Genomic DNA, 57,671 nt, shown 5'->3' with positions numbered 1-57,671 from the left:
ACCGGGTCCCGGTGAAGGCCGGCGCCGGTTGCACGGCGGTCAAGGGCGACCGCACCAGGGTCGTCTGCCGGACCACGCAGGCGCCCACCGGGGTCCGGGTCCTGACCGGGGACCGCGCCGACTCGATCGTCAACCGCAGCGACCTCGCGATGACCGCCGACGGTGGCACCGGCGCCGACACCGTCATCGGCGGGCCGCAGGCCGACACGCTGCGCGGTGGCGGCGGCAAGGACCGGATCCACGGGTACGGCGGCGACGACCAGCTCGACGGCGGGCCCGGCAACGACCGGCTGATCGGCGGCGCCGGTGACGACTGGATCCGTGGGGTGGGCAGCCGCAGCGCCGGCACCGACCGCGACGTCCTGTGGGGCGGCAGCGGCATCGACGTGGCCGACTACTCGGCTGCCACCACCCCGGTGCGGGCCGACGCCGACGGGGTGACCGGCGACGACGGCCGCCGGGGCGAGCGCGACACCCTCAAGAACGACGTCGAGGGCCTGATCGGTGGCCGGGCCGGGGACCGCCTCGCCGGCAGCGCCCGCGTCGACTTCCTGCGTGGCGGGCCGGGCAACGACACCCTCCTCGGGTACGGCGGCGCCGACCATCTGGCCGGCGAGCTCGGTGCCGACCTGCTCGACGGCGGCGCCGGTGACGACTCGCTGCGAGGCGACGACCCCGGTCTGGGCGCGTTGTCCGCCGACGTGATGCGCGGTGGCCCCGGCGTCGACTTCGTGGTCTACGCCACCTACGTCACCCCGGTCGCCGTCGACCTCGACGGCCGCCCCGGCGACGACGGCCAGGCCGGGGAGCGCGACACGGTCGGCGCCGACGTCGAGAACATCGTCGGCGGGCACGCCGCCGACCGGCTGACCGGTAACGCGTCCGCGAACCGGATCGACGCCGGCGAGGGCGACGACGTGATCCGTGGTGGTGCCGGCGACGACGTCCTGATGGGCTCGGACGGCCGGGACAGCATCTACGGCGAGGCCGGTGACGACGAGATCGGTGACTTCGACGTCGACGCGGACCTGCTCGACGGCGGCGACCACGCCACACTCGGCGACCGGTGCGTGGTCTCCGGCGACGACACCACGGTCGGCTGCGAGAGGTAGGCCCGGGACGAGGTGACACCGGGCGGAAGGTGATTTCCGGCGGGAAAGGTGAGCCGGACGGCCCAGCGGGGTAGCAGCACCGGAACCACAACGGCCGTCACAGGAGAACACGTGCGACAGGTGCACCCTTACTCGCGAACCATCGTCCTGCTACCGGCGTACCGCCCCGGCCCCCGGCTCACCGAACTGATCATGGAACTGCTGTCCGAGGTGCCCGCGGCTTCACAGATAGTGATCGTCGACGACGGCAACGACCCTGCCTGCTCCCAGCTGCGGGCGGCGGAGGCCCTCGGCTGCACCGTCCTGCGGCATTCGATCAACCTGGGCAAGGGTGCCGCACTCAAGACCGGGCTGGAGTACGTCTGTGCCACGCATCCGGGTTTCGACGTGGTCTGCGCCGACACCGACGGCCAGCATCGGGCCTCGGACATCCGGCTCGTCGCCGAACGCCTCGATACCGGCCGTGTCGTCCTCGGTGTGCGCGACACCCGGCAGATGCCGCCACGCAGCCGGTTCGGCAACACCCTGACCCGGTGGCTGTTCCGGGCGGCGACCGGACGGGAGGTCGACGACACCCAGACGGGTCTGCGGGGACTGCCCGCCGGCCTGCTGGACCGGTTGTGCGCGATCCCCGGTGACGGTTTCGAGTACGAGATGAACGTGCTCCTGGACGCGGCCGAGTCGGACCTGCCCATCGAGCAGGTGTCTGTTCCGGTGCGCTACCTGGACGGCAACGCGGCGTCGAACTTCCAGGGCATCACCGACTCGGTACGGGTCTACCGGCCGCTGGTGAAGTTCGTGACGAGATCGCGGCGGCGTGAAGGATCGGCTCCGGCCGGCGTCAGCGACCGGTGAGGCGGCGGTTGACCTCCTCGGTCACCCGGGTGTGCAGTTCGGCCAGCTGCTCGTCGGTGTACTTGCCGAGGTCGCCGGCCGCCGTACCGGTGTCGTCCCGGTCCTGCCGCTGCTTCTCCTGCTCCATACGTCTGAGTTCCTGCTCCTCGGGTGAGCCGGGCGCCGCGTACGCGCACCGGATCAGCACGCCGTCGGCGGTCTTGAGGCACGTCGCCTCGCGGCCGCCGACCTGGCCGCGGCCCTCCACCCGGTAGCGGATGCTCTGCTCGCTGCCGACCGTGGCGGTCCACGTGGTGCCACCGGTCGGCACCACCTCGAACACCCGGTCGTCGTTGTAGCAGCAGACGTCCCGGTACTCGGCCTTGATGAGCTGCACGATGGCCTCCGGGGAGGACCACGTCGGGTTCAGCCGGTGCACGGTCATCGGCGCGAGGCCGAGGCCGGAGTGCCGGGTCGGCACGGTGGACACGGCCACCACCGAGCTCGCCTCTCCCCGCGGCGTGAGCGGCGTGACGTACGCGCTGTCGGTCCCGTCGGTGTATCGCAGCGTGAACTCGGCGTCGTTGTCCTCGTTGGCGCCGTCGTCGGAGGCGTCCCAGCCGCCGCGCTCGAACCACCAGTCGGCGAACCCGCCGACCGCGGCCGTGCCTTCGCGCTGCCGGGCGGCAAGGCTGATCGGATAGGTCGGTCCGGGGACCGAGGCGGTGTCCGTGGTGACCGTCAACTGGCCGGTGCGCCCGTTGTAGAGCGCCACGCCGGCCGGCCGCTCGGTGACCGTCAGAACGCCGACCTGCCGTTTCAGCGGCACCACGACGGTCGGGACATCGCCGGTGCAGAACACGTAGACGTCCTGTGAGTCGAACCTGACCCACCGCTTCTCCGCCGAGATCCTGCGCCCGAGATTGTGGCCGAACCAGCCGTCGACACGGGCACCGGCCGCGTCCAGGTCGAAGGAGCAGCGCTGCGAGTCGCGGCTGTTGCTGCCGAGCGGCACCTCCTGGACCAGGCCGACCTCGTAGCCGGCGAGCCAGCCGCGCCGCTCCACGAGCGTGCCGAACCGGTTGGCGTCCGGCAGGTAGGTGATGTCGAAGATCTCCCCGGTGACGTCGCCGAGGTTGGGCGCCGCCTGGGCCTGACCGACCACGTACGGGGCGCGGGCCGCCAGCCCCGGCACCGGGTCGTCGACCACCCGCATGGCCGAGGCGTAGTCGCGGTCCTGCCGGTAGGAGTTGTGGACCAGCAGGCCGATCCCGAGGACCAGCCCGGCCGCCGCACCGAGCCAGGACAGCAGGATCACCCCGCCGGAGGCGTGCGTGCCGCGTTCCCGCCGCAGGGCACTTCCGATGTGGGGCGCGGACGCCAGCAGCACGATCAGCACGACCGGCGCCAGCCACGGCACGAGTTTCCGCAACTCCCAGACGACGATCGTGGACACGTACGACGCCCACCAGACGATCAGGGCGACGGCGACCAGAGGGATGACCCACCGCAGCGTACGAACCATCGGTTCCTCCTCGGCCGGGGAACCTCCGATTCTGCGGCATCACGTCCACCATGGCGGCGCCGTGTCCACAAGGGGCCACACCACCCCGCTGTCCCAAGAATGATGTTCCATGCGGCGTCCCAGACGGTGAGCGCCACCCCGTCGAGCTGGTCGAGCAGCCGGCGCACGCCCGCCGGGATCTGCTGGGAGATCCGGCCCGGCACCCGGAACGCGCCGAGTCGCCTGGTAGACGACGTGCTGCCGTCCGTGCGTGGCGACGTGCGGCTTGCCGGTGGGCGCAGCTCACCACGCTGCGGGGTAGGGGTGCTTGGCGCGGTGAGGGACGGGGCGGGGGCTACAGCGGGCCGAAAGCCTCCGCCGGGGTGACGTGCAGTTCTAGGGCCTCCAGCACGGTCAGGAGCTGTCGTTCCTCGTACCGGAAATGGCTCTCCATGATCGCGGAGACGCCGTCCAGATGCCGCCGCAGCTCGTCGGGCCCGGCCGCGCCCTCCACGGCGGCGCCCAGGCCGCCGAGCAGATAGCCGATCATGGAGTGGTCCTGTTCGAGTTTCCGCAGCACCGGCCGCAGATCCGGATGGGCGGCGGCGATGGCCGGGAACAGGGTGCGGTCCTCACCGCGATGGTGTCCGTCGAGGGCCGCGCAGAAACCACGGCAGTAGAGGAGCAGGTCCTTCATCGCCTCGCCATGGAGGAAGTCGAGGGAGTCGACGGAGTCCAGGGAGTCCAGGACCAGCTGCAGTGCTTCGCGCAGGCGGCGGTGCACCGCGCGCATCTCATGGCTCCAGGCCACCAGCCTGGTCGTCTCGCGCTCAGACACGCGAAGACGAAGGGTACGACGACAACGCCGGTCTCCTTCGGTTCGGCGCCTCCATGCCTGACACGGTCTGCCACCGGCACGCGACGCTGACGACGACCTTACACGCCCGGCCATCCGCCGCGGGTGAGGCGCCCCAAGGTCCCCCGGCCCAGGCTGGAGCCGCATCCATGGTCCGTGACGGAGGGGGCGACCGGCATGGGCGAGGCGTTCCTGTGGGGTGCGGTCAGTGCGTCGGCGCTGCTCGTGGGGGCCCTCATCGCCTTCCGGTTGCGACCGGGCCGGCGACTGATCGCCACGGTGATGGCGCTCGGTGCCGGCCTGCTGCTCGGCTCGGTCTCGTTCGAACTGATCGACGAGGCGCTCAAGACGCGGTCGGTCGCGGGCGTCGCCCTGTTCGTGCTGATCGGCGCAGGGGCATTCACGCTCGGTGACTGGCTGCTGAGCCGGCGCGGCGGTGGCGATCGCAAGGACGCCGAGGGTGCCCAGGCCTCCGGCTCGCCCCTGGCCATCGTGCTCGGGTCGGTGCTCGACGGTATCCCTGAATCGTTCGTGCTCGGCCTGACCGTCCTGCGGGGGCAGGTCAGCATCGCCCTGCTGGCGGGGATCGTGCTGTCGAACCTGCCGGAGGGGATGGCCTCGTCCAGCGGGCTGCGGGAGGCGAAGTGGCCACAGGGCCGGGTGCTGCTGATGTGGTCCGCCGTGGTGCTCGTCTCCGGCCTGTCGGCCGCGGCCGGTTACGCGCTGCTCGACCCGGCGAACGATCTCACCGGCGCGCTGGTGCAGGCGTTCGCCGCGGGCGCTCTCCTGGCCATGCTGTCGAACACGCTGCTGCCGGAGGCGTACGAGGTGGAGGGGATTCTGACCGGTCCCTTCGTGGTGGCCGGTTTCGCCGTCTCCCTCGGCCTGTCCGCGCTGTGAACCGTCGGTGACCGCCGGTGTCGACGTGGTGCGCCCGCACCCGGAGCCCCGCGGTCCCCGGCCGCCTCGCGATGCTGCTCCGGGTTCTCTTTCCGCCACGACTTCTCATCGACACGCCGGTGCGGCCGATGGGGTGATCGTGGAGGAGGCAACCATCCCACGGTGGCGGCTCACGCGCACGCTCACCGCGGCCATCGCCGTCGACGTGGTCGCCTGGCTGTGGTTCCTGGTCGGCCTGGCCCGGCCGACACCGCCGATGGCCGGGTGGGCGCTGCTGCTGTTCGCCGTCCCGATCGCGGTCGTGATCTCCTGGCGGGCCGGGGCCGACGGGCACACCTTCTGGCGGTACGTCTCGGCCGGCATGGTCGGGATGGGCCTGGCGTCGGCCTCGGCGGCCCGGGATTTCTACAGCGGCGAGCAGAGCGGTCAGCAGATCGGTGCGGTCAGCGCGGTGCTCTACGTCGGCGGCCTGCTGCTGATGCTGCTCGGCCTGCTGCGGATCCCCGGCGCCCAGCGGACCCGGATGGAGTGGACCCGGTTCGGGCTGGACGTCGCCACCATGGTGGTGATGGTGCTGACGTTCAGCTGGCACCTGGTCCTGCCCCGCTGGGAGAGCTGGACCAACGGCAGCGCGGCCGGCACCGCCTCGGTGGTGGTACTGGGGGCCGCCGCGGGGATCGGCATGCTCGCCTTCGTCAAGGTGTCGTTCACCGGAACCGGGCCGATCGACCGCCGCGCGCTGTACATCCTCGCGCTGACCGGCGCCGTCGGCGCGATCGGCGGGGCGATGGCACCGCTGCTCGCCGAGCGGCCGTACCTCAACACCGGCCATGTGCTGCTCCCCACCACCAGCCTGCTCGTCTGCCTGGCCGCGGACCGTCAGCTGCGGGCCTTCCGGGCCGGGCGCCCGGATCCCCGGCCGCTGTCCCGGCGGCCGAGCGTCATGCCGTACACGGCGGTTCTGGCCACCGGCGCGCTGCTGCTGGCCGGCGCGTCGAACGGCGCGGGCCTGATGGGGGTCGCCACCGGTTCGGTCGTGGTCACGCTGCTCGTCGCGACCCGGCAGGTGCTCGCACTGCGTGACAACGCGCGGCTGCTGGACGACCTCGACGCGCGTCAGCGGGAGCTGTCCTACCGGGCCGGTCACGACGGTCTGACCGGCCTGGCGAACCGCACGGTGATCGTCGGCGAGATCACCGCGGCGCTGGCCGACGACCCGTCGGATGTCACGGTCGCGCTGATCGACCTGGACAACTTCAAGGAGATCAACGACGACCTCGGGCACCCGGTCGGGGACGCGCTGCTCGCGGCCGTCGGCGAGCGGGTGTCGGAGCGACTGCCGGCCGGGTGCGTCGTGGCCCGGCTCGGCGGTGACGAGTACGCGCTGCTGCTGCGCGGTGACCACACGGCGGCGATCACCGCGATCGCCGCCGACCTGCGCCGCCCGCTGTACGCCGGTGGGCACGAACTGGTCGTCGAGGCGAGCATCGGGCTGGCTCCGGCGCAGGCCGGTGACACCGCCGACGAGCTGCTGCGCCGGGCCGACGTGGCGATGTACGAGGCGAAGGGCCAGGGCAAGGGCCGGCACGTCGTCTACCAGAACCGGATGGACCAGCGCACCGCCGAGCAGTCGCGGGTGGCCGCCGACCTGCGCAGCGCGCTCGACACCGACCAGCTGCACCTGATGTACCAGCCGATCGTGGCCCTGCCCGGCGGTGAGCTGTTCGGGGTGGAGGCACTGGTCCGCTGGACGCACCCGGACCGCGGCCCGGTCGGGCCCGGCGCGTTCATCCCGGCAGCCGAGCGGACCGGCCTGATCGTGCCGCTGGGCGCCTGGATCCTGGAGGAGGCCTGCCGGCAGGCGGTGCGCTGGCAGGAGGAGATGGGTGACGCCGCGCCGCGGACGGTCACCGTCAACGTGTCGGCCCGTCAGCTGCGCGAGGCCGGGTTCGCCGGTGAGGTGGAGGAGGTGCTCCGGCGTACCGGACTGGCGCCGCACGTGCTCACCGTGGAGGTGACCGAGACGGCGGTGTTCGACGGTGGTACGGCACTCGACGAGCTGAAGGCGATCGCCGCGCTGGGCGTGAAGATCGCGCTCGACGACTTCGGCACCGGCCACTCCTCGCTGGGGTTGCTGCGTACCTGCCCCGCCGACATCCTCAAGGTCGACAAGTCGTTCGTCGACGACGTGACCGAGGGCGGCGAGCAGGCGGTCATCGTGGCCGCGCTGCTCACCATCGCCGACGGCATGCGCCTGCGCGCGGTGGCCGAGGGTGTGGAAACCGCCGATCAGGCCGCCGAACTGCACCGGCTCGGGTACCGCTACGCGCAGGGCTACCTCTTCGGCCGCCCGATGCCTGCCGACGCGATCAACCTGTACCGCCCCGCGCACGACGGTCAGCGCGTCGCCGCGTAGACCGGAGCCTCAGGCCTTCCCGAGTTCGAGCAGGCCGGCGAGCCGCCGCCACTGCTCGCGCGGCAGTGCGGCGGGTGCGCCCTCCAGGGTCAGCACCTGGATCGCCACGTGGTCGGCCCCGGCCTCGAGGTGGGCGTCGATCCCGGCGCGGACCCGGGCGTCGTCGCCCCAGACCACCGCCGAGTCGATGAACCGGTCGCTGCCGTCGCCGGTCAGGTCCGCCTCGTCCATGCCGTACCGCGCCAGCTGCCGGGTGTAGTTCGGCAGCGCCAGATACAGCTTGAGTGCGCGCCGGCCGGCCTCGCGGGCCGCCGCGGCGTCGTCACCCAGGAAGACCTTCTGCTCCGGTACGAGCAGCGGCCCGGACCCGAGGATGGCGCGTGCCTCCGCGGTGTGCGCCGGCGGCATCAGGTACGGCAGTGCGCCGGCGGTCAGTTCACCGGCCGTCGCCAGGGTCTTCGGCCCGAGCGCAGCGATCATCCGCTCGTCCTTCGGCACCGTGGCCAGCGGGCCGGCGAGCAGGTCCCGCAGCCGGCTCAGCGGGCGGGTGTAGGCCTGGCCGCGGGACTCGGCGGTCGGTGCGTGCCCCGAGCCGACACCCAGGTAGAAGCGGCCCGGGAAGCGGTCGCGGATCCGGGCGTGCGAGGCGGCCAGCCGGTCGCCGTCACTGGTCCAGATGTCGACGATGCTGGTGCCGACCACGAGCCGGTCGGTGGCCGCGAGGATCGCCTCGGCGGACGCCAGATCGTCGAGCGGGCTGCCGCCCAGCCAGAACGCCGTGAACCCGAGGTGCTCGACCTCGCGGGCCGCCTCGGCGATCTCTCCCGCGTCCCTGGGCCAGATGCGCCAGGGTGCCCACAACCCGTACCGCCCGATGTCCCGCATAGCCGGTTCCTCCGATTCTCCGAGCGCCGCACCGATTCTCACAGCGCGTAGTCGTACTGTTCCAGGAATCGCGGCGCCGCGCCGAGAGCCGCGGCCGCGTGGTTGGCCCAGGACGGGTCGCGCAGCAGGGCACGGCCGATGAAGGTGGCGTCGGCCTGACCGGTCGCGACCAGTTCCTCGGCCCACTGCGGTTCGGTGATCCGCCCCACCGCGCCGACCGCGACCTTGGACTCAGCGCGCAGCCGGGCGGCCAGGGCGGTCTGGTAGTCCCGGCCGGCCGGGACCTCGGCCGGTTCGACGCCGCCGGAGGACGCGTCGATCAGGTCGACGCCGTGGTCGTGGACGAGGCGGGCCAGCTGGACGGAGTCGTCGGGACCCCAGCCGTGCTCGAGCCAGTCGGTCGTCGAGATCCGCAGGAAGACCGGCAGATCGCCGGGCCACACCGAGCGGACCGCGTCGATCACCTCGAGGACCAGGCGGGCCCGGTTCCCCAGGCTGCCGCCGTACTCGTCGTCGCGAAGGTTCGACACCGGGGACAGGAACGAGTTGATGAGGTAGCCGTGCGCGCCGTGGATCTCGACGACCCGGAAACCGGCCGCCAGTGCGCGCCGGGCGGCGGCCGCGAAGGAGCCGGCCAGTTCGGTGATCTCGTCGCGGCTGAGTGCGGACGGCTCCCGGTAGCCGGGGAACGGTGTGGCGCTCGGTCCGACGGTCGGCCAGCCGAGATCCTCGGTCACCGGTCCGCCGCCGTGCCACGGGCGCTCGACCGCGGCTTTGCGGCCCGCGTGCGCCAGCTGGATCGCCGGGACCGCGCCACCGGCGGTGATCGCCTCGGCGATGCGGCGGAACGCTGGGATGTGCTCGTCGGACCACAGGCCCAGGCACCACGGCGTGATCCGGCCGTCGGCCCGGACCGCCGTGGCCTCGGTCATCACCAGCCCGGCACCACCGGCGGCACGGGCCGCGTAGTGCCCGAGGTGGAAGTCGGTGGGAATCCCGGCCCGTCCGGGGTCGGCCGAGTAGGTGCACATCGGCGACATCCACACCCGGTTCGGAATCCGCAGGCCACGCAACTCGATCGGCTCGAACAGGACGGACACGCGTGCTCCTTGGTTCGTCAGGCATCGTAGTACGAAGTTCTTCGTACAAGCTATGACGTTAGTACGATGCATGTCGTACTTCAAGAAGCCCGGCGCGACAGGAGAGTGAGCATGCGGACACTGGAGCATCCGCGCACGGAGGACCTGCAGCTCGACGCGGTGCTGTCCGCCCTCGCCGACCCGATTCGCCGCACGATCGTCCGCCAGCTCGCCGACGGGCACGCCGACCAGGCCTGCATCGCTTTCGCGCTGCCGGTCGGCAAGTCCACCTCGACACACCATTTCCGCGTCCTGCGCGAGGCCGGCGTCATCGAACAGCGCTACCAGGGCACCGCGATCCTCAACACCCTGCGCGACACCGACCTCGAGGCCCGCTTCCCCGGCCTGCTCACCGCGATCCTCGCCGCCACCTGACAAGGCCGGCCGGCCCCCACGTCTTCGCAGCGACGATGAGGGCCGGCCGGGATTCAGGCGGAGCGTACGGCCAGGATCTCCGCGGCCAGGGCGCGGGTCCGCGGGTCGGTGCCGTTCTCCTGCTCACCGCGGGCCAGGACGATCGACTGCGCTACCACCTCGTCGAGCTTGCCGGTGGCGGCGGCGTCGAAGTCCGGCCCGGAGAGTTTCGTCATCGTGTCCAGCTCGGCCGCCGTCACCACGCCCGGCATCGGCATGCCTGCGTGCGGGTTCGCGGCGGGCAGCCCGGCCAGGGCGTGCAGGGCCCGCAGCTCCGGCAGCTCGGCCTCGGTCCAGACGGGGAAAGCGGATCAGCCGAAGGACGGCGTGGTGCCGCACTTGGCGTTGGCGTTGATGCAGACCTTGACGAGCGCGGCCAGCTTGGCCGGGTCCCAGGCGTTCATGAAGTCGCCGTGGATCGACGACGCCATGCCGGACGACAGGGTCAGGCCGTCACCGCCGAGCGAGTCGTAGCCGAGCATCATCGAGATGTTCGGGATCGCCACCGGGTACTTGCCGGAGCACACGCCGTTGACCGACGGTCCCATGTGCGACTTGTGGTCGGGCGAGTCGATGTGCTTGCCGTCCCAGCAGTCCTGGTAGGTCAGCTGGTAGATCAGGTTGCCGCCGGCCGCGCACCGGGGCCAGTTGCCGTCGGCGCTGCGGCCGATCTCGGCGCTGCCCGCGCACCAGAACTGCCCGCTCGCACCCTTCGGCGTGGCGACCTGCCGCTTGGCGTCGCCCTGCACCATGACCAGGCCGGGCGGGAACGGTACGACCGTGGCCGGGTCCTTGATCTTCGCGCCGTAGTAGGCCCGGAAGTCCTTCATCTTCACCGGCTTGCCGTTCAGCAGCAGCGTCGGCGCCCAGTAGGCGCTGTTGTCCCCGGCGGCGTCACACGTCGTCGGCTGTGTGCGCAGCTGCTCGGGCGTGCTGTCCGCGGTCACCTTCGGTCCGAAGAAGGTGTGCAGGTGCGAGGCGCCGGCCAGCTTCGGGAAGACGATCGGGTCGTCCGGGGCCTCGTTGGCGACCGTGCAGTTGGTGTGGAACTCGGGCACCCGTACGATCCCGGCCGGCACCGCCTTGGGCTGGACCGCCTCGTGCAGGGCGAGCGTCTGCTTCCAGGCCGCCTCGTCGACCGGGACCCAGCCGCCGGGCGTCGCCGACGGATTCGACGGTGTGGCGGTGGCCGGTGCCGTGGCGGCCGGGGTGGTGGCCGTCGGAGCAGTGGGCGCCGGCTTCGTCGGGGTGCCGGCGACCCCCACGTTCAGCCAGTTGACGTTGACGAAGTCCGAGCGGGAGGTGCTCTTCATGACCAGGACCAGCGTCTGCGGCCCGGACGGCACCTGAGCGGCCGTCGCGGTGACGGTCCTCCACTTCTGCCAGCCGCCGGTCGGCGTGACCGGGAAGGTCGCGAGCAGCGTGCCGGTCCGGCTGCCGAGGCGCGCCTCGATCGAGCCGCCGGCGGCGTTCTGCCCGGCGATCCGGGCGGTCAGCGTCGAGGAGCCGATCGTGACGCCGCGGTACTCGAGCCAGTCACCGTTCGCCAGCCAGCCGACGTTCTCGCCGCCGCCGGTGTCGGAGGTGTTCTCCTTGCCGGCGCCGGACTGTGCCGCGTACGCCTCGGCCTGCAGGGTGCCCGGGGGCGCGACCTCGACGGCGCCGGCGGTGGCGATGTAGACACCGCTCGCGCCGAGCGTCGCGACGACGGCGGTGCCCAGGACCAGCCGTGTGGTGCGGCGGCGCCGACGCGGGTCCGCCGGTGCGACGTGCCGGGATTCCATGCCCATATCGATCCTCAACAAATGGCGGGGAAAGGGTGCGGCAGCAATTATGTGCCTACTGTTGAGGACGTTTCAATATGTCAAGGAAGAATTCATAAGCCCAGCTCAGAGCGTTGCTGGTAGCCGTGTCGCGGTCATTCGATAACAGTTTTTGGCGATCGCATCCTTAAGTTCTTATTAAGTCCGTACGGAGTGCGGCAGGTCACTTTCAGAAGTTGTGATGGCGTCCGGATTCGAGCGATCTGGAATAGAAGAGCCGCTCGCGCGCGTACGGTGCGCCAAGCCCGGCTGTCGCACACCGCTGCCCCACCGAGGAGGAATCGTGGTTCTCGTGTTCTCGGAGACGGTTGCGCGACACGTCGTCCGGTCCGACCACGAGATCAGGCCGGGTGCGGGTACGGATGGGCCCGGCCGCCACCGGCAGGCGACCGGGTCGGCGTACGTGCCAGAGAAGCCCAGGTAGTTCTCCGGCACGTACGGCGTGACCTCTACCGAGGACAGGATCGGCCGGGCGGATCTGGTGCGGTCCCGTTCCGGGCGGCGTGGCCGTCGCTGGCAGGGTCGGTCCCAGTGGCGATCAGCGATACCGGATCGGTCCTGGCCGCCTTTGACGTTGCGTCTCTGTCAATGCGTCAGAAGTTGGCCGGGATCCTGGCTCCGGTCTTGACGATCTGGACTCGGCCGCGCCTGGCGAATCCTCGCGCGGCCGGGCGGGTGTTGCTGTCACGGGGAGCGGCGTCCTCGATGGAACCACCGGAGCCGGGTTTGGTGCGGTTGACGGTGCGGCGCAGGCTCGGATGCCGGGTCTCCCAGGCCTCCCGGACCCGCGACGGCAGGTGCAGGTCCCGCCACACCCGGCGGAGCATCATCGGATTGATCAGGTCCTCCACCTCGCCGCATCCGGCGGCCTCGCAGAGCACCTGTTCGTAGGCGTGCCGCAGCTGGACCGGGTCCTCCAGGTTGTACTGGCGGCGACTGGAGTGACCGCACGCCATGTGATGGGGTATCTCGAGTTTCCCGAGGCTGTTTCCGTGCAGGTCGTCGATCCGGTCGGGGACAGCGGGGGCCCGGCTTGCGGCGCTGCGGTTCTTGCGACCGTCACGGGCGGCGACGTACGACATGCCCCTCAGGCTAGGCGGGCCGGAGGCCGCATCCCCTGCTCTCCCGGCGACCGGTGACGGGGGTCTGCCGATGTGCCGGATGGGACGGATGTGCGAGCGCGGCTCGGCAAGACCCGGTCAAGGCCGGGCCCGACGGCGCCGGTCAGCGGCCGGCCCGCGCAGACGTGCAGGGCAAGCGGCCCGCCGCCACCCCGAAGACCGGCTGTGCACCACCGCTGCCTCGGAGCCCTCGAGACACCGGTAGCGCGCAGCCGCAAAAACGGGCTGGCTTCTACCGCTGTCTCGGAGCCCGGGAGACGGCGGTGGCGCGCAGCCGCGAATGACGGGAGGTAGCGCGTGGCCGCGGATGACTGGAGGCGGCGGGGGTGTGCGGGTGGGGTCAGGCCGTGCAGCGCGGGACCAGTTCGGGTTCGTAGATGACCGAGGCGACCCGGGCCTCCGGGTCGTCGACCCGGGCCAGCAGCAGGCGCGCCGCCTCGGCGGCCATGTCCTCGAGCGGGTGCCGCACCGTGGTGAGCGCGGGACGGGCGGCGAGGGCCGCGCTGCTGTCGTCGAAGCCGACCACGGCCACGTCCTCCGGGACGCGGCGCCCGGCATCGCGCAGCACCAGCAGGGCGCCGAGTGCCATCAGGTCGTTGGCCGCGAACACGGCGTCCAGGCCGGGATGGGCGGCGAGCAGGGCCCGCATCGCCCGCTCCCCGCTCTCCTGGGTGAAGTTGCCGGTTTCCACCGGGACCCAGGCATGCCCGTGCCGGGCCATCGCCCGCCGGAAGCCGGAGATCCGGTCGACGCTGGCCGGGACGTCGGCGGGGCCGGAGATGACGCCGGGCTGCCGGCAGCCGCGGGCGGCGAGCCGTTCGGCGGCCAGCGCCGCGCCGGCCTCGTTGTCCAGGTCGACGTAGCTGATCGGCACCGGTTCGGCGGGGCGGCCGATCAGCACGGCCGGGATCCGCTCCCCGGCCAGCAGCGCGGGCAGGGGGTCGCGAGCCGGCAGGGAGAGCACCACGGCGCCGTCGGCCTGCCCGTTGCGCAGATCACCGACGAGCCGGCGGTGCCCGTCGGCGCCGACCATCTGCAGGGCCAGTTGCACCCCGGCGGGCCGCAGCACGCTCATCAGCCCGCCGACGACCCGGCCGAAGTAGGGGTCCGAGAAGAACCGGCTCATGAACGGGTCGTCGTCGTGGGTCTCGGAGTCGGAGACGACCAGGGCCACCGTGCCGCTGCGGCGGGTGACCAGTGAGCGGGCGACCCGGTTGGGCACGTAACCGGTCTGGTCGACGGCGGTCCAGACCTGCTCGTGCAGTTGCGGGTCGACGTTGCGGATGCCGTTGATGACGCGGGAAACGGTGGCGCGGGAGACGCCCGCGATCCGGGCCACGTCTTCGAGTGTGGGCAGCCGCTGGCTCTGCATGCCCGCAGTTATAGCACGCGGAGAGCGATTTCCGAGGACCCTGTCCAACGGCCTTCCGGTCGGGTTCCGGAACCGTGGGGCATTGACGTACGTAGTAGCGGGGCACACGATGGGAAAACGCTCTCCAAGCGTGTTCCCCCCGTCCTCGCGCATCTTGGAGATCATCGTGCGAAAACGCATCCTGGCGCCCGTGAGCGCCGCTCTGCTGACTGCGGCACTGCTCGTGGCAGCGGGTAACCAATCGGCCCATGCCGCCGACACCCTGCTCTCCCAGGGGAAACCGGCTCTCGCGTCGTCCCTGGAGAACGGCGAGTCCCCGGCCGTCGCGGCTTTCGACGGCCGCGCCGACACCCGCTGGGGCAGCCAGTGGGCCGACCCGCAGTGGCTGCGCGTCGACCTCGGCGCCACCGCCACGATCAGCCAGGTCGTGCTGCAGTGGGAGACCGCGTACGCGAAGGCGTTCCAGATCCAGACCTCACCCGACGGCAACAACTGGACCTCGGTCTACAGCACCACCACCGCCACCGGTGGAAGCCAGACGCTCAGTGTCAGCGGCAGCGGCCGTTACGTGCGGATGTACGGCACCCAGCGGGGCACCACCTACGGTTACTCGCTGTACGAGTTCAAGGTCTACGGCACCTCGACGGTCACCCCGCCGCCCACCGACGGCCCCGGGTACGTCCACGCCAGCCCGCCCGTCACCGGCGTGGTCCCGTCCACCGCGATCCCGCCGGCGACGAACCCTCCGGTCACGCATCGGGAGTTCCAGGCCAACTGCTCGGTGAGCAGGTCCAACCTGAACGACGACCCGATCGTGTTCCCGAACCTGCCGGGCGCGTCGCACTCGCACACGTTCATGGGCAACCGGACCACGAACGCCCACTCCACCCTCGCGTCATTGCAGGCCGGTGGCACCTCCTGCGTGACGCCCGGGGACAGGACCGGCTACTGGATGCCGACGCTGCTCAACGGCGACCAGGCGGTCCAGCCGGAGGGACCGCAGGTCATCTACTACAAGAGCGGCGTGATCGACTACCGCAGCGTGCGGCCGTTCCCGCCGGGCCTGCGTTACGTGGTCGGCAGCCCGACGGCCACACAGGAGGAGTTCCGTAACGCCCCCGGCGCGGTCGAGGGTTACGAGTGCGGCAACAGCGCCTTCAACTGGGACATCCCGGCGAACTGCCCGGCCGGCACCCAGCTGAACGTCCGTTACCAGGCGCCGAGCTGCTGGAACGGCATCCACCTGGACTCGCCGGACCACAAGAGCCACATGGCGTACCCGGTCAACGGGGTCTGCCCGGTCTCGCACCCGGTCGCCGTCCCGATGATCGAGTTCAAGATGGCCTGGCCGGTCAGCGGCAACCTGGCGAACGTGCGGTTCTCCAGCGGCCGTGGGTTCTCGTTCCACTACGACGTCTACAACGTCTGGGAGCCGCCGATCCTCGCCGCGCTGGTGCGGCACTGCATCAACGGCGGCCTGCAGTGCAACCCGCGTGGTTTCGACCAGTACAAGCCGGAGCGCGGTGCCGCACTCAACGAGAACTATCAGCTGCCCTGATAACAGTTTTTAACTGAGATATTCAGAGTTCGGAAAGAGTGGCCTGCCGGGTCTGGGAAATGCGTGCGGCGAGTGCGACCGTACGCGGTTCGAGTCCGGCGGTCCGCTCGCTCTCGGCAAGCATCCGGCCCTGCTCGAGGTGGGCGCGCAGATGCTCACGCAGCTTCGCGTCGAACTCCTTCCCACGCAGCGCGGCGGCCGCGGAGACGTGTGAGGGCATCACCATGCCGGGCATGGGCATGCCCTTGTGCGGGTTCCCGGCGGGCAGGCCGGCCTCGGTGTGCAACTGCCGCAGCTCGGTCAGTTCCGCCTCGGTGAACGCTCTGACCTGCACAGAAACCCCATGCAGGGCGGAGGAGGGCTGGACCAGGGCGAGCAGGGGCAGCAGTTCCTCGTTCATCGCGAGGTTGATCTCGATCCAGGAGCGGTCGGTGCCGCCGAACGCGGCCGCCGACGCGGGGATCGAGGGCGCGGGACTCGGCGGGACGGCCGGTGCGGTGGCGGCACATCCGGCGAGCACCGCCGCGAGAAAACACACAAGAAGTAACCGGGACACTCGCGCAGTCTCCGATTCCGGAACCGGCCGTGTCAACGTTTTGTATTGACGTCCGGCAACCTGCAGGAAACAATCGCCACGCTTGGAGAGCGCTATCCCATCCGTATTCGGAGCATTGGTGTGATCATGTACAGACGGCTGCTCCTACTCGTCGCGCTCGTCGCCACCACTCTCGGCCTGCCCCCGGCCGCGGCCGGAGCCGCCGGCCCGCCGCTGTCGCAGGGCAAGCCGGCCACCGCCTCGTCGCAGGAGGTGTCCGGGCCCGGCTACAGCCCGGCCAACGCGTTCGACGGCAACCCCGCCACCCGCTGGTCGAGCGCGTTCACCGACCCCCAGTGGATTCAGGTGGACCTGGGCTCGCCGGTGACGATCAGCCAGGTGGTCCTTTCGTGGGAGGGCGCCTTCGGCAAGGCGTACGACATCCAGACCTCGGCCGACGGCAACGCCTGGACCACCGTGAAGTCGGTGACCGGCGGCACCGGCGGCACCGAGACGCACCACGTCTCCGGCACCGGCCGCTACGTGCGGCTGAACGGGACCCAGCGCGGCACCGGCTACGGGTACTCCCTGTGGGAGTTCCAGGTGTTCGGCGGCAGCGGACCGGCCCAGCCGGACACCTTCACCACCGTCTGGACCGACACCTTCGACGGTCCGGCGGGAACCAGCCCGAGCGCCTCGAACTGGCTGCTCAGAACCGGCACGCAGTACCCGGGCGGCGCCGCGAACTGGGGCACCGGCTCGGTCGAGACCGCCAGCAACGCCACCGCCAACGTGGCGCTCGACGGTGCGGGCAAGCTCGACATCCGGGCGATCCGCGACGGCGCGGGCAACTGGACCTCGGGCCGCATCGAGACCCAGCGCAGCGACTTCACGCCGCAACGGGGGGAGCAGCTCAGGTTCACCGCCGTGCTCAGGCAGCCGGACGTGGCGAACGGCCTCGGCTACTGGCCGGGGTTCCGGGCGACCGGCGCCGCCTACCGCGGCAACTTCACCAACTGGCCCGGCGTCGGCGAGACCGACATCATGACCAGCGTCAACGGTCGTGCGGAGATGTCGCAGACGCTGCACTGCGGGACCGCGCCCGGCGGTGTCTGCAACGAGTACGACGGCCGCTCCTCGGGCCTGGCCACCTGCGCCGGCTGCAAGAGCGGCTACCACGAGTACACCCAGATCATCGACCGGACGAAGACCGACGAGGAGATCCGCTTCTACCTCGACGGCCGGCAGACCTGGGTGGTACGGCAGTCGCAGGTCGGCGTCGCGGCCTGGGAGGCCGCCGTGCACCACGGCTTCTACCTGCGCCTCGACCTGGCCGTCGGCGGCTCGCTGCCGAACGCGATCGCCGGAGTCACCACCCCCACGGCCGCGACCACCTCGGGCGGCACCCTGAGCGTCGACTCGGTGACGGTGTCGAAGGCGACCGGCACGACCGCCCCGGCGATGACCGACCCGCCGATCCCGGCCGGCCCGAGCGTCGTCAAGGTCACCGGCACGCAGGGCAACTGGCAGCTGACCGTCAACGGCACACCGTGGCAGGTCAAGGGCATGACGTACGGCCCGTCGCAGGGCGCCGCCGACGGCTACATGCGCGACCTGAGGAACATGGGCGTCAACACGATCCGCATCTGGGGACCGGACGCCGCCACCCCGGCACTGCTGGACACCGCGTCCCGGCACGGCATCAAGGTGATCGTCGGGCTGTGGCTCAACCACGGCACCGACTACGTGAACGACACCGCCTACAAGACCGCGGTGAAGGCCGAGATCGTCGCCAAGGTCAACGAGCTCAAGGGCCGCTCCGGGGTGCTGCTCTGGGACGTCGGCAACGAGGTCATCCTCGAGATGCAGAACTACGGGCTGGCCGCCGACGTGGTCGAGGCGCGGCGGGTGGCGTACGCCAAGTTCGTCAACGAGGTCACCGAGGCCATCCACGCGGCCGACCCGAACCACCCGGTCACCTCGACCGACGCGTACACCCACGCCTGGACCTACTACCGGCCGCACGCCCCGGCACTCGACCTGCTGGCGGTCAACTCCTACGGTGCGATCGACACCGTGAAGCGGGACTGGATCGCCGGCGGCTACACGAAGCCGTACATCCTCACCGAGGGTGGCCCGGCGGGGGAGTGGGAGGTGCCCGATGACGTCAACGGGGTGCCGGCCGAGCCCACCGACCTGCAGAAGAAGGCCGGGTACACGTACAGCTGGAACGCGATCAAGGGGCACCCGGGCGTGGCGCTGGGCGCGACCGAGTTCCACTACGGACTGGAGAACGACTTCGGTGGCGTGTGGCTGAACACCACGACCGGCGGATGGCGGCGCCTCGGTTACCACGCGATGCGGGAGGCATACACCGGCCAGGTCGCGGCCAACACCCCGCCGGAGATCACCGCCATGACGGTCGGCAACCAGACGTCGGTCCCGGCCGGCGGCACGTTCACGGTCAGCACCACCGCGACCGACCCGCAAGGCGACCTGATCCGGTACCACATCATGGCCAGTGACAAGCACATCACGGCCAACCGGGGGCTGCGTCACCTCGACTTCACCCACCACGGCAACGGCGATTTCACCGTACGGGCACCCGAGGCACTCGGCGTCTGGAAGGTGTACGTCTACGCGTACGACGGGCACGGCAACGTCGGCATCGAGCAGCGCTCGTTCAAGGTCGTCCCGCCGCCCGCGCCGGGCACCGACCTGTCGCGCGGCAAGCCGGCCACCGCGTCCAGTCACCAGCCGACCGGCACGAACGGGCCGCAGCTGCCGTCGTACGCGTTCGACGGCGACTACGGCACCCGCTGGGCCAGCGAATGGGTCGACACCGCATGGCTGCGCGTGGACCTCGGCTCGGTGCAGTCGTTCAACCGGATCCGCCTCGCCTGGGAGGCCGCCTACGCGAAGGGCTACACCGTGCAGGCCTCCGACGACGGCACCAACTGGCGAACCGTCCACACGGTGACGGCCGGTGACGGCGGGTTCGACGACCTGACCGTCGCGGGCTCCGGCCGGTACGTCCGGGTGAACGCCACGAGCCGCGCGACGGCGTGGGGCTACTCGCTCTGGGAGTTCGGCGTCTACCGGGCCTGAGGTTCCGGAACTTCACGGCGCTCCGCCGGAGGTGAAGCCCACTGAGCTGGGTCGATGCGTCCGGCGGGTGCCGTGAAAGCGCTTCATCCATGTTTCCCGAGCATTGACAGTCCATTACGTGCCAGTTCACAGTGACGGTCAATAGAGCGCTTTCACAGCGTCGTTCCCCTCTAGGAGTCCCCCGCCATGAGACGTCGCCTGTTATCCGTCCCCGCTCTCGCCGTGCTCCTGGCCACCTACGTGATCGCCTCCGGTGGACAGGCCAGCGCCGCCGACACCCTGCTGTCGCAGGGCCGGACCGCCACCGCCTCCTCCACCGAGTCTGCCGCCTTCCCAGCTTCCAACGCTGTCGACGGCAACGCCGGCACCCGCTGGTCCAGCGCGTTCAGCGACCCGCAATGGCTGCAGATCGACCTGGGTGCCAGCGCCACGATCACCTCGGTCGTGCTGGACTGGGAGGCCGCGTACGCCCGCTCCTTCTCGGTGCGGACCTCGGCCAACGGCTCCAGCTGGACCACGGTCCACAGCACCACCAACGGCACCGGCGGCCGGCAGGCGCTGAACGTCACCGGCAGCGGCCGGTACGTACGCCTGGAGACCACCGCGCGGGCCACCCAGTGGGGCGTCTCGCTGAAGGAGTTCCAGGTGTACGGCAGCGGGGGCGGCGGCACCACACCGACCATCCCGCCGGGCGCCGTCCGGGTGTCCGAGTTTCTCGCCGACTGCCCGTTCAGCCACCGGCTGCCGGACGACCCGATCATCTTCCCGGGCCTGCCGGGCGCCTCGCACATGCACAGCTTCTTCGGCGCGGCCGGTGTCAACGCCTTCTCGACCGTCGACTCGCTGCTCAACGCGAACAGCAACTGCAACCCGTCGGTCGACAAGTCGTCGTACTGGATCCCCACCCTGTACCGGGACAACGTGCCGGTCGAACCGGTCACCGGCATCTTCTACTACCTCGGTGAGGGCGTCCGCGACGACCTGATCGCCCAGACCCAGCCGCTGCCGCTCGGCCTGCGCATCGTGGCCGGCAACGCGAAGGCGGCCGGCCCGGCGGACAACACCATCAGCCGCTGGTCCTGCCTGCACGCCGGGCACGTCGGATCCTCGTCCGACTTCGTCAACTGCCCGTCCGGCACCATGCTCGAGTCGTACCTCGACTTCCCGCACTGCTGGGACGGCCGCAACCTGGACTCCGCCGACCACAAGAGCCACATGGCGTACCCGGTGAACAACGCCTGCCCGGCCAGCCACCCGGTCGTGGTGCCCAAGCTGCGGCAGGTCATGCGCTACCCGGTCAGCGGTGACCCGGCCCGGCTGCGGCTCGCGTCCGGCGGCGGCTACACGATGCACGGCGACTTCTTCAACGCCTGGCCGGTCGAGGAGATGGCCCGCCGGGTGAACGACTGCATCCGCCCGATCATCAAGTGCGGGACCGACGGGCGTCCCTGATAGAACTGGGCCCATGAGTACGAGGCCCGGCCGCGGCGGTCACCACCCCACGATGGATCAGGTGGCGGCCGCGGCCGGCGTCTCCCGGGCAACGGTGTCGCGGGTGATCAACAATGCGGCGTCGGTGGCGCCCGGCATCCGTGACGCGGTCCAGCGGGCGATCACGCAGACCGGATACGTGCCGAACGTCGCGGCCCGCAGCCTGGTCACCCGCCGGTCGAACTCGGTGGCGCTGGTGATCAGCGAACCGGACCGTCCCGACGACCACTCCTTCCTCAACCGGATCTTCACCGACCCGTACTTCGGCCGGGTCACCGCGGGCGCCACCGCGGCCCTGCGCCCGCACGACGTACACCTGGTGGTCGTCCCGACCGACGCGTCCGACCACCACCAGGTGGTCCGCTACCTGCGCCAGGGGCACGTCGACGGGGTGCTGCTGATCAGCAGTGACGAGTGTGACCCGCTGCCCGGCCAGGTGCACGCACTCGGTATCCCGGCGGTGCTGTCGTCCCGCCCGGCCACGCCGCTGCCGCTCAGCTACGTCGACGTCGAACAGCGGGCCGGCGCGCGGCTGGCCGCCGCGCACCTGCTGGCCCGCGGCTGCCGGCGGCTCGCCACGATCAACGGCCCACTGGACATCCCGGCCGCCGCCGAGCGGCTCGACGGCTTCCGGGCCGCCGTTGCCGGATCGGTGCCCGCCGAGGCCGGCGATCCGGCCCGGGCCGGTGTTCCGGCCACCGTGCCCGCGGAGGCCGGCGACTTCACCCGGGCCGGCGGCGAGGCGGCCGCCCACCGGCTGCTCGACGCTCACCCCGACATCGACGGGCTGTTCGTGGCCAGCGACCTGATGGCCGAGGGCGCGCTGCGGGCGATCCAGGATCGGGGGCGGCGGGTACCCGGCGACGTGGCGGTCGTCGGCTTCGACGACAGCAGCGCCGCCCTGGAGTGCCGGCCCCTGCTCACCACGGTCCGGCAGCCGGTCGAGGAGATGGCCGCCGAGATGGCCCAGCTCCTGATCGCGCACATCGACGCCCCGGGCCGCTCGCCCCGGTCGGTGATCTTCCAGCCCACCCTGGTGATCCGGGACTCGGCCTGAAACGGTGATGGTGTGACCTTCGACGTGACCGCCCTGCGCGCCCAGTTCCCCTCTCTCGACTCCGGTCTCGCCTTCTTCGACGGGCCCGGTGGCACCCAGACCCCGCGGCCGGTCGCCGACGCGATCGTCGCGACGATGACCGGGCCGCTGTCCAACCGGGGCGCGGTCAGTTCGTCCGAACTCAACGCCGAACGGGCCGTCGCCGAGTTCCGGTCCGCCTACGCCGACCTGCTCGGGGTGCCCGCCGGCGGGATCGTGCACGGGCGCAGCGCCACCCAGCTCACCTACGACTTCTCCCGGCACCTGGCCGCCACCTGGCAGCCCGGTGACGAGGTCGTGGTGAGCCGGCTCGACCACGACAGCAACGTGCGGCCCTGGATCCAGGCGGCCGCGCGGGCCGGCGTCACGGTCCGCTGGATCGATTTCGACACCGCCACCGGCGAGATCGACCTGGAGTCGTACGAACGCGCGCTGTCCCGCCGGACCCGGCTCGTCGCGGTCACGGCCGCGTCCAACGTGCTCGGCACCGTGCCGCCGGTACGCCGGATCGCCGACCTCGCCCACGAGGCGGGCGCGCTGCTGTGGGTGGACGGCGTGCACTACGCCGCGCACCGGCTGGTGGACGTGCCGGCGCTCGGCGCGGACCTGTTCGTGTGCTCGCCGTACAAGTTCCTCGGCCCGCACTGCGGTGTCCTCGCCGCCGCACCGGAACTGCTCGAGACGATCCGCCCGGACAAGCTGGTCCCGTCGTCCGACGCGGTACCGGAACGGTTCGAGTTCGGCACGCTGCCCTACGAGATGCTGGCCGGGGCCACCGCGGCCGTCGACTTCCTGGCCGCCGTCGACCCGGGTGCGGGCGGCGGCCGGCGGGAGCGGCTCGCGCGGGCGTTCGCTTCGCTGCACGAGCACGAGACGGTGTTGCGGGAGCGCGCCGAGGCCGGGCTGCGGGGGCTGGGTGACGTCGTCACGCTGTATTCGCGCGCGTCCGACCGTACGCCCACGTTGTTGATGGATTTCGCCGGGCGGGACGTCCGCGAGGCGCAGAGGTATCTCGCCGGCCGGGACGTTCTGGCGCCCGCCGGGTCCTTCTACGCCTACGAGCCGTTCGTCGCGTTGAAGCTGGACGCGGCGTTGCGGGTCGGCCTGGCGCCGTACAACACCGTCGAGGAGATCGACCGGCTGCTCACCGGTCTCGCCGACTACCTGCGCTGACGGTACGGCCCGATCCCACCGGCCAACGGCCGGCCGGGGGGTTTGCGGGTGTTCGGACCGGGTGTGGGGCCGCTGGACGGGAGCGGCCCCACACCGCGCGTCACTTCATGATCGAGGTGGTGCGTGTCCCCTTCGGGTCGATGGCGAGGCAGGTGACGCCCCGGTCCTGCCGCTCCCAGTTGAGCCTCTGCGGATAGAGGTAGGAGAGTTCGAGATCCTCGTTCCCCGGGGTCAGGTACGGCTTCAGCGCCGCGGCGCACCGCTGTTCGCTCTCGTCCAGGATCGCCCCCTCGCCCGGGTACGGCCCGGCCGGCATCATGAACACGTGGTAGACCTCGGCCTCGTGCGGCCGGGCGCAGTCGACCACCGGCAGGGTGCTGACCTCCGAGCCGCTACCCAGGGCACGGATGCACTGACCCGCTTCCAGGCGGTACGTCTCGACCGATCCGGTCCGGGGACCGCTCGAGTCGCTGAAGATCGCGGCGGCCAGGACCGCGACCGCGAACAGCAGGGTCAGGCCGGACAGGGCGATGCCGGCGATGGCGAGCCCGCGGCCCCGCTGCGGCCGCCGCTTGATCTGTTTCAGCGCGACGATGCCGAAACCGAGGCCGAGGGGCGCGCAGACGCCGAGCACGCCACACAGGAGCGAGGCGATCGCGAGGCCGTTGGTGCCGGCCTCCCGGGGTGGCGGTTGCCAGCCCGGCGGGCCGTACGGCGGCGGGTAGGACTGTGGCGCGCCGGAGAACGGCGGCGGTGGCGGGGTGTATGCCGGCGGCGGGAATCCCGGCGCCGGTGGAACGGGATCTGGGGGAACCTGGTTGTGCACGATGGCACGCTAGTTGCCCGGCCCGCACGCCTGCTGTCCCGGTCGATCTCGAAATCGCATCGACATTGGCAAGATCGGCGTCACCGCGGTACGGCACGGAACCACTCCTCCCGGTCGGCCGGGTCGGCGCCGCGCCGCGGCAGCTCCGGCACCTCCGGTCCGGTGATCGGCGCGTAGTGGTCGAAGTGGGCGGTCAGCACGGCCTCGCCGCCGGTCAGGTCGGGCAGCGCCGACACGATGTGCGGCACCCGCGACGACGGCAGGGTGCCGCTCACCTCCAGGTACCCGCCGGCGCCGGACGAGTCGTCGATGACCGCCCCGGCCCGCCCCAGCAGCGCGGTCACCGCGTCGGCCACCTCGTGCGGCAGGTTCACGTCGAAACGTTCGATCGGCTGGCACACCCGGGTGCCGGCCCGCCGCAGCGCCGCTGTCACCACGACCTGGGCCAGGTGGCGGAAGTCCGCGGCCACACTGGAGATCGACTTGTCGAACTTCTGGTGCGGTCTGCTCTGCCGCGGCCAGTACTGCGAGGACGTCATGGTGACCGTGCCGTCGGTGACCGGCCAGCCGTGCCGTCCGTGGCGCAGCGCCGCGCGTACCCCCTCCTCGGTGGCCGCGATGAACGCCGGTGGCAGCCGCCCCGGTTCGATGCCGGGCCGGAACTCGATGCCGTGCCCGGCCGGCGCGGCGTCCACGCGCAGACCGATCCCGGCCAGGTACGGGTTGCCGTTCTCCCGGATCCGGTCCTCGGCGGTCCCGCTGCCGGCGACCCGTTCGATGCAGGCGGTCAGCGTGCCGGAGAACCGCACCCGCACCCCGTACCGCTCCTCGAGCAGCGCCGCGATCACCTCCTTCTGCACCTCGCCGTGCAACCGGATCACGGCTTCGGACTGCTGTTCGTCGAGCCGCAGGTCGACGAGCGGGTCCTCGTCGGCGAGTTCGGCGAGGCCGGCGAAGAGCGCGAGCCGCTGTGCCGGGTCGAGCGGCTCGACGAGCGCCTGCCGGGTCGGCGGCGGGAACCGGTAGAGGTGGCGTCGCGGCGGGTCGCCGACGTGCTGACCGATCCGGGCCGGCAGCCCGCGCACGGCCGCGATCTGGCCGGCGGACGCGGCCGGGCGCACCACGACCCCGGCGGGCTCGCTCACCGCGATCTGGGTCACGGTCCGCGGCCCGGTCCCGGCGAGTGCGATCCGATCGCGTACGCGCAGACGACCCGACCACAACCGCAGCCAGGCCCGTCGTCCCTGGTCGTCCCGGTCGACGGCGAAGACCGTGCCGGCGAGTGGGCCCTCGTCGCCGTCGCAGCGGGGCAGCAGGTCGGCCAGCACGTGCCGCAGCTGTGTCACGCCCGCACCGGTGATCGCCGACCCGTGGACGAGGGGTGCGATCTCGCCGCGGCGTACCGCCCGCCGGATGGCGCGCCGCACGTCGCGGGTCCGCAGCCGGCCATCGGTCAGCCAGCGGTCCGCGATCCGGTCGTCGACCTCGGCCACGGCCGCGACGACCGGCTCGGATCCGAGGTCGGCGGCCCGCACCGAGGCGTCGCGCCGGCCCTGCCCGGTGACCGTGCTCAGCACGACCGGGTACGGGGTGAGCCGTCGTCGTACCTGGGTGAGGACGCGGTCCACGTCGGCGCCGCGGCGGTCCACCTTGTTCAGGAAGAACACCGTGGGCACACCGATGCGGCGCAGCGCACGCCAGATGGCGACAGTCTGCGGCTGGACGCCCTCCACGCTGGAGACGACCAGCACGGCGGCGTCGAGGACGGCCAGCGACCGTTCGACCTCCGCGATGAAGTCGGGGTGGCCGGGCGTGTCGAGAAGATTGACGGTGAGATCGCCGAGACTGATCGAGGTCACGGCCGCGCGGATGGTGATGCCGCGACGGCGTTCCAGCTCCATCGAGTCGGTGCGGGTGGTCCCGGCGTCGACGCTGCCGGGACTGGCGACCGCACCCGCCTCGAAGAGCAGGCGCTCGGTCAGGCTGGTCTTGCCGGCGTCAACATGGGCGACGATCCCGAGGTTCAACAATGCCAAAACAGAACTCCACGGTAGGACGGAAAAGGGTCCGGAGCGTGGAAGCTGCTCGCATTGCTGTCTCCTCGTGGTCGGCATCAGGGCCGTCGACCATCCGAACACGGGTGAGGCGGCTCCGCCACCGATTTACCGGCCGGGTAGGAAGGTCCTCGTGACAGAGGGATCTTCGATCAGGCAGGCCGGGCGGATGCTGGCCGTCGCCACGCTGGCGTCGCGGGTGGCGGGGTTCGTGCGCATCCTGGTGCTGGCCGCCGCGCTGGGGCTCGGCACCCGGCTGCTGGACACCTACAACATCGCCAACACCCTGCCGAACGCCGTGTACGAGCTGGTCGTCGGCGGCACCATGGCCAGCATCGTGATCCCGCTGCTGACCCGGGCGGCGCTGAACGAGCCGGACGGCGGGGCGCTCTACGCCCAGAAGCTGCTGTCGCTGATCGTCTACGTCCTGGGTGTGGTCACGGTGCTGGCGATCGTGGCCGCGCCGCTGCTCATCGACCTGTACGCTCCCGCGTTCACCCCCGAGCAGCGGCACCTGGCCATCGTGTTCAGCCGGTACTTCCTGCCGCAGATCCTGTTCTACGGCATCGCCGCCACCGCGTCCGCGATCCTGAACAGCCGGGGCCACTTCGGCGCGCAGGCCTGGGCGCCGCTGTGCAACAGCGTCATCGTGATCGCGGTGGGCCTGACCTATGCGGCCGTCGGCGGCAGCACCACGACCACCCTCGGCACCGGCCATCTCCTGCTGCTGTCGCTGGGCACCACGGCCGGCGTACTCGCCCAGATGTTGCTCGTGGTGGTGTCACTGCGCCGCAACGGGTTCCCGGTCCGGTTGCGCCTCGACCCCCGCGGCATCGCGATCCGCCGCATCGGCAAGCTCGGCCTCTGGGTGCTGCTGTCGGTCGTCACCACACAGATCCTCGTCGCGGCGGCGACCCGGGCAGCGTCGTGGAGCGGGCAGGGTGGCATCACCGCGTTCCAGTACGCGAACGCCATCTACCACGTGCCGTTCGCGGTGATCGCCATCTCGGTGATGACCGCGATGCTGCCGCGCCTCAGCCAGTACGCGGCCCGCGGCGAACACCAGCGCGTCGTCACCGGGTTGTCCCGTGCGGTCCGTACCGCCCTGGTGGTGATGGCCCCGATCGCGGCCGCGTTCGTCCTGCTCGGCCCGCAGATCGCGACCGTGCTCTTCAGCCACGGCAACAGCAGCGCGGACACCGTACGGGTGCTGGGCCTGGTATTGGCCGCGTACGGGCTGACGCTGGTGCCGTTCACCAGCTACTCGATTCTGCAGCGGGGCCTGTACGCCCTGCAGGACACCCGCGCGGCGGCGCTGGTGTCGGCGGCTGTCGCCGGTGTCGGGGTGGCCGGATGCGCGATGGCCGGATGGCTGCTGCCGCCCGGCGACATCGTGATCGGCATCCCGCTGGCCTATGCCGCCGCCTACACCGTCGGGCTGAACCTGACCGTCCTGGTGCTGCGCCGCCGCCTGCGTTACATCGACGGCAGGCGGCTGGCGCGTACCCACGTGCGGGTCGCCGCCGCCACCCTCACCGCAGCCGTCTTCGCCGGCCTCGCCGTCGGTGGGCTGGGACCGGCGATGGACACCTCGCCGTGGGTGGAAGCTCTGGTCACCGGTGCCGTGGCGGTGTTCGCCGGAGCGGCCGGTTACCTGGTGGCCGGCCGGATCCTGCGCCTCGCGGAGCTGCGCCACCTGCTGAACATGGCACTGCCTCGCGTCCGCACCTGGTGACCGCAGCTCAGGAGGCGTAACGCTTCTCGGCGCGCGCCTTGGCCTTGGCGGCCTCCACCTCGCGGTCCCGCGGTGGTGCGCTGGTGACCAGGCTCGCGAGCAGCTCGGCGGTGGCCGCCCGGACCGCCTCGACGGCCTGGTCGAACGCGGCCTGGTTGGCCTGCGACGGGCGGGCCGTCCCGGCGATCTTCCGGACGTACTGCAGCGCGGCCGCGTGGATCTCGTCCGGCGTGGCCGGGGGCTCGAAGTTGTGCAGCTGGTGGATGCTCCGGCACACGGTCGGATCCTCTCGGTGCGGTGATCGAACGACCCGTCCAGAGTAGGGCGGGAGCGGCCGGTGGCTACCCGGCCAGCCGCAGCGGCGAGATCCGGCGCAGCGCCTCGGCGGTCGTCTCATCGGCCGGCAGGTGCACCAGCAGCCGCAGCCCTTGATCACCGGGCAGGACCATCGTCTCGTACGCCATGCGCAGCACCCCGGCCTCGGGATGTTCGATCCGCAGCAGACCGTGTGCCCGCGGCAGTCCCGGCACCCGCGCGGCCCGCTCGGTGAACTCGGCACCGGCCAGCGCGGTCAGCTCGCCGGCGAAATCCGGCCGGGGCGGGCCGTCCTTGAACGCCGCCACCTGCTCGTCGGCCACGTGCGCCCAGTCCGGGAGGGCGGCGCGGGCCCGCGGATCGGTGGGCGCGTTCGGCGGCGGTCAGGCGCAGCGGGCCGGCCAGCGCGGCCAGGACCTGCGGCGAGGGGCGCCGGTCGCGGCCCTGCTCCAGGCGGATCAGGTATTCCACGCTGACCCCGGCAAGCATCGCCACCTCGGCGCGGCGCAGGCCCGGTGTCCGCCGCCGGATTCCCGGTGGCAGCCCGACCTGCGCCGGTGTCACCTCCGCCCGCCGGCTGCGCAGGAAGTTGCCCAGCTCGTTGTCGCTCACCGGCCGACCCTAACAACGCGCCGGCTCCGGAAGGTGGCCCCGCGGCTACCACCCTGAGCACGGTCTCCCTGCGGTGCGCCAGGCGCGGCAGTGTCGAGCCGACCCGACGAAAGGGGGCTCGAGATGACCTCGAAAGTAGTGGTGGTGGGCGGCGGTTACGGAGGCATCGTGGTGTCCCGGACGCTCGACGACATCAGCGATGTGACCCTGGTGGAACCGCGGGAGACGTTCGTGCACCAGGTCGCCCAGCTACGGGCGGCGGCCGACCCGGCCTGGGCGGGGAAGATCTTCATCCCGTACGACGGGTTGCTGCCGGGTGGCCGGGTGGTGCGTGACGCCGCCGCCGAGGTACGGCCCGGATCCGTCCGGCTGGCCTCCGGTCAGCGGCTGGACGCCGACTTTCGCCGGGGAGATCGCGGCGGCCTGGCCCGGTAAGCCGGTGACCGTCGTCGACTCGGCACCGGAGCTGCTCGGCGGCCGGTTCACGGAGCAGCTGCGGGCCGAGGTGGCCCGGCAGCTCGACGACATGGGTGTGCGGGTTCTGCTCGGCGCCGGACTCGACATCGCGCCGGACACCCCGGCCGGTGTGGTGGGCGCGTTCACGGCGGTCACCGGGGCCGGTGAGAAGATCGACGCGGATCTGTGGTTCGCCTGCCACGGCAGCACGGTGCCGAGCACGCACCTGGGGCCTGAGCTGGCAGCCGCCCGGCTGCCGGACGGCCGGCTGCCGGTCGACGAGTACCTGCGGGTACGCGGCCACGAGCGGGTGTTCGCGGTCGGTGACGTGACCGGCACTGCCGAGCTCAAGACCGGCCGGGCCGCGGGACGCCAGGGCGAGGTGGCCGCCGCGAACATCCGGGCCCTGATCGGGGGTGGGCCGCTCACCGCCTACGAGCCGTTCCCGGACGGCATCATCCTGAGCCTCGGCCCGGACGGCGGCGCCGGCTGGTCCCCGGAGTTCGGGTTCTTCGACGCCGAGGCGACCTCCCGGTTCAAGGGCACCTTCCTGCTGGACCACTTCCGGGGCCTGCTCGGCGTCCCCGCGGGCACCGCGGCGAACTGATGAGTTCCCGCCCCTGCCAGTGCGGGGGTCAGGCGCTCTCCTCGGCGATGTCGAGGGGTTTGGCGGTCAGCACGTCGGAGCGTACGTAGGCCAGGTCGAGGGTCACGTCGGTGAACCACAGCACCGGGAGGGTCAGCGGCGGCGGCTGCTCCGGGGTGAAGGTGACCGGGATCAGGCCGAACAGCTTGCCCTTGAAGGTGGGGCTGTAGAACTCGACGTTGCCGTCGAGGATCAGCTCTCCGCTCTCGATGACCGTGGTGGCGTTGCCGGGTTCGTCGATGGTGAGGGCGAACGGCTTGTTCACCACCTTGTCCATGGTGAACTTGAGCGACCTGATCGGGCCGTTGCCGGTCGGCACCTCGGCCACCCCGTCGTACGACGGGTTGTACATGGTCACCGACGCGGCCTTGACCACGCCGGGTTTGGCGCCGGCCCGCGGGAGGCCGTTGTCGTCGGCGAGCACGCCCAACTGCCGGGCACCCAGGCAGGGGATCTCCTCCACCTTGGGCGCCGCGGACGCGGACGCCGATGCCGATGCGGACGGCTTCCCGGCGGGCGCGGTGCTGGTGGCGGTCGGTGCCGGCGTGGCGGTTCCGCTCGCGGAGGGGGTGGCCGAGGGCGAGGGCGACTCCTTGTCGCCGGGGGTGAAGAAGTCGCCGACGCCCTCCCAGAAGTCGTTGATGCCGTCCAGGATCGGGTTGCCGGTGCCCTCGTCGGACGGGGCCGGCGACGGCGTGGACGAGGAACCCGGCGAGGCCGTGCCGCCGGTGGACGGCGTGGCGCCGGGCCCGGCGGTTGTCGGCTTCGGTTTCGGCTTGGCCACGGTCGTGCTCGGGGAGGCCGGGACCTTGCGGGACGGCAGACCCTCCGGGCATGGCGCAGCCTCGGCGGGCCGGTTCCCGGCGACGGTCAAGGTGGCGGCCACCAGCAGCGGCGCGATGATGATCAGCGCCTTGCGCGGGGCCGTACGGTGCCGGTCCGGCGGTCCGGCCGGTGCGTCGGTGACCGGTTCGATCTCCTGGGTGGGCCGTTCAGTGGCCGGATTCCCTGGTACCGCCGGATCCGCTGGTACCGCCGGTGGCGCCGGGCGGTTCGCCGGGCGGGACGGGCCCCAGGCGACGACGAGCGCGCCGCCGACGATCCCGAGCAGCATGCCGGCGATCCAGCCGCCCAGGTTGAGGCCGATGAACGAGTACAGCGCGGTGATGATGCCGATCACGCCGTAGAACAGCCGCTGCGCCGGGGAGAACCAGGTCAGGATCCCGGCGGCGATCATCATGACGGGGAGCAGGTACGAGTAGAAACCCTGCGGCCCGATATGGATCTTGATGTTGTCGAGTTCCAGGTTCGCGCTGGCGAACATCTCCAGCCCCGACAGGAGCAGGAGGAGCCCGCCCCAGAACGGCCGGACCCGCCGCCACCGCCGGAACCTGTCCCCGATGTTCTCCGTCGCCACGCCGGCCCTCCACGATGAGAGAAGAAACGGGCCCGCGGACGGACAAGCTCCGCGAGCCCGGTGAACGAGGTCAGTAGCACTCGTGCGAGCCACCGATGTGCAGCTTGAGGCTCATGCCGTTGAGGACGAAGGTGGAGGCGGAGGTGTAGTAGGCCTCCTGCCGCAGCTTGAGGATCTCGACCGACTTGGCCTGCTGGCCGAAGGAGAGCGGGGCGCCGTGGCTCGACGCGCCGTCGGCGTCGAGGGTGGAACCGTCCAGGCCGATCTGGATGTCCTTGAAGGTGGCGTTGCCGCCGAGCGAGGACATGCCGATCAGCAGGTCCTCGGCGTGCACCGGGTTGTCCTGATCGCCACCGGCCTCGATACGCAGGGTCACCGGGCCGACGGCTACCGACTGGCAGAGGTTCCACAGATCGGCGGTGTTGATGCCGGACATCGCCGCCGGCACCTTCCCGCCGGGGTAGTTCTCCTTGTCGTTGGTGGGCAGTTCGCCGCTGTACTGGGTGAAGCCGTTGCCGACCAGCCGGTCCGCGGAGAGTTTGAACTGCTTGCCGGACACGGTGAAGTTCGCGGCCAGGGCGCCCTCGGCGAGCGCCAGGACCAGGCCACCGGCGACGACGGCCGGCACACCCACCGCCACGGCGAATCGGCGCCAGTTGGTGCGCCCGTACGCCGGAGCGCTTTGCGCATCCTCCACGGAACCTCCTCCTCGATGGTGGGCCGGCGACTGGCGAAGCGAGCTACGTCGATGGCCGCGGTCGTAATGTGCCGGAAATGTTGCCGCTGAAGGCGCGTGACTACAAGGGCTTGCTTTACCGGTCAGTAACCCACGTCACATGATCAAAATGACTGTGGGTGATATCTGCCACGTTCCTGTCCGAAATTTCCGACATTAGGATCGAGGCGGGCCAGTTACCCGTTACCGCGGGTACGCAAGGCTTGCTTTATTGCGGATGGATAACGAAGGTAATTGCCGCAAGGTGACTTAGGTCTCGGCCCTCACCTGCCGAACTGACAGGCATGACCGCCCGCGAGGAACGCCGCCGATGAGCGTGCAGCGTCGCCTCAACGCGGGCTTCGCCGCCCTTCTCGCCCTCTTTTCGGTCCTGCTGATGGTTCAGTTCGGCGCCGGATCCCGGCTCCGGGCCGACCAGGAGGACCGGCTCGACCGGGTCAGCCGAGCCGACGCCGCCAACGACGAGGCTCTGCAGCGGATGACCGATGCGGAGACCGGCGTGCGCGGATTCCAGCTCACCGGCCAGCAGTCCTTCCTCGACCCGTACGAGAAGGGCTGGGCCGCCGCCCTGGCCGCGCTCGACGACATCGCCACCGGCGTCGACGGCACCGGCACCCGACGGCTGCTCGACCAGCAGCGCGAGGCCGCCCGCATCTGGCTCGACGCCTTCGCCCTGCCCATCATCGACTCCGGGATGGCCGCCGGGAACCAGACGCACGCGGTCCGCGGCAAGCAGTTGTTCGACGAGTTCCGGCTGCTGAACGAGGCCGTCGCCGCCTCGATCGAGGAGGAGCGCCGAGAGGTGGTCGCCGACGGTGCCGCCGCCCGCCGACGGCTCGACGTCATCGCGGCGGTCCTGGTCGGCGTCATCCTGACCGTCGCGGTCGGGGTCGCTCTGACCGTCCGGCGGCAACTGCTCGTCCCGCTGGGACGGATCAGCGCCACCATGCGCCGCCTCACCGCCGGGGACCGTTCGGCCCGCGCCGAACCGGTACGGGCGGCCGAACTGCGTACCGTCGTCAAGGCCCTGAACGACCTCGCCGCGCAGACCGAGACGCTGCTCGCCGCCGAGCAGTCCCGGGCCGCGCGGGCCGGCCTGCGGCAGGCCGTCGCCGCCGAGATGCAGGAGATGCGGGACCAGGCCACCGGCGGCCGGCGGATCGCCGAACTGATCGGCGCCGCGGTCGGCGCCGACGCCGTGCACTGTGACATGGGTTTGCCCGGTACCGGCCGACTGCACGTCCACTGGCCGTCCGGCAGCCCCGAACCGCCCGCCGGACTGGTCTCGGAGATTCTCGCGGGCACCCCCGGCCAGGTTCGTGTCCAGCCCGACGGCAGCGTCTGGCTCGCCGTCGGCGACGGTGCCGTGGGCGCGCCCGGATACCTGCACCTCAGCCGGCCCGGTGCGCCGGTCTGGACCGAAGCCGAGCAGCGCCTGCTCGCCGGAGTGGTCCGGGAGATCGAACGCGTCCAGCGCCAGCTCGGACTTCAGGACACGCAGGCCCGGCTGATCACCGAGTTGCGGTTGCTCGACCAGCGCAAGGACGTCTTCATCCAGACCGTCACCCACGAGCTGCGCACCCCGCTGACCAGCATCCTCGGCTACGCCGAGATGATCGCCGACGAGGACGGCCCGGAGCTCAATGCCGTGCAGGAGCGTGCCCTCAGCGCGATTCTGCGCAACGCCCACCGGCTGCGCGACACCATCGGCGATCTGGTCCTGCTCGACCGGCCCCAGTACGGGGCCGCGGTCCAGGCGGAGATCCTCGACCTGGCGCCCGTCGCGCGGCTCGTGCTGCACGAACTGCATAACGCGGCGCAGGCCAAGGGCCTCACGGTCAACGTCGACACCCCCGAGGCCTGGGTACGGGGAGACCGCACCCAGTTGCGCCGGGCCCTGCGCAAGGTGATCGAGAACGCGATCAAGTTCACCCCGGCCGGTGGCAGCGTCGACTGCCGGATGACCGCCGACCCGCATACCGTCTCGATCGCCGTCACCGACACCGGCATCGGGATCCCGGACGAGGATGTGCCGGGCCTGTTCACCCCGTTCCACCGGGCCGGCAACGCCATGGACCAGGCCGTCCAGGGCCCCGGCCTGGGACTGGCCATCGTCCGTGACATCGTCCGCGACCACGGCGGCACCGTCGCGGTGCAGTCCGTCGTCGGCCGGGGCAGCACGTTCACGCTCACCCTGCCGGCCATCCCGGCGCCCGCCCCCACCGAACCCAAGTCGCCGGCCCGCGTGTAGGCAGCCCGCGACAGCCCGGGATCCTGAGTCGCTGGTTACGGGACCGTTTCGCGAGGCTCGTTCAAGATCGCCGAGAATCGAAACACGGGGCGCGTAGCGTGATTTCGTGGACCTGCACACCGTCACCGAAGTGATCAGCCCCGCCGGGCCCGGCCAGTGGCGGCCCGGTGACGCCTGGCTGGGCGGGGGGACCGCCCTGCTCGGCGAGCCGCGCCCACACATCACCCGGCTGCTCGACCTCGCGGCCGCCGGATGGCCGCCGGTCACCGTCCGTGACGACGGAGTCGAGATCGCGGCCACCTGCACCATCGCCGAGCTGGCGTCCCGGCTCGGCCGCCACGGGATCGTGCTGCAGTGCTGCCACGCGTTCCTGGCCTCGTTCAAGATCTGGAACGTCGCCACGGTCGGCGGGAACCTCTGCGCCGCACTCCCGGCCGGGCCGATGATCTCGCTGAGCGTCGCCCTGGACGGGACATGTGTGCTGGTCGGGCCGGACGGCGGCGAGCGGCGGGTGCCGGCCGCCGAGTTCGTCACCGGCGAGGGGACGACCGTGCTGCGCGACGGCGAGTTCCTGCGGGCCGTGCACTTCGCGCCGGCCGCGCTCGGCTCGCGTACGGCGTACCGCAGGGGGTCTCTGCATCGTCATGGCCGCTCGGCCGTCCTCCTGATCGGCCGGGCCGAGCCCGCCGGGGGTTTCTCACTGACGGTGACCGCCGCGACGCGCCGGCCGTACGTGCTGCGGTTCCCCGGGGCGCCGTCGGCAGCCGATCTGGATGCCGCCCTGGACACCATCCCCGGCTCGCAGTACGTCGACGACGTGCACGGCCGCCCGATCTGGCGGCGGCACCTCACCCGTCACTATGCGACGCAGATCCGGGCCGACCTGCTGGCATGACCGAAGGCAACGCAGATGACCATCGAGATCAACGGGACGCCGCACGACCGCGCACCCCGCCCCGGCCAGTGCCTGCGCACCTACCTGCGGGAGGAAGGCTGGTTCGGGGTCAAGAAGGGCTGCGACGCCGGCGACTGCGGAGCGTGCACGGTCCACGTCGACGGCGCACCGGTGCACTCGTGCGTCTACCCCGCCTTCCGGGCGCGTGGCCGCAGCATCACGACCATCGAGGGCCTGGCCACCGGCGGCGAACTGCACCCGGTCCAGCGTGACTTCCTCGGCGCGCAGGGCTTCCAGTGCGGCTTCTGCACGGCCGGCATGATCATGACAGCGGCCGCCCTCACCGACGCACAACGCGACGACCTGCCGAGATCCCTCAAAGGCAACCTCTGCCGCTGCACGGGCTATCGCGCGATCACCGACGCCGTCGAGGGGCGCCCCGCGGCCGTCCGCCCCGGCGCGGGCTCCGCCGTCGGCGCGAACCTCGGCGCCCCCGCCGGGCCCCAGGTGGTCACCGGAACCGCCCGGTACACCTTCGACGTCGACGTGCCGGGCCTGCTGCACCTCAAGGTGCTGCGCTCACCGCACGCACACGCCCGCATCCTGTCGATCGACGCGTCCGAGGCGCTCGCGGTGCCCGGCGTCGAGGTTGTTCTCACCCACTCCGACGCCCCCGACCGACTGTTCTCCACCGCCCAGCACGAGAACGAGGCCGAGGACCCGTACGACACCCGCGTGCTCGACGAGGTGGTCCGTTTCGCCGGCCAGCGGGTCGCCGCCGTGGTCGCGAGCTCCGAGGCCGCCGCCGAGGAGGGCGTGCGGCGGCTGCGCGTGGAATACGACGTGCTGCCCGCCGTGATCGACCCGGAACTCGCCATGGCGCCGGGCGCGCCGCTGGTGCACGGCGACAAGGGCGTCGCGCACGGCATCGTGCGTGCCGACGCGAACGTGGTGGGGGAGCTGCATGCCGGGATCGGCGACGTCGGCCTCGGGTTCGCGCAGGCCGACGCCATTCATGAGGCCACCTTCCGTACCCCGCGGGTGCAGCACGCCAGTCTCGAGACGCACGGCGCGGTCGGCTGGCTCGACGAGGACGATCGCCTGGTCATCCGGTCCAGCACGCAGACCCCGTTCCTGACCCGGCGGGCGGTGTCCCGGCTGTTCGGGCTTCCCCGCGACCGGGTACGGGTGGTCGCCGGCCGGGTCGGCGGCGGGTTCGGCGGCAAACAGGAGATGCTGGTCGAGGATTTGGTGGCGCTGGCCGTGCTGCGCACCGGACGGCCGGTGAAGTGGGAGTACACCCGCGCCGAGCAGTTCACCGCGGCGACCACCCGGCACCCGTTCGTGATGACAGTCAAGGCCGGCGCCCGTACCGACGGCACCCTGACCGCACTGCAGCTGACGGTGCTCGTCGACACCGGCGCATACGGCAACCACGGCGCGTCGGTCATGCATCACGGCTGCCACGAGACGGTCGCCGTCTACCGGTGCGCGAACATCCGCACCGACGCGCACACCGTCTACACCAACACCGTTCCGGCCGGGGCGTTCCGCGGGTACGGGCTCGGCCAGGTCACCTTCGCCGTCGAACAGGTCCTCGACGAGCTGGCCCGCATGATCGGCATGGACGCGGTCACGTTCCGGGAGCGGAACGTGGTCCGGCCCGGCGACGACCTGACCGCACCCGGCGCACACGTCCCCGACCTCGGTATCGCCAGTTACGGCCTGGACCAGTGCCTCGACCGGATGCGCGCCGCCGCCGCGTCACCCGCCGCCGCGGACGGCGCACCGGACGGCTGGCTCGTCGGTGACGGCATGGCCATCGCGATGATCGCGGCCGGCCCACCCGGTGGCCACTTCGCCGACGCCGCCGTCACCCTGCTGCCCGACGGCCGTTACGAGCTGGCCGTCGGCACCGCCGAGTTCGGCAACGGCAGCACCACCGTGCACACCCAGATCGTCGCCGACGAACTGCACACCACACCGGACCGGATCGTGATCCGGCAGTCCGACACCGACGTGGTCGGCCACGACACAGGCGCCTTCGCCTCCACCGGCGTAGTCGTCGCCGGGGAGGCCGTGCTCCGGGCCGCCCGCGCGCTGCGTGCCCGGATCCTCGCCGCCGCCGGCCGGTCACCGTCCGAGGTGCACTTCCTCACCGCCGACGCGGTCGACGGGATCAGGCTCGCCGGGCTCGGGCCCCTCACCGGGCGTGGCCACTTCGACGGCACTCCCCGGTCGGTCGCCTTCAACGCCCAGTGGTTCCGGGTGGCCGTCGACCCCGGCACCGGTGAGCTGCGAATCCTGCGTTCGGTGCACAGCGCCGACGCGGGCACCGTGATGAACCCGCTCCAGCTACGCGGCCAGATCGAGGGCGGCGTGGCGCAGGCGATCGGTGCCACCCTCGCCGAACACGTCGACATCGACGCGAACGGGCAGGTCACCACCGCCGCGTTCCGGCAGTACCACCTGCCGACGTTCGCCGACGTCCCGGTCACCGAGGTGCACTTCGCCGACACCACCGACGCGATCGGGCCGCTCGGCGCCAAGTCGATGAGCGAGTCGCCGTACAACCCGGTGTCCCCGGCCCTGGGCAACGCCCTCCGCGACGCCATCGGGATCCGCCTCACCGAACTGCCCTACACCGCCGACCGGATCTGGCAGGCCATGCAGCAGCTCCCCTAGGGACGGCTTCGCCTCCCGGTCACTTGTGGTCGGCGAGACCAACCTTCCCTCCCCGCGGCGCGCCGGCACCCCCGGCCACCGCCGCGGCGGTGCCGCACCACCGTTCCTCCTGGGAGCGGTGGGCCGGAGACCCGCCATCGACAGGGCTGCGGACCCGGCGCCGGGGTCAGTGGGCCGTCATGTCACCGGTTGCGGGCGTCCCCGGGGCGAGGGCGTACCGCAGCATCACCGCACCGTTCGGGGAGGCGATCGGCGGCTCCGTCAGCGTCAGGCTGGACGGCACCGCGCCTTCGTTGAAGATCTTCTTGCCGGTGCCCAGCACGATCGGGTACACCCACAGGTTGAGCCGGTCGAACAGCCGCTCGCGCAGCAACGTCTGCACGAGGTTGACGCTGCCGATCACGTGGACGTTCTCGTGCTTGTCACGTACCTGCCGTACGGCGTCGGCCAGATCAGGACCGAGCAGGGTCGAGTCCGCCCAGCTCAGGTGCGGTGTGCCGCGCGACGCGACGTACTTCGGGATGCTGTTGAGCCGCTGCGCGATCCCACCGTCGCCGTCCTGCTTCTGGTGCGGCCAGTAGCCGGCGAAAATGTCGTAGGTGCGGCGCCCCAGCAGCAGCGCGTCCATGCCTTCCATGCCCTGGGCGACCTGGGAACCGACGGTCTCGTCGATCAACGGCGCCTGCCATCCGCCGTACGGGAATCCGCCCTCCGGGTCCTCCTGCGGGGCACCCGGCGCCTGGGCGACCAGGTCGAGCGTCGTGAACAGGTCGATGTGAACGGTGCCCATGATGTCCTCCAACGGTGGTGTTGTCATCGGTCAGAGGTGAAGACCAGCGCCGGACCGCGAACTCATCGGTCGTGGCTCCCGTCGTAGCGAGGGGCGTGTGGAAAGCGACCGATGTTGCCGTTCTACGCGCTGGAAGACCTAATCGGCGCGAGAACCCGCCCAGCATCCGCCGCAACACAGTCGGATTCTCCCGCGCAGCTCGGCCCCACCCGATCCGCACGCCAGGTCGATCATCAAGACAACCTCCATACGTCAGGAAACTAGCCTCCTAGGACGTAAGCGAAGCGACCTACATCATTACGGCGCTGACGCACGTGTTGTGCACGGTGGTGTTCGCCTGGGCCGACCGCGGCGTCGGCGGTCGGTATAGCCGGCCGGGAGAGTGGCATCTTCCGCCGGGTGGTCGGCTGGAGCCTGATCCTGCTGCCGTTCATGGGTGTGCTGGTCACACTGCAGGGGACGCCGGTGCCGAGCTGGACGGTGCCCCGCTGAGCAGAGAGCGGGCGCCCGCGTAGCGGCCGGGACTGACACCGAGGATGCGTTTGAAGTGGCGGTTCAGGTGGGGCTGGTCGTGGAAGCCGCTGTCGGCCGCCACCGACCGCAGCGGCCGGCCGGTCAGAATCAGCCGGCGTGCGGTGTCGACGCGGCGGGAGATCAGGTACTGGTGCGGCGACATGCCGAACTCGCGCCGGAACGAGCGGACCAGGTGTGCCACGTCGAAGTGCAGTACGGCGGCCGCGTCCGCGAGGGGCAGTCCGTCGACGATGTGTTCCTCCAGCAGGTCGCGCAGCGCATGGGCGGCGGCGCGACCGGCCGGGCGGTCGTCGGCGGGGTCGCCGACGCGGAACACCGTCGACAAGATCGTCAAGGGTGCGCGGATGCACCCGTGAACAGGTAGGACAGGGTTTCCGCCTCCGGCCGCCGCGGTGTGGCCGGGGGCGGTTCGTCGTTCAGCGGGTAGCCGCAGCGGACCACCAGGTAGGGGTGGCAGGGCTCGCCGATCAGGGTGGTGAGCAGGCCGCGGGGCCAGGGTGCCTCGACGAGTTCACTCATCGGGGAGCAGGCGACGCCGCGGACGGTGGCGGTCAGCAGCAGGGCGGACAGGGCGACGCCGGCGCGGAGCCAGTCGGCCGGGGTGTCGCCGGAGCCGTGCAGGATCAGGTATCGGGCGCCGATGTCGCCGTCGCCGGTCGCGGGGCCGTGCAGGGCGCGCATCGGGACGGGCCGGACGCCGCCGGCCGAAGCACCGCCGCCGGTCCAGTGGGCGATCTCGGTGGTGTGGCCGGGGCGGTGCGCGGCGTCGGAGGCGGCGCGGGCGGTGGCGGCCGCGAGGACCGGGATCTCGTCCCGGCGTACCGGATGGATGTGCACTCCCTGGGCTGCGGCGGCCCGGTGCAGGTCCGCGATGATCTCGTCGGCGGGGGGCTGGGCGCCGAAGGCCCGCCGGTCGGTGTGCCGGTGGGTGATGGCGGCGGCGAGGCCCGTGTCGTACGGGATGGTGGCTCCGCCCACGACGAGGCGGGCCAGCGGGTCGTCGCCGTGTTCGACGGTGACGTGGCGGCCGAGGGCGTGGATCGCGACGGTCGCGTGGTGCAGAGCGGCGCCGCAGCTGAGCAGGGCCAGGTGGCCGGCGGGGTCGACGTGCGCCAGGTGCCGGGACGGGTCGGTGCGCAGTTCGGCGGTGTGCCGGCCGATCCGCCACTGCCAGGGCTGGGTGTTGAGGATCGAGGGGGCGTGCCGGGCTAGGCGCGCCGCGTGCGCGAGAACTGCCGTCCGCGAGGTCATGGCTCAAGCCTGTGCCGGAACGGGCGGATCGGGCAGGGCCGTAGGTCCCGCCGGTGTATTAGTCGTCGACGCCAACAAATACGATGTGCCGCGCCTGGTTACGGAACGTGGGGGGCAAACGCCTCTTGTTACCGGCAGGAAGCCCTCTCGGTAACAGGGAGTGTTACGCAGCCGTTACTAACCCTCTCGTGAAACTCCCTCGTAAGAGTCGTATGTTGTCCGCAGCAACAAATCGAAGCTTCCGTGGCCCGAGCCGGGCCCGATAGAAAGGAGACGCCGAGGTGTCCAAGAACTTCCGGGTCCTCGCGTCCGTCGCGATGGCCGCCACCCTGGCCGCGACCACCGCGTGCAGCAACACCCGTGACACCGAGGAGGCGTCTTCCGGCGGTTCCGCGTCGAACCTGGTCGGCATCGCCATGCCGACCCGGAGCCTCGAGCGCTGGAACAACGACGGTGCGCACCTCGACGGCCTGCTGAAGAAGGCGGGTTACACGACCTCGCTGCAGTACGCCGACAACAAGGTCGAGCAGCAGATCACCCAGATCGAGAACATGATCAACCAGAACCCGAAGGTTCTCGTTGTCGCCTCGATCGACGGCACCGCGCTCGGCCCGGTCCTCGAGAAGGCCGCCAACGCCAAGATCAAGGTCATCGCGTACGACCGCCTGATCAACTCGACGCCGAACGTCGACTACTACGCGACCTTCGACAACTACCTGGTCGGCAAGCTGCAGGGCGAGTTCATCGTCGACAAGCTGGGCCTCAAGGACGGCAAGGGCCCGTTCAACCTCGAGCCCTTCGCCGGCTCGTCGGACGACAACAACGCCAAGTTCTTCTTCAACGGCGCGTGGGACGTCCTCAAGCCGTACGTCGAGAGCGGCAAGCTGGTCATCCCCTCGGGCAAGAAGATCGCGACCGAGGAGGACTGGAAGACCGTCTCGATCACCGGCTGGAAGTCCGAGACCGCGCAGGCCGAGATGGACAACCGGATCAACTCGTTCTACACCGGCGGCAAGAAGGTCAACGTCGTCCTGTCCCCGAACGACTCGCTGGCCCTGGGCATCGCGCAGTCGCTGGAGTCCAAGGGCTACAAGCCGGGCGCTGACTACCCGCTGATCACCGGTCAGGACGCCGACCTGGCGAACACCAAGAACGTTCTCGCCGACAAGCAGGCGATGACGGTCTGGAAGGACACCCGCACCCTGGGCGACCAGGTCGCGAAGATGGTCGACGCCATCGTCAAGGGCGGCACCGTCGAGACCAACGACACCAAGACCTACAACAACGGTGTCAAGGTCGTCCCGGCGTACCTGCTCCCGCCGGTCGTCGTCACCAAGGAAGACGTCAAGGCCAAGCTGGTCGACTCGGGCTTCTACACCGCCGACAAGCTCGGCCTGTAAGTAGATCTTCCGGCCGGGCCCACCTTCTGCGGGCCCGGCCGGTCCCCCCCGGACGACCTAGAGCAAGCGAGTTGTGCGATGGCCAACGACACGACCCCGATCCTGGAGATGCGGGGGATCACCAAGACCTTCCCGGGCGTCAAGGCGCTCTCGGACGTCACGCTCAGCGTGGCCCGCGGGGAGGTTCACGCCATTTGCGGCGAGAACGGCGCGGGCAAGTCCACCCTGATGAAGGTGCTCAGCGGTGTCTACCCGTACGGGTCCTACGACGGTGACATCGTCTTCGAGGGCGAGACCTGCCGTTTCAAGACCACCCGCGACTCCGAGGAGCGCGGCATCGTCATCATCCACCAGGAGCTCGCGCTCAGCCCGTACCTCTCCATCGCCGAGAACATCTTCCTCGGCAACGAGCGGGCCAGGGGCGGCGTCATCAACTGGGCGCAGACCAACCGGCAGGCCGCCGACCTGCTGAAGCGGGTGGGCCTGAACGAGTCGCCGGACACCAAGATCATGGACATCGGCGTCGGCAAGCAGCAGCTCGTAGAGATCGCCAAGGCGCTGTCCAAGAAGGTCAAGCTGCTCATCCTCGACGAGCCCACCGCGGCCCTGAACGACGAGGACAGCGCTCACCTGCTGGATCTGCTGCGCAGCCTCAAGGCCGAGGGCATCACGTCCATCATCATCTCGCACAAGCTCAACGAGATCGCCGCGATCGCCGACAGCACGACGATCATCCGCGACGGCCAGAGCATCGAGACCCTCGACATGCACGGCGCCGAGCCGGTGTCCGAGGACCGCATCATCCGCTCGATGGTCGGCCGTGACCTGGAGAACCGCTACCCCGACCACGTGTCGACGGTCGGCGAGGAGATCCTGCGGATCGAGAACTGGACCGTGCGCCACCCCAACGACCCGAGCCGGCTCGTGGTCGAGGACGCGTCGCTGAACGTGCGGGCCGGGGAGATCGTCGGCATCGCCGGTCTGATGGGCGCCGGGCGTACCGAACTGGCGATGAGCGTGTTCGGCCACAGCTACGGTTCCGGGATCACCGGCAGGATGTTCCTGCACGGCCGGGAGGTGTCGATCAAGACCGTCTCGGCGGCCATCGAGCACGGCATCGCGTACGCGACCGAGGACCGCAAACACTACGGCCTCAACCTGATCGAGGACATCAAGCGGAACACCACCGCGGCGCGGCTGAGGAAGATCGCCCGCATCGGTGTCGTGAACTCCGCGAAAGAGATCACCATCTCCGAGCAGTTCCGTAAGGACATGCGCACCAAGACGCCGAGTGTCGACGTGCAGGTCGGCAAGCTGTCCGGCGGCAACCAGCAGAAGGTCGTGCTGAGCCGGTGGCTGTTCGCCGAGCCGGAGGTGCTGATCCTCGACGAGCCGACGCGGGGCATCGACGTCGGCGCCAAGTACGAGATCTACGAGATCATCAACAAGCTTGCCGACTCCGGCAAGGCCGTCATCGTGATCTCTTCCGAGCTGCCTGAGCTGCTCGGCATCTGCGACCGGATCTACGCGATGAGCCAGGGGCGCATCACCGGTCAGCTGCCCCGTGCGGAGGCCTCCCAGGAGAGCCTCATGCGTTACATGACCATGGAGAAGAGCGGAGCAACACGGTGAGCGCGTCCACCACTCTTCCGGCGCCGGCGTCCGCGCCCGGTTCCGGCGAGAAGAAGCCCGGGGGCGGCTCGCTCGCCGCCTACCTCGGCGGCAACCTCAAGCAGTACGCCATGATCGCGGCGCTCGTCGTGATCACGCTGTGGTTCCAGTTCGACACCGACGGCCTGATGCTGCTGCCGAACAACGTCGTGTCGCTGATCCAGCAGAACGCGTACGTGTTCGTGCTGACCATCGGCATGGTCATGATCATCGTGGCTGGTCACATCGACCTGTCGGTCGGCTCGGTGGTGGCGTTCGTCGGCGGCATCTGCGCGCTGATGATCATGCAGTGGGACGTGTCCTGGCCCGTCGCTGTCGTCCTGTCGGTGCTGCTCGGCGGCATCGTCGGCGCCTGGCAGGGCTTCTGGGTCGCCTACGTCGGCATCCCGGCGTTCATCGTCACCCTCGGCGGCATGCTGCTCTTCCGAGGCCTGGCGATCAACTACGTCGGCACCACCGTCGGCGGCCTGCCCAGCGACTTCAACGCCCTGGCCAACGGCTCACTGCCGAACTCGCTCGGCTTCATCGGCAACCTCGACGCGGTAACCGTCCTGATCGGTGCCGTCGCCGCGATCGGGCTGGCGGTCAGCCAGATCCACACCCGCCGTGAACTGGTCCGCAACGACCTGCGTACCGAGCCGTTCGCCGCGTTCGTCGGCAAGCTGGTCGTCGGCGTCGTCGCCATCGGATACCTCACCTGGCTGCTGGCCAACAGTGCCGGCGGCATGCCGATCGTGCTGATCATCGTGGCGCTGCTGGTGCTGCTCTACTCGTTCATCATGAACGACACGATCTTCGGCCGGCACATCTACGCGATGGGCGGTAACCTGCCCGCCGCGATGCTGTCCGGTGTGAAGACCAAGCGGGTCAACTTCCTGCTGTTCGTCAACATGGGCCTGCTCGCCGGTGTCGCCGCGGTCATCACCACGGCCCGCGCCGGATCGGCGGTCGCCGCCGCCGGCCAGAACTACGAGCTCGACGCCATCGCCGCCGCCTTCATCGGCGGGACCGCGGTCAACGGCGGTGTCGGCAAGGTCACCGGCGCCATCATCGGTGCCCTGATCATGGGTGTGCTCAACATGGGCCTGTCCATCACGAACGTCCGCCCCGAGTGGCAGATGGTCATCAAGGGCCTGGTCCTGATCGCCGCCGTCGCGTTCGACATCGTCAACAAGCGCCGCGGTAAGTAAGCGTCGCGGTAGGTAAGCCTTCCGGGGGGAAGGTACAGCGCCGTCCGGCTTCGTGCCGGGCGGCGCTGTTTACCTTGCTGCGGCACTGTCTACCTTGCTGCGGCACTGTCTACCTTGCTGCGGCGCTGTTTACCTTGCTGCGGCACGATGGAACCGACCGACCGACGAGGAGAAACAGATGACCATCATTCCCGACGAGCTGCTCGACCTGCTGGAGCGGCCGCTGTTCGCGGATCTCGCGACGATCCGGGAGGACGGCACCCCGCAGGTCAACCCGATGTGGTACGCGTGGGACGGCGAGTTCATCAAGTTCACGCACACGAACTTCCGCAAGAAGTTCAAGAACATCACCGCGAACCCGGCCGTCGCACTGTCGATCATCGATCAGTCGAACCCGTACCGGTACATGGAGATCCGCGGCGTCGTGGACCACATCGACCCCGACCCGACCGGTGCGTTCTACGTCGAGCTGGCCAAGCGCTACCAGGCGCCGTTCGGCACCGACGCGCCCAAGGACGCCGCCGACCGGGTGATCATCTACGTGCGGCCGACGTTCGCCGGCGGTCACTGACGACCTCGCCCGCCGGTTGCGGCAGGGCGGTGGTTGCGGTTGTCCACCGCTCCGGCCGTACGATCAAATGGTGTTGATCTTATGATGACGCGATGCTGTCGTCGCAGATCGTGCTGGACCAGGGACTGCTGACCGCCGCCGCCGAGGCGGAGGGTTTCATGCCGGCCGACGAAGGGCGGGCGCTGGCCGAGGCCGCCCTCGCCGCACCGCCCGGGCCGATCCTGGAGGTCGGCAGTTACCTGGGCAAGTCGACGCTCTACCTTGCCGCCGCGGCCCGCGCCCGCGGCGGCAAGGTGGTGACCGTCGACCATCACCGCGGCTCCGAGGAGCACCAGCCCGGCTGGGAGTACCACGATCCCGGCCTGGTCGACCCGGCCGTCGGCAAGATCGACACGCTGCCCGGTTTCCGCCGCACGATCGCGCTGGCCGGCGCCGAGGACGTGGTCGTCGCCGTCGTGGCCCGCGCCGAGGAGTTCGCGGCACTGTGGTCCACCCCGCTGGCGCTGCTGTTCCTCGACGGCAGCCACACCGACGAATCCGCCCGGCGTGACCTGGACAGCTGGACGCCGCACCTGGCGGCGGGCGGGGTTCTCGCCATCCACGACGTGTTCCCCGACCCGGCCGACGGCGGCCAGGCGCCCTACCGGATCTACCGCACGGCCCTGGACAGCGGCGACTACACCGAACTCACCGGCCGCGGTTCACTACGGCTGCTGCGCCGACACCCGGTGTCCTGAAGATCTCCGACCGCGGGTGGGCCGCGTGCAGGGCGTCGACGGCAAGCACCACCGCCGCCGCCGTCCACGTGGTCCGCTCCACCGGCCAGCGCACCCCGTCGGTCAGCACCAGCCCCGTCCAGTAGGAACCGTCCGGCTCCCGCAGATGCTGCATCGCCGCGACCAGCTCCGACGCGGCGTCCCGGTCACCGATCGCCGCCAGTGCCAGCGCCAGCTCACACGTCTCCGCCCCGGTCACCCACGGCCGATCCGACACGCAGCGCGCGCCGCGGCCCGGCACCACGAACTCGTCCCACCGGTCCCGCAGCCGGGCCTTCGCGCCCTCCCCGCGCAGCGCGCCACCCAGCACCGGGTAGTACCAGTCCATCGAGAACCGGCCCTTGTCGGCGAACACCTGCGGATGCCGGCGGATCGCATGCCCCAGCAGATCGGCGGCCAGCTCCCAGTCCGGCTGCGGCTCACCGACCCGGTCGGCGATCGCGATGCCGCAGCGCAACGCCTGATGGATGCTCGACGACCCGGTCAGCAGCGCCACCTCGTCACCGGCCGCCCACCAGATCTCCCCACCGGCCGCCTGGCATCCGGTCACGAAATCGAGGGCCGCTCGCACCGTCGGCCACAGCCGGGCCAGGAAGTCCTCGTCACCGGTGCACAGGAAGTGATGCCAGCAGCCCACCGCGAGATAGGCGGCGTGGTTCGTCTCCGCCGTGGCGTCGGCCACCACCCCGTCCTCGTAGCGCGACGCCCAGCTGCCGTCAGCACGCTGAGTCCTCCGCAACCAGTCGTAGGCGGCCTCCGCCTGCTCGGTCTCCCCGCCCACGTCCAGGGCCATCGCCGCCTCGACGTGATCCCACGGATCCAGCTGCCCGCCGGTGTACCAGGGGATGGCCCCGGTCTCCTCCTGCTCCGCGGCGATGCTGGCGACCGTGGCCCGGATGTCGTCGGCGCTCAGCACGCCCGGTAGGTCAGGCACCGACACCCACGGTCACCTCCTCCTTTTTCAGATAGATCGCCACGCTCTTGCCGATGAGCGGATTCAAGGCCTGCTCCAGCACCCGGGTCAGGGCCGGCCGCTCGGTGATGTCCCAGACCAGCATCTTGTGGTACGCCTTGGTCAGACCGGCGTCGCCGATCGCGCACTTCAGCCACCAGTACGGGCTGTGCAGCGCGTGCGCGAAACCATTCCCGGTCACCGTCAGCCCGGCCGCCCGCAGCCGGTCCGACAGCTCGTCCTCCCGGTAGATGCGGACATGACCGCCCTCGTTCGCGTGATACTCGTCGGACAGCGCCCAGCACACCCGTTCCGGCAGCCAGCGCGGCACCGTCACCGCCGCCAGCCCGCCCGGCCGCAACACCCGGGTCATCTCCCGGATCGCCGTCACGTCGTCGGGGATGTGCTCCAGCACCTCCGAGGCGATGATCCGGTCGAAGCTGGCATCCGGGAACGGCAGGGACAGCAGGTCACCCTGGACGGTCGTGGCACTCGCCGTGACCGGGGCCTCGCCGGCCAGCTCCATCGCCGCACACCAGGAACGCGTGGTCGCCAGATCCTTCTCACTCAGATCCAGGGCGACGACATCCGCGCCCCGCCGGTACGCCTCGAAGGTGTGCCGGCCCTCGCCGCAACCCAGATCGAGAACCCGCATCCCCGGCCGCACATCAAGCCGGTCGTAGTCGACGGTCAACAATGTGTTCTTACCTGCCCCTTCGTTGTCCCAGCGGACCTACCGGTCAGTAACCCCTGGTGCATTGTCGCTGGCCGCCCGATTCCGCTCATGCAGCAGGGCCCCATGAATCGATCAAGCCCGCCGCGCCTTCCCCTCGACCCGACCCCGGCCTGCCACCCCGCGGGCTGTCCCGCCCCGCCCGTCTCGCCAGGAGGTCCCGACCCGCCCTTGCCGGTGATCTGCGGCTTCCTCCGGCGTCGGGCTACCTGGCCGGAATTGTGCGGCTCGCCTCCAGGGCCCCGCCCTTACCGGTCCTCGCCCGGTGCGCGGCGATGGCGTCGGCGTACCACTCGGCCGTGCGGATCGCCGTCCGCCGCCAGGTGAAATGTTCGACCACCCGCCGGCGCCCCGCGGCACCGAGACGGCGGCGCAGCGGCTCATCGTCGAGCAGCCGCCCGATCGCCGCCGACAGTGCCTCCGCATCCCCTGGTGGTACGTGCAGCGACACCAGCCCGTCCGGCCCGGTCACCTCCGGCAGCGCCCCCGCGGTGGTGACGACCAGCGGAACACCGCAAGCCATCGCCTCGACCGCGGGCAGTGAGAAACCCTCGTACCGGGACGGGACCGCGGCAACCGTCGCCGACCGGAACAGATCGGCGAGTTCCGCGTCCGAGATCCCCGATACGAACCGCACCGCATCGTCGAGCCCCAGCCGGGTGATGGCCCGCGCCGCCGCCCCGTCCGGCCGTGCCGACCCGACGACAACCAGCTCCACATCATGATCGGCGCGCAGCTTCGCCACCGCCTCGATCAACTCCGGCAGGCCCTTGAGCGGTACGTCCGCGCTGGCCACCGCAACGATGCGCCCGTCAGCGGCACGCACCCCGCCCGCGGCACCCCATGGCACCGGGCCGTCGCTCCGGTCACTGCCGGCCCCCATTTCCAGGCCGCCCCCGCCGTCTGCGGTCTCCGCGTACTCGCCGGCTTTCGCGTCGGCATTGCGGGCCGGGCTGAACGTATCGACGTCGACGCCGACCCCGATGACCCGCAGCCGTTCCACCGGCACTCCGAACGCTTCGACAATCTCGTCCCGGGCCGCCTGCGACACCGTCGTCAGCCACGGCAGCCGCCGGGCCACCCGGGCCTGCATCCGCGTGAACGCGTACCACCGGCGCAGCGACAGCCGGCGCTTCCAGTCCGGTGCGGCTGCCAGCTCGAGATCCCGGTCGACCGTGATCGGATGGTGAATGGTGGCGACCAACGGCGTATCGGTCCGGCCCAACGGCAGCAACCCGTACCCGAGGCACTGGTTGTCGTGCACGATGTCGAACTCGGCGAGTCGCTCCCGCAGATGCCGCCAGGCCCGCAACGAGAACGTCAGCGGCTCCGGGAACGCCCCCGTACACATTGCGGTCCACTCGAGGACATCGATCGCGGACCGGAACTCGGACATCTTCGGCGTCCGGAACGGATCCGGCTCACGATAGAGATCAAGACTGGGCAGTACGGTCAGTCCGACCCCGTCATCCAGCTCGGGAAGCGGCGGCCCCGAGAACACCTCGACCCGGTGCCCGAGCCGTACGAGCTCCCGCGACAGATGCCGGACATAGATCCCCTGCCCCCCACTGTGCGGTTTGCTCCGATAAGACAAGAGGGCGATACGAAGAGGCGCGGAGATCACCAGATGACCCTAAGAGGCGGGAACCCGATGATCACTAGTGTTTCGACCTGACGATTCGATCACTTTTCAGCGGTACGGGCACGCGCACGGTCCCCAGACGACTTCGGCTGCTCAACGGAAGAACCAGCGTTGATTGTTGCCACCAGCGCAGAAGGCCACGGTGACACTGTTGCCCGGGCGGGCTCCGGAGTGCGGATCGGTGAGGCACATGCCGTTCGCCGAGTTGGTCAGAGTCCCGTTGCCGAACAGCTGCCACTGCGCGGTGGTGCGCCCGTCGCAGCCGGTCAGGTCGACGGTGCCGTCACCGACCACGTAGGCGCACATGTCCAGCACCTCGAGCGTCCGGTCCGCATTCAACTGCCACCGCTGCGGGCTCGTGCCGTTGCAGTCGTCGATGTGCACGTCACGCCCTTCGCCGGCCTCGCCGCCGCGGAGGTCCAGGCACAGGCCGTTACCGGTGACGAGAAGTCCCTGTCCGGTCTCGACTGCATCGGGTAGCAGCTGAGCCGGTGGCGCCGGAGCCGCTGGGGCGGGGCTGCCGGTGACCCCGGCCGAAGCGCCGGCGGACGTGCCGACCGTGCTGGGGCTGCCCGCTGACGACGGCGTGACTCGAGGCGATGGGCTGGTCCTGGTCGGATCGCCGGCGTCGTCGTCCCCGTTGCCTTGACCGTCGGCGGGAAGCCCGCTCGGGGCCACACCGGACGATGTGGCCGGCCCGATCGCGGCGGGCAGTGACTGAGCCGGCGGCGATGTCCAGTTCTCGGCCCGGTCATCCGGGCGCAGCCACGCATAACCGGCGACGAGCGCGACCGCCGCGACTCCGGCTCCGGCCAGCAGCAGCGGGCGCCGTCGCCACCGTGCGCTCGGCTCGTCCGAGCCGGTGCTCTCCGCCGCGGGAACGACGGGCAGAAGCTGGGTGGGAAGTTCGCCGGCGGTCTGTTCCACGGGCCAGGTCGAGGCGGACGGCCTTGGTTCCTGCCGGTCTCCGTCGGGCAGGACGAACGGACGTACCAGCAACGGCTCGCGATTGTCGCCCAGATCCTCGCCCACTTGGCGTTGACACCCCCCGGTCCCGGCACCGGTGCCCCAACTTACCGTCATTCAGTGACCCTCGTGGGGGCCGTTCGGTCGATGTTCGTCGTTTCCTCCACCCGTCAGCCACATCACCACCGCTCCGTAACGACGCCCGGCCTGCCCCCAGTCCCGTGCACGCCCGCCGCGAAACGCCTCCCGAACAGGCAAGGAGCTTCATGCTGCCGGCTTCCGCGCCGCTGGTTCCCGCGCCCTTGTGCCCTGCCTCACTGGTTCCCGCGCTGCGGGCTCTCGCCTTACTCCCTCCCGCTTCGCTGGTTCCCGCGCCGCCGGCTCTCGCCGCTGGTTGCCGCGTCCCCGGCGCCCGCTCGCTAGTTCGCGCTCCGCTGCCTACGCCGCTGGTCCGAATGCTGCCGGTTGTTGCCTCGCTCGTGCGCATCTGCTGTTCGGCTGGTTGTTGCCTCGCTCGTTCGCGTTCTGCTGTTCGGCGCCGTTGGTTCGAATGCTGCTGGTTGCCGCATTGCTGGTCCGCGCTCGCCTGGGTTGGCGCTGCTGGTTCCTGCCTTGCCGGCTCCGGTGCTCCACGACTGTGAACCGCGGGGACCTGGGCCAGGGCTCAGCTCGGCGTGGGTTGCTTGCTGAGCTGAGCCCCGGCTCATTGATCAGGACTTCCAGAAGGAGCGCTTCGGTTCGGGTTTGCCGGCGGCGAACTCCTCCAGGACGCGGATCGCGGCCGCCCAACGGTCGTCCAGCGGCCCGTCGCCGCGGAGCAGCGTCACCAGCTCGCGGACCGGGTCGACGGCCGGGTCGGCGACCGGTTCGAGTAGGACGGTGAGGCGGCTGATCAGGTCGTCGAGCAGGTCGCGTCGGTCGAGCGCCGGCTGGTCCGCGGCCTCCCGCAGGCGCGCGACCTCAACCGCGGCCAGCTCCCGCAAATCCTCCAGCGACAGGCCGCCATCAGCGGACCCGGAGTGACGGGACCGGCCCCGCCCGGGGGAACCGGCCGGCCCGGCCCGGCCCACCAGTCCTGAGAATCCCCGCGCCACCGCACCCGTCGGGGTGCCTCCTTCGGGGACGGCACCGCTACGTGCCGGCGGCCGCGGTGCGTCGCCACGGCCGGACGCGGAAGCGGGCGCGCTGTCGAGGAGCGCCTCGCCGAAGCCCGTCGCGGGACCGGTAGCGGCAGGGGAGGACCGGTCGGCCGCGGGCGCGTTGCTCGCCGGTGCGCCGGTGGGCACCCCGGCCTTACCGGACTCAGCGAACGTGTCGGGTGCGAGCGGCCGCTTCGCCCGCGGTGGTGTGAATCCCGGCCGCCCGGGCGCAGGCGAGCCCGGCGCGGGAGCCGGCGGCGGCATGGGAGGCACCGCGCCCGGGGCCCCGGCGCCGGCCACGCCGGGGAACGGCGATGAAGCGGCCATGAAGTAGGGCGCCGGCGTGGGCGGCGCGGGGCTCTCCCACCCGGACGGCATCTCGACGGGCTGGGTGACCCGGTGGTGGTTTCCGCCTTCGTTGACCACCCGCTCGTCGACCGCCACGAAGGCGGTGAACCGGCAGAGCACACCGAAGCGCAGAGAGGTGCGCACGATCTCAGAGTCCAGTGCGATGTCCCCGGACGAGTACGCGTCCTCCAGGTCACGCAGGTGGGCGCGCGCCCACAGCGACGCCACCGCGGTCTCGGTGCCGCGCTGGACCGCGACAGCTGTCCGGAACTCCTTGTCGTCACGGGTGCGCCCGGTGACGGTGAGCGTGCCCTCGGGTGTGCCGGTGTAGCGGCCGGTGACCACGAGAGGCACCCCCGGGTAGAGGCCCGCCAGCCGGGCGGGACTGCGCGTGCCGTCGAGAGTGGTGAAGCCGTCGCCGGCCACGGAGATACCGGTCACCACGGGTGCCCCGATCCGCCGGTGGATCTGCTCCATCGCCTCGTCCAGCCGGTCCTCGCTCTCCACCAGTTCGGCGCGTCCGGCACCGATGGCGGCGAGACGGCCGAGGAACCCGGCGTTGACGGCCCGGTCGATGCCGACGGTGTGGACCCGGATTCTGCCGATCAGCGGGCTGACCTGCTTCACGATCTGATCCTCGTTGCCGACCTGACCGTCGGTGACCAGCACCAGCACCCTGTCCCGGCCGGGGCTGTCGGCCAGCAGCCCGAGAGCGGACGTGAGCGGGGCGAGCAACTCGGTGCCACCACGGGCGTCGGCGCGGGCCAGGTGTTCGACCGCGCGGAAGCGGTGCCGGTCGGTTGCCTCCACCAGTCCGTTACCGAGGCCGTCGGGCCGGTCGATCACATGGTCGAAGGTGAGCACCGTGAACCGGTCGTCGGCGGTCAGCGTGTCGATGACCCGGGCCGCGGCGCGGCGGGCGGCCACCATCTTCCAGCCGCTCATGCTGCCGGAACGGTCGAGCAGCAGCACCACGTCTTTCGGGCGCGGAGCGGCGGCCGTCTCCGGTGGCAGCACGACGAGCTGGTAGGTCCCCTGTTCGCCGTCGGCGTCGGGCACGGCCACCGCGGACTCGCCGCCGGGTGCGTACGCCAGCCGCAGAACGAAGTCGCGATCGGCCCGCTCACCCGGCTCGATGCGCAGGCTGCGGCCGTTCTCGGTGACGGTGTGCAGGCTCGACCGGACCTCGCCCAGTTCGAGACCGGCCGGGTCGATGTCGACGTTGATGGACAGCCGCAGCGGGTTGGGGAAGCCGGGCAGCAGCACCGGGGGAGAGATCCGCGAGGCGTCCGGCACGGCGTCGGTGTCGGACTCCTGGCCGTCGCCCGCGGACGGGCCGGGCAGCGGGACGCCGGGCACATAGCGTGGCGCCACGACCAGCGGGAAACGGAAGGTGGCAGCGCCGTCCTCATAGGCCAGCGGGCCGACCAGCCGGAGCCGCACCGTCACCCGCTCGCCCGGCGGGATGTTGCCGACGCGCATGGTGAAGACGTCCGGCCGCTCCTCCTCGGCGATCGAGGCCCGCTGACCTGCCGCGATCGCCTGGTCGTACTGCTGACGTGCGGCGCCGCGCTCCTGCAGCTCGGCGGTGACGACACGGTCGGCCGAGGTCATCGTCATCCCGGTGACCGCGGCACGGTCGGGTAGCGGGAAGACGTAGGTCGCCTCCAGCGCGGTGTCGTGGGCGTTGACGAACTCGGTGGTCAGCTCGGTGCGCACCAGGAGGCCGCTGATGGAGGCGCGGACGTCGAGACGGTCCAGCGGAAGGTTGCCGCGGTCGGTGAGCAGGGTGCCGAGGCCCGCACCGGGCACCTGCCGGTGGCGCTCCAGCTCTGCCGATCCCATCGGGTTCACGGAAATGATCATGAGGTTCTCCCATCGGTGAGCCCGCGGGCCGCGAGCAGGTCAAGCAGAGGCCGGGCAGCCGCGGCGATCTCGTCGCGGTCGAGGCCGGTGGTGTGGCGGGGCAGCAGCAGGATCACGCCGTCACCGATCGGCACTCCGGTGATGAGCGCGGGCGGCGGGGCCGCTGGTGTGCCGAGCTTCTCGACGGCGGCTGCCATCTCACGCCGGGTGATGCCGGTGGCGGGCGGCATGTCGCCGGCCTCATCCGGAGCCGAGCCCGTCGGCAGGATGCGCGTGGGAGCGGCGGGGGAGGCCTTCCAGAAGTCGGGTCTGCTCCGGGGCCCGTCCGGTGGTGGCTCATCGGTGCGCAGAACCGGGTCAGGCACGCGGGCGACCGCGGCGAGGGTCTCCTCGGAGGCTCCGGCCAGCTCGGCCTGAATCTCGGCCAGGGTCATGCCGGCCGCCTGCCGCCGCTTGATCGCGACGAGTTGCAGGAGATGCCGTGGCCCGTAGAGAACGGTGCGCCCCCGCGTGCCGAGTGGCCGGTCGACCAGACCGATCGTCGTGTACCACCGGATCGACCTGCGGTCGGGAACCTCCCGGACGCGGCCGTTGGGGGCGCCCGGGTACTCCGCGGCGAGCGCCGCGCCGACCCGCTCGACCAACTGCTCCATCGTCCACATGCCCCGACAATGACACTGTCATCCTGACACTGTCAATGGCAGAATGGTGCCGGACACGGATCTGCCCGCCTCGGGCGCACAGGGGGCCGGGCGGGCAGATCGAGTCGGGATCCGGCCGGAGTCAGGAGTCCTGCTCGGCGGTGGGCTGGTAAGGCTTGCCGTCGACCTCGAGGGTGTAGGGGGCGTATTGGGTCACCGTGCCGGTCGGCTCGTCGTAGGCGACGATCGCGACCACCTTCGGATAATGGCGCACCCTGGCGGCGTCGCGCAGCGGGACCACCTTGGCCTTGCCGCCGGTCAGTCCGACCAGCGTCACCTGCCAGTTCGCGACGGGAACCGGACGGATCTCGGTCGGCGACCTCCAGCCGTCCAGCTTGGCGCCGCCGATCTCCGTGGCGCCGACCTTGACGTCCGAGATGTGCCAGCCACCGATGCTGACGGCGCTGTCGCTGACATAGCGGAAACCGAGGAAGATCTGCTTTCCGGCGTACGCCTTGAGGTCGTAACTGAGGGTGACGTCAGCCGCCTTCCCGGTGATCGCCTGGCCGAGCGGTCCCTCGACGGTGTTCTCTCCCTTCAGCATCTGATAAGTCTCGCCCTCGTCGGCCGACACCATGACGTACCCGAAGTCGAACTTCTCCTCGAGGCCGTAAGTGGTCTTGAACCGCAGTACCGGGTCGCCGGCCGGCACGTCGACCGCACGCACGGCGGCCGAGTCGGTGCTCGGTGTGTTGCCGGAGAACAGCATCCCCTCGTCCATGGTCCAGGTCAGCGGGGCCGGGGGAAGCGACCGCGCGCCGTCGAACCCGACGGTCTGCCACCCGCGCGGCAGGCGGATGAAATCGGCACCGTTCGGCGCCGCCCCGGCCGCGCCGAAGGCGGAGGGGTTGTCCAGGTTCACCGTGGATCGCACGCTAGGGGAGGTCACTCGCTGGCGCGGCGCGCCCTTGACCACGCCGTCCGGCTCGTCCACCACCTTGTCGACCAGGGTCATGACCTGGAAGTCGTGCAGCACGTCGTGCAGCTTCACGCCCTCGGGCAGGGCAGCCCCGACCGCCGCGAGGCCGTGGTTCTCCTTGTCCTGGTGCAAGGTGGTGAGCAACTCGGCGCCGAACCGGTCACGCAGGTAGAGCATCAGTTGGTACGTGATGCCGTAATCGGCCAGGATCTCGTCCGGCTCGCCCTCGGCCCAGAGATTGAGCGAGTTGGACGGGCCGCCGCACTCCCGCGGGTTCGGGTTGTAGGCGGTCTTGACGTTGCCGAAACCCTGGTAGCAGACCACGTGGTTGTCGAACCCACGGTGTCGCACCCCGGCGGTGGTGTCGGCGTAACCGGCGAGGGTCTGCGCGTAGTCGGCCAGGCCCTCGCTGATCCACACCTCCTCGTCCGGGTCGGTGTAATACGCGAGCAGGTGCTGCCACTCGTGGGCGAAGGTCGACTCGTACATGCGGGGCCGCGCGGGCCGGCTGACGCACGGGTCGTCGTTCGGCTCGTGCTGCGGTTCGGCGCCGGTCCGGTGTGCCCAGTCGTAGGCGTCGATCGTGATGACGTTGCGGTCGAACAACTCGTTGAGCTGCTCGGAGAAGAAGCCCGAGATGTAGGTCTGACGCTTCGGGAAGTCGTAGAAGTTGTCGTCGCGGATGTTGTCGACCAGAGTCACGGTCCGGTTGCCGGCTCCGCTGAAGTCACCGGGCAGCCCCGGATTGGTGCCCGCGCGGTCCGGCGGCGTGCTGAACGCCTTCGTCTCCCGGGGGTAGATCACCTCGTCGAACTCGCGTACCAGCGCGTTGACCTGCGGGTCGGTGATGTCTGTGGCGTTCTTGCGGCAGTCGCCCTCGGGGAAGGCCAGGTCGTTGGCCACCCAGACCTCGATGTGCTCACCGACGCCGCGGAGGGTGTAGTCCTTGCGGTAGACATCGCCGTCGATCTCGTTGAGCCCGGCCCAGCTGCGGACGGTGCCGACCTCGGGGGTCCGCACGGCGCTTCGTGCGCTGGGCCGGGGCTCGTAACTGGCGGCGGGAAGCGGCTCACCCTCGAGGGTGAGCCGGTCCAGGTCGGGTTCGCGGGTCTCCGCCTCCACCGGCCCCGGCCCCGGCACCGGCACCGGTGCCGGGGTGCTCGGGACGGGCCGCGGAACAGTCGGTGGCGCGGCCGGCGCCGGGCCAGCTAGCAACGGGATGGAAGCGGTAATTGCCGCGAAGCTAGCAAATAGGGTACGCGTCACGTCTCGGGACGCTACCTCCGATCGCCGGATCGTGACGCCAACACCGGCCGTTGTGGATCAGGAAACCTCCCGGCGGAGCACCCGCCAGCCCCCGAGCAGCAACGGAAGGAGGACCCACACCCCGGCCGAGACCGCCAGCCGGGCCCACTCACCGGAGGTCATGTCCGCCTCCATCGTCGCCTGGGAGGTCACGTTGAGGTCCAGCCACTCGGCCGCGTCGGCCAGCGCGCGGATGCTGCCGCCCAGGACCGACCACACCGTCGGAAGGGCGAAGAAGATGACGATCGCGAGCGGAGTGTTGAGCAGCAGGGCACCGAACGCGTTGCCCATCAGAACGAAGATCACCTGGAACAGCAGTGTCTGCCAGATCAGCGACGCGTCCAGACTCCACGACCCGTCGCCGCCCACCGCCGGGGCCAGCGCGTTGGCGCCGGCGGCGAGAATCGCCGTGGTCACCGTCGCGCCGATCGCGATCAGCACGCCCGCGCCCAGCTTCGCCAGCAGGATCCGTGCGCGGGCCGGGACCAGCGTGAATGTGGACAACGCCGTGCGCTGGGACCACTCGCTGGTCACCGACAGGATGCCGAGCACCGGCAGCAGCACCGCCGACGGCGTCAACCCGAAGGTGTAGAACGCGGTGAACGTCATCTCCTCGTCCGGGGCCCAGCCCAGCAGGATCGCCGACGTCGCCACGGTCGCGAGTCCGATCACGATCAACAGCCACATGCCGGCCCGGGTGTCGGCGAGTTTGCGCAGCTCGACCAGGGTCAGTCTGGTCAGCGGCACCGGGGTGGCCGCGGTCTCCGGCAGGGCCGTCGGTGCGGTCGAGACGGTGGCGGTCATCGGGATGCCTCCTCGGAGTCGATCGGCGGCACGGGAACGCCCGTGCCGCCGGCGGGGACCAACGCCCAGGTCCTGGCGGAGGCCCCCCCAGCCACAGCCGGCCGGCCCGCGGTGAGCGCGAAAGGCCCCGCGGGTGCGGGGGGGCCCA

The 57,671-nt window shown here is 70.9% G+C and carries 47 protein-coding genes and 1 pseudogene (1 of these 48 running past the window's edge); 21 read left to right on the top strand and 27 right to left on the bottom strand.

The window, feature by feature from the left end; translation table 11 throughout:
- Positions 1-1,112 carry the 3' portion of a calcium-binding protein gene (locus tag AB0G04_RS12265; protein ID WP_360980914.1) on the top strand. It extends 193 nt beyond the left edge of the window, so only the last 1,112 of its 1,305 coding nucleotides appear in the window; its start codon lies off the left edge, out of view; its stop codon occupies positions 1,110-1,112.
- A gap of 111 nt (positions 1,113-1,223) precedes the next feature.
- Positions 1,224-1,967, top strand: a complete 744-nt coding sequence (locus AB0G04_RS12260; RefSeq protein ID WP_360980911.1) for a glycosyltransferase family 2 protein — start codon at positions 1,224-1,226, stop codon at positions 1,965-1,967.
- Here the strand turns inward: AB0G04_RS12260 and AB0G04_RS12255 are convergent.
- On the bottom strand, positions 1,954-3,471 hold the full coding sequence (locus AB0G04_RS12255; RefSeq protein WP_360980908.1) for a hypothetical protein: 1,518 nt from the start codon (positions 3,469-3,471) through the stop codon (positions 1,954-1,956). The two genes, AB0G04_RS12260 and AB0G04_RS12255, sit on opposite strands and share 14 nt — an antisense overlap.
- A 334-nt stretch (positions 3,472-3,805) precedes the next feature.
- Positions 3,806-4,288 (bottom strand): hemerythrin domain-containing protein, encoded by a 483-nt coding sequence (locus AB0G04_RS12250; RefSeq protein ID WP_360980905.1) that lies wholly within the window; start codon positions 4,286-4,288, stop codon positions 3,806-3,808.
- A 174-nt stretch (positions 4,289-4,462) separates the two neighbouring features.
- Here AB0G04_RS12250 and AB0G04_RS12245 point away from each other — a divergent pair, with 174 nt between their 5' ends.
- Positions 4,463-5,206, top strand: coding sequence for a ZIP family zinc transporter (locus tag AB0G04_RS12245; protein WP_360980902.1), 744 nt, complete (start codon positions 4,463-4,465; stop codon positions 5,204-5,206).
- Positions 5,207-5,345: 139 nt separating this feature from the next.
- Positions 5,346-7,622, top strand: coding sequence for an EAL domain-containing protein (locus tag AB0G04_RS12240; RefSeq protein WP_360980899.1), 2,277 nt, complete (start codon positions 5,346-5,348; stop codon positions 7,620-7,622).
- Positions 7,623-7,631: 9 nt separating this feature from the next.
- Here the strand turns inward: AB0G04_RS12240 and AB0G04_RS12235 are convergent, their stop codons facing one another.
- Both AB0G04_RS12235 and AB0G04_RS12230 read right to left on the bottom strand, forming a co-directional pair.
- A complete protein-coding gene (locus AB0G04_RS12235) occupies positions 7,632-8,507 on the bottom strand; it encodes a TIGR03620 family F420-dependent LLM class oxidoreductase (RefSeq protein WP_360980896.1) in 876 nt (291 codons plus the stop codon).
- A 38-nt stretch (positions 8,508-8,545) separates the two neighbouring features.
- Positions 8,546-9,607 (bottom strand): NADH:flavin oxidoreductase/NADH oxidase, encoded by a 1,062-nt coding sequence (locus tag AB0G04_RS12230; RefSeq protein WP_360980893.1) that lies wholly within the window; start codon positions 9,605-9,607, stop codon positions 8,546-8,548.
- 111 nt (positions 9,608-9,718) lie between these two features.
- Between AB0G04_RS12230 and AB0G04_RS12225 the strand changes: the two genes are divergently transcribed.
- Entirely contained in the window at positions 9,719-10,021 is a 303-nt protein-coding gene (locus AB0G04_RS12225; RefSeq protein WP_360980890.1) for an ArsR family transcriptional regulator, read from the top strand.
- Positions 10,022-10,074: 53 nt separating this feature from the next.
- Here the strand turns inward: AB0G04_RS12225 and AB0G04_RS12220 are convergent, their stop codons facing one another.
- The 4 genes from AB0G04_RS12220 to AB0G04_RS12205 form a co-directional block, all read right to left on the bottom strand.
- Positions 10,075-10,272 (bottom strand): hypothetical protein, encoded by a 198-nt coding sequence (locus AB0G04_RS12220; RefSeq protein ID WP_360980887.1) that lies wholly within the window; start codon positions 10,270-10,272, stop codon positions 10,075-10,077.
- Between the two features lie 99 nt (positions 10,273-10,371).
- Positions 10,372-11,844 carry a DUF1996 domain-containing protein gene (locus tag AB0G04_RS12215; RefSeq protein WP_360980884.1) on the bottom strand — a complete coding sequence of 491 codons (1,473 nt, stop codon included), beginning with the start codon at positions 11,842-11,844 and terminating at the stop codon, positions 10,372-10,374.
- Between the two features lie 632 nt (positions 11,845-12,476).
- Positions 12,477-12,965 carry a hypothetical protein gene (locus tag AB0G04_RS12210; protein ID WP_360980881.1) on the bottom strand — a complete coding sequence of 163 codons (489 nt, stop codon included), beginning with the start codon at positions 12,963-12,965 and terminating at the stop codon, positions 12,477-12,479.
- Between the two features lie 379 nt (positions 12,966-13,344).
- On the bottom strand, positions 13,345-14,376 hold the full coding sequence (locus tag AB0G04_RS12205; RefSeq protein WP_360980878.1) for a LacI family DNA-binding transcriptional regulator: 1,032 nt from the start codon (positions 14,374-14,376) through the stop codon (positions 13,345-13,347).
- Positions 14,377-14,542: 166 nt separating this feature from the next.
- Here AB0G04_RS12205 and AB0G04_RS12200 point away from each other — a divergent pair, with 166 nt between their 5' ends.
- On the top strand, positions 14,543-15,934 hold the full coding sequence (locus AB0G04_RS12200; protein WP_360980875.1) for a DUF1996 domain-containing protein: 1,392 nt from the start codon (positions 14,543-14,545) through the stop codon (positions 15,932-15,934).
- A 22-nt stretch (positions 15,935-15,956) separates the two neighbouring features.
- Here AB0G04_RS12200 and AB0G04_RS12195 read toward each other — a convergent pair whose 3' ends face one another.
- Entirely contained in the window at positions 15,957-16,454 is a 498-nt protein-coding gene (locus AB0G04_RS12195; protein ID WP_360980872.1) for a DUF305 domain-containing protein, read from the bottom strand.
- A 162-nt stretch (positions 16,455-16,616) separates the two neighbouring features.
- Here AB0G04_RS12195 and AB0G04_RS12190 point away from each other — a divergent pair, with 162 nt between their 5' ends.
- From AB0G04_RS12190 to AB0G04_RS12175, 4 genes are all read left to right on the top strand, one after another.
- A complete protein-coding gene (locus tag AB0G04_RS12190; protein WP_360981712.1) occupies positions 16,617-19,577 on the top strand; it encodes a discoidin domain-containing protein in 2,961 nt (986 codons plus the stop codon).
- Between the two features lie 186 nt (positions 19,578-19,763).
- Positions 19,764-21,029 (top strand): DUF1996 domain-containing protein, encoded by a 1,266-nt coding sequence (locus AB0G04_RS12185; protein WP_360980869.1) that lies wholly within the window; start codon positions 19,764-19,766, stop codon positions 21,027-21,029.
- 13 nt (positions 21,030-21,042) lie between these two features.
- Positions 21,043-22,125 carry a LacI family DNA-binding transcriptional regulator gene (locus AB0G04_RS12180; RefSeq protein ID WP_360980866.1) on the top strand — a complete coding sequence of 361 codons (1,083 nt, stop codon included), beginning with the start codon at positions 21,043-21,045 and terminating at the stop codon, positions 22,123-22,125.
- Positions 22,126-22,137: 12 nt separating this feature from the next.
- Positions 22,138-23,337 carry a cysteine desulfurase-like protein gene (locus AB0G04_RS12175; RefSeq protein ID WP_360980863.1) on the top strand — a complete coding sequence of 400 codons (1,200 nt, stop codon included), beginning with the start codon at positions 22,138-22,140 and terminating at the stop codon, positions 23,335-23,337.
- A gap of 100 nt (positions 23,338-23,437) precedes the next feature.
- Here AB0G04_RS12175 and AB0G04_RS12170 read toward each other — a convergent pair whose 3' ends face one another.
- Both AB0G04_RS12170 and AB0G04_RS12165 read right to left on the bottom strand, forming a co-directional pair.
- Positions 23,438-24,163, bottom strand: a complete 726-nt coding sequence (locus AB0G04_RS12170) for a DUF4190 domain-containing protein (protein ID WP_360980860.1) — start codon at positions 24,161-24,163, stop codon at positions 23,438-23,440.
- Positions 24,164-24,243: 80 nt separating this feature from the next.
- Positions 24,244-26,199: a translation factor GTPase family protein gene (locus AB0G04_RS12165; protein WP_360980857.1), complete on the bottom strand. Its 1,956-nt coding sequence runs from the start codon at positions 26,197-26,199 to the stop codon at positions 24,244-24,246.
- 190 nt (positions 26,200-26,389) lie between these two features.
- Between AB0G04_RS12165 and murJ the strand changes: the two genes are divergently transcribed.
- Positions 26,390-27,952: a murein biosynthesis integral membrane protein MurJ gene (murJ, locus tag AB0G04_RS12160; protein WP_360981710.1), complete on the top strand. Its 1,563-nt coding sequence runs from the start codon at positions 26,390-26,392 to the stop codon at positions 27,950-27,952.
- A gap of 7 nt (positions 27,953-27,959) precedes the next feature.
- On the opposite strand, the gene AB0G04_RS12155 is transcribed toward murJ, so the two are convergent.
- The 3 genes and pseudogenes from AB0G04_RS12155 to AB0G04_RS12145 all read right to left on the bottom strand — a co-directional run.
- A complete protein-coding gene (locus AB0G04_RS12155) occupies positions 27,960-28,229 on the bottom strand; it encodes a DUF2277 domain-containing protein (RefSeq protein ID WP_360980854.1) in 270 nt (89 codons plus the stop codon).
- Positions 28,230-28,293: 64 nt separating this feature from the next.
- Positions 28,294-28,590, bottom strand: a complete 297-nt coding sequence (locus AB0G04_RS12150) for a hypothetical protein (protein ID WP_360980851.1) — start codon at positions 28,588-28,590, stop codon at positions 28,294-28,296.
- 40 nt (positions 28,591-28,630) lie between these two features.
- Positions 28,631-28,879 (bottom strand): annotated as a pseudogene (locus tag AB0G04_RS12145) (helix-turn-helix transcriptional regulator); the annotation flags it as partial.
- Positions 28,880-29,002: 123 nt separating this feature from the next.
- Here AB0G04_RS12145 and AB0G04_RS12140 point away from each other — a divergent pair.
- The gene (locus AB0G04_RS12140; protein ID WP_360980848.1) at positions 29,003-29,314 is read left to right on the top strand and encodes a hypothetical protein; all 312 of its coding nucleotides are present in this window, start codon (positions 29,003-29,005) and stop codon (positions 29,312-29,314) included.
- Positions 29,315-29,318: 4 nt separating this feature from the next.
- A complete protein-coding gene (locus tag AB0G04_RS12135) occupies positions 29,319-29,942 on the top strand; it encodes an FAD-dependent oxidoreductase (protein WP_360980845.1) in 624 nt (207 codons plus the stop codon).
- A 28-nt stretch (positions 29,943-29,970) separates the two neighbouring features.
- Here AB0G04_RS12135 and AB0G04_RS12130 read toward each other — a convergent pair whose 3' ends face one another.
- Positions 29,971-31,398, bottom strand: coding sequence for a DUF6114 domain-containing protein (locus tag AB0G04_RS12130; RefSeq protein ID WP_360980842.1), 1,428 nt, complete (start codon positions 31,396-31,398; stop codon positions 29,971-29,973).
- 70 nt (positions 31,399-31,468) lie between these two features.
- Entirely contained in the window at positions 31,469-32,095 is a 627-nt protein-coding gene (locus AB0G04_RS12125; RefSeq protein WP_360980839.1) for a DUF6230 family protein, read from the bottom strand.
- A gap of 349 nt (positions 32,096-32,444) precedes the next feature.
- Here AB0G04_RS12125 and AB0G04_RS12120 point away from each other — a divergent pair, with 349 nt between their 5' ends.
- From AB0G04_RS12120 to AB0G04_RS12110, 3 genes are all read left to right on the top strand, one after another.
- Positions 32,445-34,385 carry an ATP-binding protein gene (locus AB0G04_RS12120; protein WP_360980836.1) on the top strand — a complete coding sequence of 647 codons (1,941 nt, stop codon included), beginning with the start codon at positions 32,445-32,447 and terminating at the stop codon, positions 34,383-34,385.
- Positions 34,386-34,491: 106 nt separating this feature from the next.
- Entirely contained in the window at positions 34,492-35,280 is a 789-nt protein-coding gene (locus AB0G04_RS12115; protein ID WP_360980833.1) for an FAD binding domain-containing protein, read from the top strand.
- A 15-nt stretch (positions 35,281-35,295) separates the two neighbouring features.
- Positions 35,296-37,965, top strand: coding sequence for a molybdopterin-dependent oxidoreductase (locus AB0G04_RS12110; RefSeq protein ID WP_360980830.1), 2,670 nt, complete (start codon positions 35,296-35,298; stop codon positions 37,963-37,965).
- A gap of 166 nt (positions 37,966-38,131) precedes the next feature.
- Here AB0G04_RS12110 and AB0G04_RS12105 read toward each other — a convergent pair whose 3' ends face one another.
- The 3 genes from AB0G04_RS12105 to AB0G04_RS12095 all read right to left on the bottom strand — a co-directional run bounded on the left by AB0G04_RS12105 (position 38,132) and on the right by AB0G04_RS12095 (position 40,540).
- The gene (locus AB0G04_RS12105) at positions 38,132-38,755 is read right to left on the bottom strand and encodes a dihydrofolate reductase family protein (protein WP_360980827.1); all 624 of its coding nucleotides are present in this window, start codon (positions 38,753-38,755) and stop codon (positions 38,132-38,134) included.
- Between the two features lie 445 nt (positions 38,756-39,200).
- Positions 39,201-39,605 carry an AraC family transcriptional regulator gene (locus tag AB0G04_RS12100; protein WP_360981708.1) on the bottom strand — a complete coding sequence of 135 codons (405 nt, stop codon included), beginning with the start codon at positions 39,603-39,605 and terminating at the stop codon, positions 39,201-39,203.
- 14 nt (positions 39,606-39,619) lie between these two features.
- The gene (locus tag AB0G04_RS12095) at positions 39,620-40,540 is read right to left on the bottom strand and encodes a nitroreductase (protein ID WP_360980824.1); all 921 of its coding nucleotides are present in this window, start codon (positions 40,538-40,540) and stop codon (positions 39,620-39,622) included.
- A 281-nt stretch (positions 40,541-40,821) separates the two neighbouring features.
- Here AB0G04_RS12095 and chvE point away from each other — a divergent pair, with 281 nt between their 5' ends.
- The 5 genes from chvE (at position 40,822) to AB0G04_RS12070 (ending at position 46,109) form a co-directional block, all read left to right on the top strand.
- Positions 40,822-41,940 (top strand): multiple monosaccharide ABC transporter substrate-binding protein, encoded by a 1,119-nt coding sequence (chvE, locus tag AB0G04_RS12090; protein WP_360980821.1) that lies wholly within the window; start codon positions 40,822-40,824, stop codon positions 41,938-41,940.
- Between the two features lie 78 nt (positions 41,941-42,018).
- Complete coding sequence (gene mmsA / locus AB0G04_RS12085; protein WP_360980819.1) at positions 42,019-43,572, top strand: multiple monosaccharide ABC transporter ATP-binding protein; 1,554 nt, start codon at positions 42,019-42,021, stop codon at positions 43,570-43,572.
- Positions 43,569-44,801: a multiple monosaccharide ABC transporter permease gene (gene mmsB / locus AB0G04_RS12080; RefSeq protein WP_360980817.1), complete on the top strand. Its 1,233-nt coding sequence runs from the start codon at positions 43,569-43,571 to the stop codon at positions 44,799-44,801. Before mmsA ends, mmsB begins: the two co-directional genes overlap by 4 nt.
- A 178-nt stretch (positions 44,802-44,979) precedes the next feature.
- A complete protein-coding gene (locus tag AB0G04_RS12075) occupies positions 44,980-45,372 on the top strand; it encodes a PPOX class F420-dependent oxidoreductase (protein WP_360980814.1) in 393 nt (130 codons plus the stop codon).
- 92 nt (positions 45,373-45,464) lie between these two features.
- The gene (locus AB0G04_RS12070; protein WP_360980811.1) at positions 45,465-46,109 is read left to right on the top strand and encodes a class I SAM-dependent methyltransferase; all 645 of its coding nucleotides are present in this window, start codon (positions 45,465-45,467) and stop codon (positions 46,107-46,109) included.
- On the opposite strand, the gene AB0G04_RS12065 is transcribed toward AB0G04_RS12070, so the two are convergent.
- The 8 genes from AB0G04_RS12065 to AB0G04_RS12030 all read right to left on the bottom strand — a co-directional run bounded on the left by AB0G04_RS12065 (position 46,060) and on the right by AB0G04_RS12030 (position 57,523).
- A complete protein-coding gene (locus AB0G04_RS12065) occupies positions 46,060-47,082 on the bottom strand; it encodes a prenyltransferase/squalene oxidase repeat-containing protein (RefSeq protein WP_360980808.1) in 1,023 nt (340 codons plus the stop codon). The genes AB0G04_RS12070 and AB0G04_RS12065 overlap by 50 nt on opposite strands.
- On the bottom strand, positions 47,075-47,794 hold the full coding sequence (locus AB0G04_RS12060; protein WP_360980805.1) for a class I SAM-dependent methyltransferase: 720 nt from the start codon (positions 47,792-47,794) through the stop codon (positions 47,075-47,077). Before AB0G04_RS12060 ends, AB0G04_RS12065 begins: the two co-directional genes overlap by 8 nt.
- 244 nt (positions 47,795-48,038) lie before the next feature.
- Complete coding sequence (locus AB0G04_RS12055; RefSeq protein ID WP_360980802.1) at positions 48,039-49,427, bottom strand: glycosyltransferase family 4 protein; 1,389 nt, start codon at positions 49,425-49,427, stop codon at positions 48,039-48,041.
- 141 nt (positions 49,428-49,568) lie between these two features.
- Positions 49,569-50,507, bottom strand: coding sequence for an RICIN domain-containing protein (locus AB0G04_RS12050; protein ID WP_360980799.1), 939 nt, complete (start codon positions 50,505-50,507; stop codon positions 49,569-49,571).
- 644 nt (positions 50,508-51,151) lie between these two features.
- Positions 51,152-53,794, bottom strand: a complete 2,643-nt coding sequence (locus AB0G04_RS12045; RefSeq protein WP_360980796.1) for a VIT domain-containing protein — start codon at positions 53,792-53,794, stop codon at positions 51,152-51,154.
- A complete protein-coding gene (locus AB0G04_RS12040) occupies positions 53,791-54,456 on the bottom strand; it encodes a MerR family transcriptional regulator (RefSeq protein ID WP_360980793.1) in 666 nt (221 codons plus the stop codon). Before AB0G04_RS12040 ends, AB0G04_RS12045 begins: the two co-directional genes overlap by 4 nt.
- Before the next feature lie 121 nt (positions 54,457-54,577).
- Positions 54,578-56,560, bottom strand: a complete 1,983-nt coding sequence (locus AB0G04_RS12035) for a peptidase M6 immune inhibitor A (protein ID WP_360980790.1) — start codon at positions 56,558-56,560, stop codon at positions 54,578-54,580.
- 177 nt (positions 56,561-56,737) lie between these two features.
- Positions 56,738-57,523, bottom strand: coding sequence for an ABC transporter permease (locus AB0G04_RS12030; protein WP_360980787.1), 786 nt, complete (start codon positions 57,521-57,523; stop codon positions 56,738-56,740).
- Positions 57,524-57,671: the final 148 nt, after the last annotated feature.

Origin of the sequence: Actinoplanes sp. NPDC023801, from assembly GCF_040639655.1 — a bacterium.
Lineage (GTDB): Bacteria > Actinomycetota > Actinomycetes > Mycobacteriales > Micromonosporaceae > Actinoplanes.
The sequence above is the reverse complement of the archived record's forward strand: the minus strand, read 5'-3'. Positions and strand labels throughout refer to the sequence as shown.

Bases quoted from the DNA above. Each gene is read 5' to 3' on its own strand.
- AB0G04_RS12030 (WP_360980787.1), bottom strand. From the start codon at position 57,523: ATGACCGCCACCGTCTCGACCGCACCGACGGCCCTGCCGGAGACCGCG.
- mmsA (WP_360980819.1), top strand. From the start codon at position 42,019: ATGGCCAACGACACGACCCCGATCCTGGAGATGCGGGGGATCACCAAG.
- AB0G04_RS12120 (WP_360980836.1), top strand. From the start codon at position 32,445: ATGAGCGTGCAGCGTCGCCTCAACGCGGGCTTCGCCGCCCTTCTCGCC.
- AB0G04_RS12180 (WP_360980866.1), top strand. From the start codon at position 21,043: ATGAGTACGAGGCCCGGCCGCGGCGGTCACCACCCCACGATGGATCAG.
- AB0G04_RS12255 (WP_360980908.1), bottom strand. From the start codon at position 3,471: ATGGTTCGTACGCTGCGGTGGGTCATCCCTCTGGTCGCCGTCGCCCTG.
- AB0G04_RS12215 (WP_360980884.1), bottom strand. From the start codon at position 11,844: ATGGAATCCCGGCACGTCGCACCGGCGGACCCGCGTCGGCGCCGCCGC.
- AB0G04_RS12110 (WP_360980830.1), top strand. From the start codon at position 35,296: ATGACCATCGAGATCAACGGGACGCCGCACGACCGCGCACCCCGCCCC.
- AB0G04_RS12140 (WP_360980848.1), top strand. From the start codon at position 29,003: ATGACCTCGAAAGTAGTGGTGGTGGGCGGCGGTTACGGAGGCATCGTG.
- AB0G04_RS12210 (WP_360980881.1), bottom strand. From the start codon at position 12,965: ATGTCGTACGTCGCCGCCCGTGACGGTCGCAAGAACCGCAGCGCCGCA.
- AB0G04_RS12225 (WP_360980890.1), top strand. From the start codon at position 9,719: ATGCGGACACTGGAGCATCCGCGCACGGAGGACCTGCAGCTCGACGCG.
- AB0G04_RS12235 (WP_360980896.1), bottom strand. From the start codon at position 8,507: ATGCGGGACATCGGGCGGTACGGGTTGTGGGCACCCTGGCGCATCTGG.
- AB0G04_RS12045 (WP_360980796.1), bottom strand. From the start codon at position 53,794: ATGATCATTTCCGTGAACCCGATGGGATCGGCAGAGCTGGAGCGCCAC.
- AB0G04_RS12220 (WP_360980887.1), bottom strand. From the start codon at position 10,272: ATGCCGGGCGTGGTGACGGCGGCCGAGCTGGACACGATGACGAAACTC.
- AB0G04_RS12105 (WP_360980827.1), bottom strand. From the start codon at position 38,755: ATGGGCACCGTTCACATCGACCTGTTCACGACGCTCGACCTGGTCGCC.
- AB0G04_RS12190 (WP_360981712.1), top strand. From the start codon at position 16,617: ATGTACAGACGGCTGCTCCTACTCGTCGCGCTCGTCGCCACCACTCTC.
- AB0G04_RS12095 (WP_360980824.1), bottom strand. From the start codon at position 40,540: ATGACCTCGCGGACGGCAGTTCTCGCGCACGCGGCGCGCCTAGCCCGG.
- AB0G04_RS12205 (WP_360980878.1), bottom strand. From the start codon at position 14,376: ATGCAGAGCCAGCGGCTGCCCACACTCGAAGACGTGGCCCGGATCGCG.
- AB0G04_RS12075 (WP_360980814.1), top strand. From the start codon at position 44,980: ATGACCATCATTCCCGACGAGCTGCTCGACCTGCTGGAGCGGCCGCTG.
- AB0G04_RS12070 (WP_360980811.1), top strand. From the start codon at position 45,465: ATGCTGTCGTCGCAGATCGTGCTGGACCAGGGACTGCTGACCGCCGCC.
- AB0G04_RS12040 (WP_360980793.1), bottom strand. From the start codon at position 54,456: ATGTGGACGATGGAGCAGTTGGTCGAGCGGGTCGGCGCGGCGCTCGCC.
- AB0G04_RS12185 (WP_360980869.1), top strand. From the start codon at position 19,764: ATGAGACGTCGCCTGTTATCCGTCCCCGCTCTCGCCGTGCTCCTGGCC.